The sequence below is a fragment of the Leeuwenhoekiella nanhaiensis genome, from assembly GCF_002744755.1.
GTDB classification, from domain to species: domain Bacteria; phylum Bacteroidota; class Bacteroidia; order Flavobacteriales; family Flavobacteriaceae; genus Leeuwenhoekiella; species Leeuwenhoekiella nanhaiensis.
The window spans coordinates 403701-461371 of record NZ_KZ319287.1; the positions used below are offsets into that span (position 1 = coordinate 403701).

Annotated in this window: 44 protein-coding genes (2 of these 44 cut by a window edge); 30 read left to right on the forward strand and 14 right to left on the reverse strand. The window is 39.7% G+C overall.

All coding sequences use genetic code 11. The features are described from left to right. From CJ305_RS01840 to CJ305_RS01875, 8 genes are all read left to right on the forward strand, one after another. On the forward strand, nt 1-1325 hold the end of the coding sequence (locus tag CJ305_RS01840; RefSeq protein WP_099644526.1) for a hybrid sensor histidine kinase/response regulator transcription factor. It extends 2752 nt beyond the left edge of the window; the window shows 1325 of its 4077 coding nt (coding positions 2753-4077); its start codon lies off the left edge, out of view; it ends in the stop codon at nt 1323-1325. A 324-nt stretch (nt 1326-1649) separates the two neighbouring features. Further along, on the forward strand, nt 1650-4550 hold the full coding sequence (locus CJ305_RS01845; RefSeq protein ID WP_317043980.1) for a SusC/RagA family TonB-linked outer membrane protein: 2901 nt from the start codon (nt 1650-1652) through the stop codon (nt 4548-4550). Between the two features lie 11 nt (nt 4551-4561). Further along, nucleotides 4562-6163: a RagB/SusD family nutrient uptake outer membrane protein gene (locus CJ305_RS01850; RefSeq protein ID WP_099644527.1), complete on the forward strand. Its 1602-nt coding sequence runs from the start codon at nt 4562-4564 to the stop codon at nt 6161-6163. 16 nt (nt 6164-6179) lie between these two features. After that, nucleotides 6180-7337, forward strand: coding sequence for a SusE domain-containing protein (locus CJ305_RS01855; protein WP_099644528.1), 1158 nt, complete (start codon nt 6180-6182; stop codon nt 7335-7337). Nucleotides 7338-7417: 80 nt separating this feature from the next. Further along, nucleotides 7418-8611 (forward strand): glycoside hydrolase family 53 protein, encoded by a 1194-nt coding sequence (locus CJ305_RS01860; protein ID WP_099644529.1) that lies wholly within the window; start codon nt 7418-7420, stop codon nt 8609-8611. Between the two features lie 84 nt (nt 8612-8695). Further along, nucleotides 8696-11077 carry a glycoside hydrolase family 2 TIM barrel-domain containing protein gene (locus CJ305_RS01865; protein ID WP_223248777.1) on the forward strand — a complete coding sequence of 794 codons (2382 nt, stop codon included), beginning with the start codon at nt 8696-8698 and terminating at the stop codon, nt 11075-11077. Nucleotides 11078-11256: 179 nt separating this feature from the next. Further along, nucleotides 11257-12327 carry an SGNH/GDSL hydrolase family protein gene (locus CJ305_RS01870; RefSeq protein ID WP_223248778.1) on the forward strand — a complete coding sequence of 357 codons (1071 nt, stop codon included), beginning with the start codon at nt 11257-11259 and terminating at the stop codon, nt 12325-12327. Between the two features lie 13 nt (nt 12328-12340). After that, the gene (locus tag CJ305_RS01875) at nt 12341-13720 is read left to right on the forward strand and encodes a sialate O-acetylesterase (RefSeq protein WP_099644531.1); all 1380 of its coding nucleotides are present in this window, start codon (nt 12341-12343) and stop codon (nt 13718-13720) included. Here CJ305_RS01875 and bglX read toward each other — a convergent pair whose 3' ends face one another. The 7 genes from bglX to CJ305_RS01910 are packed head-to-tail and all read right to left on the reverse strand — an operon-like array spanning nt 13721 to nt 23939. Next, nucleotides 13721-16054, reverse strand: a complete 2334-nt coding sequence (gene bglX, locus CJ305_RS01880; protein WP_099644532.1) for a beta-glucosidase BglX — start codon at nt 16052-16054, stop codon at nt 13721-13723. After that, nucleotides 16038-17291 carry a glycoside hydrolase 5 family protein gene (locus tag CJ305_RS01885; RefSeq protein ID WP_223248779.1) on the reverse strand — a complete coding sequence of 418 codons (1254 nt, stop codon included), beginning with the start codon at nt 17289-17291 and terminating at the stop codon, nt 16038-16040. Before CJ305_RS01885 ends, bglX begins: the two co-directional genes overlap by 17 nt. A 31-nt stretch (nt 17292-17322) precedes the next feature. Beyond that, nucleotides 17323-18564: a glycoside hydrolase family 26 protein gene (locus CJ305_RS01890; protein WP_099644534.1), complete on the reverse strand. Its 1242-nt coding sequence runs from the start codon at nt 18562-18564 to the stop codon at nt 17323-17325. 4 nt (nt 18565-18568) lie between these two features. Then, complete coding sequence (locus CJ305_RS01895) at nt 18569-19762, reverse strand: AGE family epimerase/isomerase (protein ID WP_099644535.1); 1194 nt, start codon at nt 19760-19762, stop codon at nt 18569-18571. Continuing rightward, the gene (locus tag CJ305_RS01900; protein WP_449543895.1) at nt 19752-20900 is read right to left on the reverse strand and encodes a glycoside hydrolase family 130 protein; all 1149 of its coding nucleotides are present in this window, start codon (nt 20898-20900) and stop codon (nt 19752-19754) included. Before CJ305_RS01900 ends, CJ305_RS01895 begins: the two co-directional genes overlap by 11 nt. Nucleotides 20901-20960: 60 nt before the next feature. Beyond that, a complete protein-coding gene (locus CJ305_RS01905) occupies nt 20961-22799 on the reverse strand; it encodes a sodium:solute symporter family protein (protein ID WP_099644537.1) in 1839 nt (612 codons plus the stop codon). After that, nucleotides 22800-23939 carry a glycoside hydrolase family 26 protein gene (locus CJ305_RS01910; RefSeq protein WP_099644538.1) on the reverse strand — a complete coding sequence of 380 codons (1140 nt, stop codon included), beginning with the start codon at nt 23937-23939 and terminating at the stop codon, nt 22800-22802. Nucleotides 23940-24144: 205 nt separating this feature from the next. Between CJ305_RS01910 and CJ305_RS01915 the strand changes: the two genes are divergently transcribed. From CJ305_RS01915 to CJ305_RS01940, 6 genes are all read left to right on the forward strand, one after another. Continuing rightward, nucleotides 24145-25017: a helix-turn-helix domain-containing protein gene (locus tag CJ305_RS01915; RefSeq protein WP_099644539.1), complete on the forward strand. Its 873-nt coding sequence runs from the start codon at nt 24145-24147 to the stop codon at nt 25015-25017. Continuing rightward, complete coding sequence (locus CJ305_RS01920; protein WP_099644540.1) at nt 25014-25997, forward strand: glycoside hydrolase family 5 protein; 984 nt, start codon at nt 25014-25016, stop codon at nt 25995-25997. Before CJ305_RS01915 ends, CJ305_RS01920 begins: the two co-directional genes overlap by 4 nt. Before the next feature lie 282 nt (nt 25998-26279). Further along, entirely contained in the window at nt 26280-29462 is a 3183-nt protein-coding gene (locus CJ305_RS01925; protein ID WP_099644541.1) for a SusC/RagA family TonB-linked outer membrane protein, read from the forward strand. A gap of 13 nt (nt 29463-29475) precedes the next feature. Then, nucleotides 29476-31026, forward strand: coding sequence for a RagB/SusD family nutrient uptake outer membrane protein (locus CJ305_RS01930; RefSeq protein ID WP_099644542.1), 1551 nt, complete (start codon nt 29476-29478; stop codon nt 31024-31026). A 156-nt stretch (nt 31027-31182) separates the two neighbouring features. After that, the gene (locus CJ305_RS01935) at nt 31183-32094 is read left to right on the forward strand and encodes an IPT/TIG domain-containing protein (protein ID WP_189319360.1); all 912 of its coding nucleotides are present in this window, start codon (nt 31183-31185) and stop codon (nt 32092-32094) included. Between the two features lie 79 nt (nt 32095-32173). Then, the gene (locus tag CJ305_RS01940) at nt 32174-33379 is read left to right on the forward strand and encodes a glycoside hydrolase family 27 protein (protein WP_099644544.1); all 1206 of its coding nucleotides are present in this window, start codon (nt 32174-32176) and stop codon (nt 33377-33379) included. Nucleotides 33380-33489: 110 nt separating this feature from the next. Here CJ305_RS01940 and CJ305_RS01945 read toward each other — a convergent pair whose 3' ends face one another. After that, nucleotides 33490-34827 (reverse strand): AGE family epimerase/isomerase, encoded by a 1338-nt coding sequence (locus CJ305_RS01945; protein WP_099644545.1) that lies wholly within the window; start codon nt 34825-34827, stop codon nt 33490-33492. A gap of 128 nt (nt 34828-34955) precedes the next feature. Here CJ305_RS01945 and CJ305_RS01950 point away from each other — a divergent pair, with 128 nt between their 5' ends. From CJ305_RS01950 to CJ305_RS01960, 3 genes are read left to right on the forward strand one after another with little or no spacing between them, the layout of a single operon-like run. After that, nucleotides 34956-37454 (forward strand): glycoside hydrolase family 9 protein, encoded by a 2499-nt coding sequence (locus CJ305_RS01950; RefSeq protein WP_099644546.1) that lies wholly within the window; start codon nt 34956-34958, stop codon nt 37452-37454. Beyond that, nucleotides 37451-38428 carry a glycosyl hydrolase gene (locus tag CJ305_RS01955; protein ID WP_099644547.1) on the forward strand — a complete coding sequence of 326 codons (978 nt, stop codon included), beginning with the start codon at nt 37451-37453 and terminating at the stop codon, nt 38426-38428. The genes CJ305_RS01950 and CJ305_RS01955 overlap by 4 nt, the downstream gene beginning before the upstream one ends. Next, entirely contained in the window at nt 38412-40370 is a 1959-nt protein-coding gene (locus tag CJ305_RS01960) for a glycoside hydrolase family 30 protein (RefSeq protein ID WP_099644548.1), read from the forward strand. Before CJ305_RS01955 ends, CJ305_RS01960 begins: the two co-directional genes overlap by 17 nt. Before the next feature lie 5 nt (nt 40371-40375). Here the strand turns inward: CJ305_RS01960 and CJ305_RS01965 are convergent, their stop codons facing one another. Next, nucleotides 40376-41590 carry a site-specific integrase gene (locus CJ305_RS01965; RefSeq protein ID WP_099644549.1) on the reverse strand — a complete coding sequence of 405 codons (1215 nt, stop codon included), beginning with the start codon at nt 41588-41590 and terminating at the stop codon, nt 40376-40378. Nucleotides 41591-41913: 323 nt separating this feature from the next. Then, nucleotides 41914-43245 (reverse strand): hypothetical protein, encoded by a 1332-nt coding sequence (locus CJ305_RS01970; RefSeq protein WP_143469336.1) that lies wholly within the window; start codon nt 43243-43245, stop codon nt 41914-41916. 226 nt (nt 43246-43471) lie between these two features. Here CJ305_RS01970 and CJ305_RS01975 point away from each other — a divergent pair, with 226 nt between their 5' ends. The 3 genes from CJ305_RS01975 to CJ305_RS01985 all read left to right on the forward strand — a co-directional run bounded on the left by CJ305_RS01975 (nt 43472) and on the right by CJ305_RS01985 (nt 46326). Further along, on the forward strand, nt 43472-44032 hold the full coding sequence (locus CJ305_RS01975; protein WP_099644551.1) for a DUF427 domain-containing protein: 561 nt from the start codon (nt 43472-43474) through the stop codon (nt 44030-44032). A gap of 73 nt (nt 44033-44105) precedes the next feature. Beyond that, nucleotides 44106-44612, forward strand: coding sequence for a GreA/GreB family elongation factor (locus CJ305_RS01980; protein WP_099644552.1), 507 nt, complete (start codon nt 44106-44108; stop codon nt 44610-44612). 247 nt (nt 44613-44859) lie between these two features. Continuing rightward, nucleotides 44860-46326, forward strand: a complete 1467-nt coding sequence (locus CJ305_RS01985) for an MFS transporter (protein ID WP_099644553.1) — start codon at nt 44860-44862, stop codon at nt 46324-46326. 9 nt (nt 46327-46335) lie between these two features. Here CJ305_RS01985 and CJ305_RS01990 read toward each other — a convergent pair whose 3' ends face one another. From CJ305_RS01990 to brnQ, 3 genes are all read right to left on the reverse strand, one after another. After that, nucleotides 46336-46935, reverse strand: coding sequence for a DUF2652 domain-containing protein (locus CJ305_RS01990; RefSeq protein WP_099644554.1), 600 nt, complete (start codon nt 46933-46935; stop codon nt 46336-46338). A 64-nt stretch (nt 46936-46999) separates the two neighbouring features. Next, nucleotides 47000-47149, reverse strand: a complete 150-nt coding sequence (locus tag CJ305_RS19390; protein ID WP_189319361.1) for a hypothetical protein — start codon at nt 47147-47149, stop codon at nt 47000-47002. Further along, nucleotides 47149-48441 carry a branched-chain amino acid transport system II carrier protein gene (brnQ, locus tag CJ305_RS01995; protein ID WP_099644555.1) on the reverse strand — a complete coding sequence of 431 codons (1293 nt, stop codon included), beginning with the start codon at nt 48439-48441 and terminating at the stop codon, nt 47149-47151. The genes CJ305_RS19390 and brnQ overlap by 1 nt, the downstream gene beginning before the upstream one ends. A gap of 35 nt (nt 48442-48476) precedes the next feature. Here brnQ and CJ305_RS02000 point away from each other — a divergent pair, with 35 nt between their 5' ends. Together CJ305_RS02000 and CJ305_RS02005 are read left to right on the forward strand one after the other, a co-directional pair. Beyond that, the gene (locus CJ305_RS02000) at nt 48477-49244 is read left to right on the forward strand and encodes an alpha/beta fold hydrolase (protein ID WP_099644556.1); all 768 of its coding nucleotides are present in this window, start codon (nt 48477-48479) and stop codon (nt 49242-49244) included. A 201-nt stretch (nt 49245-49445) separates the two neighbouring features. Continuing rightward, nucleotides 49446-49688, forward strand: coding sequence for a DUF1660 family phage protein (locus CJ305_RS02005; protein ID WP_099644884.1), 243 nt, complete (start codon nt 49446-49448; stop codon nt 49686-49688). On the opposite strand, the gene thiL is transcribed toward CJ305_RS02005, so the two are convergent. Then, entirely contained in the window at nt 49689-50741 is a 1053-nt protein-coding gene (gene thiL / locus CJ305_RS02010; protein WP_099644557.1) for a thiamine-phosphate kinase, read from the reverse strand. Nucleotides 50742-50866: 125 nt separating this feature from the next. Here thiL and CJ305_RS02015 point away from each other — a divergent pair, with 125 nt between their 5' ends. The 8 genes from CJ305_RS02015 to sufD form a co-directional block, all read left to right on the forward strand. Further along, nucleotides 50867-52099, forward strand: a complete 1233-nt coding sequence (locus CJ305_RS02015; RefSeq protein ID WP_099644558.1) for a choice-of-anchor B family protein — start codon at nt 50867-50869, stop codon at nt 52097-52099. A gap of 3 nt (nt 52100-52102) precedes the next feature. After that, nucleotides 52103-53434, forward strand: coding sequence for a hypothetical protein (locus tag CJ305_RS02020; protein ID WP_099644559.1), 1332 nt, complete (start codon nt 52103-52105; stop codon nt 53432-53434). A gap of 145 nt (nt 53435-53579) precedes the next feature. Then, nucleotides 53580-53909 (forward strand): HesB/IscA family protein, encoded by a 330-nt coding sequence (locus CJ305_RS02025; RefSeq protein WP_099644560.1) that lies wholly within the window; start codon nt 53580-53582, stop codon nt 53907-53909. A gap of 40 nt (nt 53910-53949) precedes the next feature. Beyond that, nucleotides 53950-55395, forward strand: a complete 1446-nt coding sequence (gene sufB, locus CJ305_RS02030; protein ID WP_099644561.1) for a Fe-S cluster assembly protein SufB — start codon at nt 53950-53952, stop codon at nt 55393-55395. Nucleotides 55396-55423: 28 nt separating this feature from the next. Beyond that, nucleotides 55424-56308: an N-acyl homoserine lactonase family protein gene (locus CJ305_RS02035; protein WP_099644562.1), complete on the forward strand. Its 885-nt coding sequence runs from the start codon at nt 55424-55426 to the stop codon at nt 56306-56308. Between the two features lie 2 nt (nt 56309-56310). Then, entirely contained in the window at nt 56311-56661 is a 351-nt protein-coding gene (locus CJ305_RS02040; protein WP_099644563.1) for a hypothetical protein, read from the forward strand. Nucleotides 56662-56695: 34 nt separating this feature from the next. Further along, nucleotides 56696-57448: a Fe-S cluster assembly ATPase SufC gene (gene sufC, locus CJ305_RS02045; RefSeq protein ID WP_099644564.1), complete on the forward strand. Its 753-nt coding sequence runs from the start codon at nt 56696-56698 to the stop codon at nt 57446-57448. Between the two features lie 71 nt (nt 57449-57519). Continuing rightward, nucleotides 57520-57671 carry the beginning of a Fe-S cluster assembly protein SufD gene (gene sufD, locus CJ305_RS02050; protein WP_099644565.1) on the forward strand. It continues 1162 nt past the right edge of the window, so the window shows 152 of its 1314 coding nt (coding positions 1-152); its start codon is at nt 57520-57522; its stop codon lies beyond the right edge, outside the window.

The window sequence follows — 57671 nt, forward strand, 5'->3', positions numbered from 1 at the left end:
CCGATTTCATAGATTTTGGCAAAGAAATCTGTCTTTCCTTTACCGAAAGTGCCTTGAAAAATGATATAACATTTCATTTTGAAGCAAAACCCAGCCAGCTTATGCTCTGGTTTGACAAGAACCAGATGGAAAAGGTATTTTACAATCTCTTAAGTAATGCTTTTAAGTTCACACCCGGTGGTGGCCATATTAAGCTAAGTGTGGAAGACGCTCATAATGAGGTGTTTCTCAAGGTACAGGATAGCGGTATAGGTATTTCCAAAGGGCAAATAGGTAAAATATTCAACAGGTTTTACCAGTCGCCCAATTCTGCAGAAATACAAGAAAACGGTTTTGGTTTGGGACTTTCCATCACACAGGAAATCGTTGAGCTGCACGGAGGCAAGATCACCGTAGAAAGCATCAAGGGCGGTGGTACCACTTTTATCGTAAGCCTTCTTAAGGGTAGAGATCATTTTGACACAAATGCCATCGAAGACGATCTTGCTGACTCTGAAAATGTGGAACATTACCTATATGAAGGTATGCAACTTGAAGATACCGTTAGCGTACAGCCAGAGTGGGACGAGCTCAGGGACCTTACCCTCCTCGTGGTAGAAGATAACCTTGAGATACGCGCTTACCTTAAAGCTTTACTTAGCGCACAGTGCGACTTGCTTGAGGCAGAAAATGGGGAAGAGGCCTTTGAGTTAGCCATTAGCAAACAACCAGATCTCATCATCAGCGATATTATGATGCCGGTGATGGATGGGATTACGCTTACCCGGAAGCTAAAAGAAAATGTTGACACCAGCCACATCCCTGTTATCCTGCTCACTGCACGGGCCTCGTTCATTCATAAAATGCAAGGCTACGGCACGGGTGCCGATGATTATGTGACCAAGCCCTTTAACGAGGCATTATTGCGTGCCAGAATAAAAAGTCTTATTCTTAACCGTCAGCGGCTTCAGGAACACTTTGGCGGGGAAGCCCTGCTCACTCTTAATGAACTTCCCGTAAACACAGTGGACCAAAAATTTTTGGAAGAACTCATCAAGATAATTCAGGGAAATATTGACAGCGAAAACCTTAGTGCAGATTACCTTAGCCGGGAAATGGGAATGAGTCATAGCGTAATCTATAAAAAGGTAAAAGCACTCACGGGAATGACTCTGGTAGAATTTGTTAGGGATTATAAACTTAAAATAGCAAAAGTACTGATATTTGAACAAGGCTTTTCAGTAAGTGAAGCCTGCTACAAGGTGGGCTATTCTGATCGCAAATACTTTAGTAAGCTTTTCAAGAAAAAATTTGGGAAAAACCCTTCTGAATTTAGTAGAAAATAATAGTTTATAAACAACCTTTTTAAGGTTAATAACCGTTTACTTGACTCTTTCTCCCTTCAATTAATTACTCTTGATAAATTTTTCTTGAAAAAACGAAATCTTCACCCTATTAAAATCAATTTTCACCCCCTTTAGGTTTACGCAAACGTTTTAATTGCACTTAGTTTTGTGAATATAATAGATACAACGATATCGATTTAGCTATTTAATAATGTTCGCAGCAGATGATTGCCAATTTAATAATTAAAATAAATGTCAAAACCTATGCTAAATAAGTTTTTTAAACCCAATTTTTATTGGACACTCCTTTTATTTATATCACCTTTGGGAATATTTGGACAGAGCGTTACCGTCTCAGGTACAATTACTGATGCTGGTTCTGGAACATTGCTTCCGGGGGTTAATATAGTAGTGAAAAATACCTCAAATGGAGTTACTTCAGATTTTGATGGTAAGTATCAAATAGATGTAGAGCAGGGTGATATTTTAGTGTTTTCTTACGTAGGTTTTACTACTCAGGAAGTTCCGGTGACTGGAACAACTTTAGATGTCGCTCTTAAAACCGATGCTGCAGAGTTAGATCAGGTAGTGGTCATTGGCTATGGTACCACTACGATCAAAGATGCTACTGGTTCATTAACCTCAGTAACTTCTGAAGACTTTAACAAAGGAAACATCGTCACCCCAGAAAACCTCCTGAGCGGAAGGGTAGCCGGACTAACCATTAATACAGGTGGTGAACCAGGAGCTGGTTCTACCATAAGAATTAGGGGCGGTGCTTCATTGGGTGCATCAAATGACCCGCTTATTGTTATTAATGGTTTGCCCGTAGATGACAATGCAGTAGGTGGTTCACGTTCTGTATTGAGTACAATAAACCCAAACGATATTGAGTCGTTCACCGTATTGAAAGATGCATCGGCAACTGCCATCTATGGTTCAAGGGCATCAAACGGTGTAATTATCATAACAACAAAAAAAGGCTCGCGCAATCTTAGGGTGAACCTTGACACTCAAATGGGTACTAATACGCTACCCAATAAAATTAATGTTTTTTCTGGAAATGAACTTCGCGAAATCGTTGCTTCTGAAAGACCGGGACTCTTGAATAGATTGGGTAATGCAAATACAGATTGGCAGGACGAAATTTATAGAAATGGAATGACTTCCAGCCAAAACCTATCCGTTTCAGGAGCGATTGCAGATGTTCCCGTGCGGGTTAGTATAGGTCGTACCTACCAAGAAGGGCTTAGGTTGACGTCAAAATTTGAACGAAACAACTTTAGTGCAAACCTTAACCCTAGCTTTTTTGAAGATCACCTCAAAATCAATGTCAACGCAAATGCCTCTTTTGAAAAGAACAGGTTTGCCGGGGGAGAAGAGGGCAACGCGATTACATTTGATCCCACACAGCCGGTTTATGATCCTAATTCTCCGTTTGGTGGCTTTTTTCAATATACCAACATTGTGGATGATGGCGTGCTAAATGCTGATGATCTACTTTCAAATTCACCGTTCAACCCTGTTGCAAATTTGCTTCAAAATGAAAGCATTAGCAACGTACGGCGCATCTATGGAAATGCCAAATTTGATTACAAACTGCATTTTTTTCCAGACATCACGGCAACAGTTAATCTTGGTTTTGATGAGCAGACCGCAGACGGTTATGTTAAAGTCTCACCGTTCAATCCCTTAAGTCAGGCTGATGGTCGAATCATAGGGTCGTTTTCGCAATATGATAATTATCAAAAAAATACCCTTTTTGACGGTTATCTTGCCTACAACAAGGATTTAGGTGATTTTGGAATAGAAGCTACCGCGGGTTATTCTTACCAGAAATTTACCAGTGAGCAGTACAATACAGGTGAACTCCTGGATGATGGTCCCGATACCGAACCTACCCTAAATGTAGATACAGACCTTGTACTTATAGGATTTTTTGGCCGTTCAAATTTTAGCTTTAAAGATAGATACATACTCACACTTAGTTACCGTCGCGATGGTACTTCCCGTTTTAGCCCAGATAACCGCTGGGGGAATTTCCCTGCGGCTGCATTTGCATGGCAGATCAATGAAGATTTCTTTCCAGAATCCCAGGCATTTTCTACCCTTAAACTGCGTTTGGGTTATGGAATCACAGGACAGCAAAACATAGGTCGCGGCAACAGAGACCTGTTTTTAGCCCGTTACGTGCGTGGACTGCCTGCCTCACAATACGAATTTGGTGGTGAGGTACTTACCGTAGGTATCCCTCAATTTAGAAATGAAAACATAAAATGGGAAGAGACCACTACCTACAATGTGGGCTTTGATTATGGTTTTATGAATGATCGGTTTACAGGCTCAATAGAAGGGTTTTATAAAGAGTCAAGTGATCTGCTTGCCAATGCCGCCATTTCTGACGGCTCAAACTTTAGTAATGCCGGGTTTCAAAACGTAGGTAATTTTACTACACAAGGACTTGAGTTTGCTATAAATGCTGACATTATACAACCCCTAAACCCAAACGATTTTAGATGGAGTCTTAATTATAATGCCACCTATATCGAACGCGAAATTAAAGAACTTGCTCTTAACCAAGATCAAGAAGTAGGCGGTATCGCTGGTGGAACTGGGAATACAGCTCAAATCAATCGTGTGGGTTATGCACCATTTACCTATTATGTTTACAAACAGATATATAATGCTGATGGGTTACCCATAGAAGGGGGTTACGCTGATCTTAATGGTGATAACATTATAAATGGAAATGACCGGTACCTCTATAAAAATGGGAATGCAGATGTTACAATGGGCTTGCTTTCCAATATGAGTTATAAGAATTTCGACTTTTCATTCAATCTGAGGGCAAGCTTGGGCAATTATGTATATAACAACGTAAATTCTGCCAGAGCACAGTTTAACCTGCTCGAGAACAATGCCGTGGCTTCAAATCTTCCCAGAGCCGTACTGCAAACAGGTTTCAATGTGACTGAAGATGTTATTCTATCTGATTTTTACATCGAAAATGCTTCCTTCTTAAAGATGGATAATATCACCCTGGGCTACACCATAAATAGTTTGTTTGATGGAAGCGCTTCCCTTAGGTTGAGTGCCGGGGTGCAAAATGTCTTTATAATCACAGACTATTCTGGGTTGGATCCTGAAGTATTTAACAACGGAATAGATAACACGATATACCCCAGGCCAAGAACGTTCTTGGTTGGGGCTAATTTTAGCTTATAAAAATTATGAAAATGAACACGTTATTAATTAAAAGGATTTGGGTACTGGCCGGAGTATTATTGTTTCTCGTAGGCTGTACAAACGATCTTGATGTAGAACCGGGAGATCCAGAAGCATTTTTGGACACTGACTTTTATGCAGACCCTGCCTCTTACCGAAGCGGTCTCGCCGGTGTTTATGGAAACCTAAGTCTTACGGGTACCGATGGTGCCGGAAGCTCCAACATTCAGGGACTTGATGCCGGGACCAGTCAATATGGTCGCGGCTGGTGGAACCTTCAAGAGCTTACCAGTGATGAGGCCATCTGGTCTTGGGAAAATGACCCGGGCCTAAGGGAATTGAACCGTAATACCTGGAACGCCGATAATGTAGTCCTTCGGGGAATGTTTGGCAGGGTTATGACATCGGTCTCTTTTGCCAACGAGTACCTGAGACAAACTTCTGATGCTGCCCTTGATGGCAGGGGAGTAGATGCAAGCCTGCGTGCCGATATTGCAGAGTACAGAGCTGAGGCACGCTTTTTAAGGGCATTGGCCTATTATCATATGGTAGACCTCTTTGGCAAAGCACCTTTTGTAACCGAAAATGACCCTGTGGGAGCTTTTCAGGCTCCCGAGTATAACCGGGAGCGGTTGTTTGAATTTATTGAAAGCGAGCTTCTCGAGATCATTCCACAAATGGTTGATCCGCTTCAGAACGAATATGCCCGTGCAGATAAGGCCGCTGCTTGGATGCTTTTAGCAAAACTATACCTTAATGCTGAAGTATATGTGAATCAAGACCGCTATGCAGATTGTTTGCAATACTGTCAGCAAATTATTAATTCGGGTTATGAGCTTACGCCAAATTACCTAAACAACTTTAAAGCCGATAACAATGATCAACCTGCAAGAAACGAAATTATATTCCCAATCATTTCTGACGGGGTTACCACTCAAAATTTTGGTCCCACAACAGTGATGGTCAACGGTCAGGTAGGATCTCAAGAGGCCAATGGCGGTAATTTTGGGGTAAATGCCGGTGGCTGGAGCGGAGCACTGCGAGTGCCTGCAGAGTTTTCTGAGACCTTCCAGAATGGCAACTACAATATTGACGTGCGAAACACATTGATCACTGAGGATAGAATTATCAATATTCCTGATGTCTCTCAGAGGGATACAGGCTTTATCATCGCAAAATGGTCTAACCTTACTTCAGACGGGCAACCCGGTTCTGCCATTGAGATAGTAGATACTGATTTCCCTATGTTTCGCCTGGCAGATGCTTATCTTATGTACGCTGAAGCACATTTACGGGGTGGTGGTGGTGATCTTGGCACTGCGGTAGGCTATGTAAATGATCTAAGGGCACGTGCAGGCAACCCCAATGCAGTTGCAGCCAACAGGCTGACCTTAGATCTCATTCTCAATGAGCGGTTAGTAGAACTTTACTGGGAAGCCCACAGGAGACAGGATCTTATCCGTTTTGGCCGATACACCGGTGGTACCTATAATTGGTCTTGGAAGGGTGGATCGGCAAACGGCATCGCCATAGATGCCACCAGAGATGTTTTTCCAATTCCCGCTGCAAGCCTCGCGGCCAATCCAAATTTAACTCAGAATCCAGGTTACTAATTCAAAAAAAGTTAATATGAAAAAAACAATTTTAATTTACGGTGCTTTCCTAGCCTTATTTGGCTTGATCTCGTGTGACGAAGAAGATTACTTAGTATTCACAGCGCAGCCAGATCCAGAAGGGGTAAACTTTGAAAACTCCTTTTCTTCCCAGTACTTGCTCAGCGAGGATACCGGTACCAACATCGCCGAGCGCTTTTTTTGGAACCCGGTAGATTTTGATGCCCCTGTAAATATCACGTATGACCTAGAAGCTTCACTTGATTCTGAATTTACCACACCCGTAATCTTAGGTTCTACCTCAGCTACCAATCAAGCGGTTACAGTTGATCAAATGCTTGAATTTGCTGAAGACCTGGGCTTGGATGACGATCCTGCAACTACGGGAGAAGATGGTCTGCCCAATAATACAGGTCAGGTTTATTTCAGAATCCATGCTTATTCAGGTACTGGAGCTGCAAATTCCGTCGAGGTATATTCAGATGCTGCACCTTTGACCCTGCGCATAATCGAGCAGGCGCCTAGTACAGGGGGCGGTTGCGCCTCGATTTACGTGGTAGGTGCAGCAGCGGTAGATGCTGGCTGGGAGTGGAGTTCGCCCATAGAATTTTTCTGTGATGGGGATGTTTATACCGCCAGGATTGAGCTTACCAATGATACATTCCGGTTTTTTGAGATTGAAGGGGACTGGGCATCTGGCCTTAACTATACTTATTTTGAAGAGGAAGGCTTTACCATTGATGAAAACTTCGTAAATGCTGCCGATGGCGACAGTAATTTCAGTTTTGTGGGAACTCCAGGTATTTATGAGGTCGTGGTAGACAGCAATGAAAAAACGATAACCCTCACGCCTTCCACACCTTATTACCTTGTAGGAGACGGTGTGCCTACTGGCTGGAACTGGGATGAACCCGTGGTAAACGTTGTTGAGACCAGTGCCTACATCAGGACGGCAACCCTAGAGTTTAGCGGTACCGGAGCCTTTAGGGTATTTACTTCCTTCAACGACTGGAACAGCGGGATTAATTATCCCTCATTTGAAGAAATGGGTTATACCATAGATGGGAATTTTGAAAATGCCGGAGACGGTGATAGTAATTTTACGTTTGTGGGTACCCCTGGAACGTATACGATGACTATCAACACGCTTGAGAGAACCATCAGTGTAGAATAGTTATCCAGTTTAGAAAAGACAAGGAACGTACTGCTTCTTGGTTTAGCGTTCCTTGTTGCATTAACCAAAAATAAAATGATATGCTACGAATATTCTTAATCTTTTTTTCACTTTTTGTGGCGACTTCCTGTTCTCCCGGCGATGGGAATGAAAACCCACCGGAAGACCCCACTGCTGGTGAAAACCCCGATGAAGGCGAAGAGCCAGGAGTTGACAGCAATGACCCACCGGAGGAGCCTGATTTTTACTACGGCGCAGATCTATCTTATGTCAATGAGATGGAAGACTGTGGTGCTGTTTACAAAAATCTAGATGGAAATAATGCTGATCCTTATAAAATCTTCGCAGAAGCCGGTTCAAACCTGGTACGGGTAAGGCTCTGGCATGATGCCGCCTGGACCGATTATTCTGATCTGACAGACGTGAAAAAGACTATAAGCCGCGCAAAGGCCGAAGGTATGAGGGTAATGCTAGACTTTCATTATTCTGATGACTGGGCTGATCCTGCCAGGCAAGAAATACCTGCGGCCTGGGAAGCGCAGATTGATAATACCGAAGCCTTGGGGCAATTGTTATACGACTACACTTATGACACCCTTGAGGAGCTGGAAGCCGAAAACCTTACGCCAGACATTGTGCAGGTGGGGAATGAGATCAATCCCATGATCCTTCAAAAAGGGGAACTGCAATGGCCCATTAACTGGACCCGAAATTCCTCGTTGATCAATCAGGGTATTAAAGCTGTACGTGACCTTTCGGCAGAAAAAAATGCGGGAATCGAGGTCATGCTCCACATTGCACAGCCAGAAAACGGATTGTGGTGGTTTGAACAGGCCACAAACGCAGGGGTAACTGATTATGACTGGATAGGATTATCGTACTATCCCATCTGGTCTGATTACGATCTTGACGAGGTTTCCACTCCGCTTTCGACCTTGATAAACACGTATAACAAAAAACTCATGATCGTGGAAACCGCCTATCCGTTTACCATGCAAAATGCAGATAGTGCAAACAATATCTTGGGTAATGATGCTTTGGTTCCCGGTTTTGAGGCAAGTCCAGAAGGGCAGTTGGGCTATCTCAATGCCTTGAGGGACGTATTGGTAGAGGTAGGGGCCGGCGGCCTAATTTATTGGGAGCCCGCTTGGGTCTCCACCAGCTGTAGCACACAATGGGCGCAGGGATCCCATTGGGATAACGCAACCTTATTTGATCACGATTATAAAGCTACCTTGGGCCTTACCTTTTACAATGGGGCACTAAACGATTAGCTTTAAAAGATGAATGGAGATATGAAAACTTTATGCAGAAGAAAGTCGGCAGGGCTGGCTTTCTTTTTTTTTATGCTTGTCAGCATGACTACAATGGCCCAGAGGGAATACAAAGCCCTTCAACAGGGCTGGAAATTCACCAAGGGTAATCCAGAAAATGCAGAGCGCCCCAGTTTTGACGATGCCTCTTGGGAAAGCGTAAGCGTACCCCACGATTGGGCCATCAGCGGGCCCTTTGACCCCAAAGGCGATGGCAATACAGGTAAGTTACCCTGGAAAGGTGAGGGCTGGTACCGCACTGGAATGGATTTGGCGCAAGCCGATGCAAACAAAAGGATATACCTCATTTTTGATGGGGTCATGGCATTTCCCAAGGTTTATGTAAACGGTAAACGTGCAGGAAGCTGGGATTATGGCTACAACTCCTTCTATCTGGATGTGACCGATCATGTTATTTTTGGCCAAAAAAACACGTTGGCCGTTTATACAAATACCACGGAGCACGACAGCCGCTGGTATCCTGGCGCAGGCATCTATAGAAAGGTGCAACTGCTTAAGGTAGACCCGGTTCACTTGGGCATTTGGGGAAACCACATTACCACGCCTATAGTGAAGCCCCACTACGCAGACGTACGCATCAGCAGCACGGTGTTAAACATGAGTAGCCGGGCAGATTCGGTAAAGGTGTTGCAGACCATCTTGGATCCCAAGGGCAATGAATTGCAGAGCAAAGAAATAATCAAATACCTCAATCCAAAGGAGGAGAAAAACCTCGAAGTCACCCTTAAGGTACTCGATCCCCAGCGATGGGACGTAGAAAATCCCAACCTATACGCTACAAAAACACAGGTGTTTTTTGGGGATAAACTTGTTGACGAGACGGTTTCCACTTTTGGTATTCGTACCACCCGGTTTACGGCCAATGACGGATTTTATTTAAATGACAAAAGGGTACAGCTCAAAGGGGTAAACCTTCATCACGGGCACGGCCCGCTGGGTGCAGCTTTTCACCCTCGGGCGATGGAGCGCCAACTGGAAATTATGAAGTCTATGGGCGTTAACGCCATACGTAATAGCCATAATGTTGCCGCACCAGAACTTCTGGAACTCTGCGATCGTATGGGATTGCTGTTTTTCAATGAGATTTTTGATAAGTACGATGCAAAAGCTGATATAACAGATACGACCAATTTTGAAGAATTCGCCCATAGGAACATAAAGAATTTCGTGCTTAGGGATCGCAATCACCCGTCTGTGTTTCTGTGGAGTGTAGGGAACGAGATAGGCGATGTACAGTGGAATATTGATAATGGCTTTCAGAAACTGCACACTATGGTGAACTATGTGAAAAAGTATGACCACACCCGCCCGGTGACTCTGGTTAATGACAATATGCAGAGCGCATCGATGAGGCATTTTGATTATTATGACATCCATGCTTGGAATTATGGCCGAAGGTACCGCCTGGCCCGGCAAATGGAGCCTGACAAGGCCGTCGTGATCAGCGAGTCAGCCTCTACTTTAAGCACTCGTGGTTTCTATGAATTTCCTCTGCCGGAAGATAAGACTGAGGTCACGGGATCACTTCAGGTAAGCTCTTATGACTTTAACGCCCCTTCCTGGGCTGAGATCGCTGATGATGATTTTATGTGGCAGCAGGACGAACCCTATATCGCAGGTGAATTTGTCTGGACAGGTTTTGATTATCTAGGTGAACCCACACCTTACACAGGTATGACGGCTAAAGAGATGAATTTAGGTGAGGAAGCTGCAGCACGCAGCTCGTATTTTGGCATTGTTGATTTGGTAGGTATTCCCAAGGACCGATACTATCTGTACAAAAGTTACTGGAAACCCGAAGAAAAAACCATCCACATCCTCCCGCATTGGAATTGGGAAGGAAGGGAAGGCGAGGTCACCCCGGTATTTGTTTATACCAATGGCGACTGTGCAGAATTGTTTATTAACGGAAAATCCCAGGGAAAACAATGTAAAAATCCGGTCTCTATGAATTCGACCGAGCGTTTTAGGTTGATGTGGAAGGACGTCACCTACGAACCCGGTGAAGTAAAAGCTGTGGTCTATAAAGATGGTGCTGTAATTGGCGAAAAAACAATAAAAACGGCGGGGGAAGTAAGTATGATTAAACTAAGCCCTGACAGGACAACTATAATGGCTAACGGGATCGATCTAAGCTACATACTTGTAGAAGCCTTTGACAAAGATGGCAATCCTGCGCCACTTGCAGATAATGCCTTGCAAATTGAAGTAAATGGTACCGGTTATTTAGCTGGTGTAGGTAATGGTAACCCACAGAGTCTAACCCCTTTTAAAGGCAATATGGTCAATTTGTTTTATGGAAAGGCTATGATCATTATAGGTAGTGGGTTTAAAAAAGGACTTACTAATGTAAGCGTAAGGGGAGAGGGTTTAAACGAGGTAAGAACCCAGTTAGAAATTCAATAAAATTATCCTATTAAACACCGCCTTTCCTACTATGCATCATTAAAAGAAAATAACTAAAAATCAAGATTAACCTAAAGCACTTAAGTAAGTCGCTACTTAAAATATTCTATAAGTTTTTGAGAAAATAGTTTCGTTTTACTTTATGATAGATGATTAATTTTCAGCATAAAATTTTAATCATGGATTTGTGTAAACGTTTTGGTTTTTTATTCATTTTAATTTTAACAGTTGGTTGTAAACAAGTAGAGCGCAACTTTAGAGCATCAAGCCAATTAATTCAGTATGAAGGGCGCTACGAAAATCTCAATGACACATCGGTTGCCCTTATTGGTTCAGGTTCAGTTGTTGAAATGAACATTGTGGGAGATACCTGTACGCTATTTTTATCTAATGGTGTACAAGATCATTCCTACGTAGCTCTTGAGGTAAATCAAGAATATAAAGGCAGATTTCTTGTGGACGGAAGTCCCATTGGGATAAAATTACCCTCTTCAGACACCTCAAATGTAAAGATTTATAAAGCTACGGAAGCCAGTACAGGAGATGTTATTTTTAATAAAGTAAGTGCGAAGAAATTAATTGAAGTAACCCATGTATATAAGCCCATAATCGAATTTATTGGTAATAGTATCACTTGTGGAATGGGTGCACAAACGGAAGAAATACCCTGCGATACTGGTGAATGGTATGATCAGCACAATTCATATTTGGCTTATGGTCCAAGAACTGCCAGGGCTTTAAATTGTGATTATAGGTTGAGTTGTGTATCAGGGATGGGTATGTACCGCAATTGGAATGATGAAGAGCAGCCTGTAATGCCTGATGTGTATAAAAATTTAAGACTGAATAGCAATACATCTAAGAAAATCACGTTTGAAAGCAAACCCGATTTAGTCTCAATCGCTTTAGGTACTAATGACCTTTCTTTAGGCGATGGAAAAAAAGATAGAAGTGGATTTGACCAAAATAGATTTATAAGCAATTATACTGATTTTGTGAAAATGATATTTGATATGTATCCTGAGACTAAGGTCGTTATGCTGACCAGCCCAATGATAGGTGAACGGGAACAACGTATTTTACTGGAGTCTTTAAAAATAATTCAGCAAAATATGACAGGAAAACCTGTATATATTTTTGAGTTTGCTCAGATGGAACCAAATGGTTGTGGTGGCCACCCAAATCTTAGAGATCATCGCAAAATGGCAGAACAGTTAATTCCTTTTCTAGGAAAACTATTTGACAATTAGAAAAGTACGCCAAATGAAAATCAACTTAATAATTGTTGTTGCCACGGTAATGCAAATAAGCCAAATGTATTCTAATGTAGTATTGCCGGCAATTTTTGCCGATAATATGGTATTGCAACGAAATGCTGATGTCGCAATATGGGGTTGGGCTAAACCAGGAGAAACAGTCAAGATCTCATCAAGCTGGGATGTTGCGGAATACTCTGTAATCCCAAATAATAGGGGTTTTTGGAAGATTACAATTTCAACAAATGAAAAAAAAGGCAGCCAAGAATTAGTAATTGAGGGATATAATAAAATTACTCTTAAGAATATTTTGTTGGGTGAAGTTTGGTTGATTTCAGGGCAATCAAATATGGAATGGAGTGCAGCGGCAGGAATTGAAAATGGTGAGCAAGCTATCCAAAATTCAAAAAACGACTCGATAAGATTTTTTACGGTAAATCACAAAACTGCTCGATTTCCTCAAGATGATCTAAATGGGAGCTGGGTAGGGTGTAAGCCTGAAACCATGAAAAACTTTAGTGCAGTAGCCTATTTTTTTGCTCAAAAATTGAATAAGGAACTTCAAGTTCCCGTAGGTTTAATTGGATCAACCTGGGGTGGTACTCCAGCCGAAACATGGGCTCCTAAACAGGCTATTGAGCGTGACAGTATATTGGTTAAAGCGGCAGGATTACTGCCTGAAACAGAATGGGGACCAAAAGAACCTGGGTCTATTTACAACGCAATGATACATCCATTAATGAACTTCAAAATTGCCGGAGTACTGTGGTATCAAGGGGAGTCAAATACAGTAAACTCTCAATATTATGAAAAAATGTTCACTACCCTAATTGAAAGTTGGAGGGTTCAGTTTAACGAAATTATCCCTTTTTACTTTGCCCAAATAGCACCGTATAAGTACGAGACTGAATTTTCTGGTGTTCAAATTAGGGATGCTCAAAGACGTGCTTTGAGACTTGCAAAAACGGGAATGGTTGTAACAAGTGATATAGGAAACATCAATGACATTCACCCTAAAAATAAAAAGGAAGTAGGTATACGATTTGCAAATCTTGTGATGGCTGATAAATTCAAAAAAGAAATAAAGGCATACCCGCCGCTTATTCAAAAAGCTACAAGCGACAAAAATAAAATTATTCTAAACTTTAGTAATGCAGAACTTTTACACATTGACAAGAATAATAAAGCTAGTCAGTTTGAAATTGCAGGAGCAGATAAAAACTTTCAACCTGTAGATTTCAAAATAAAAGACAACCAGATTTTTCTTAAAAAAGGAAAACTGGAACATCCGCTTTTTGTCCGTTATTCTTGGGCAAATTCAAGTGTACCAAATATCTTTAACGCAAGAGGCTTACCTACTTCTAGTTTCACTATAAAAATAGAGTAGTTATTCTTTTAGTAAAAAATGGGTTTTAAGACTAGCGTTTGAATCAGTACCTACAAAGATTTCAAATTCTCCTGACTCTACTGTAAAGTTTCCGTCTTGATCATAAAAACCCAACTCTTCGCTGGTTAGACTAAACTTTATGATTTTAGATTCGCCTTTTTTCAGCTCTACTAATTGGAAACCTTTGAGTTCTCTTACCGGCCTTACTATTTTTGCAAAAAGATCACGAATGTATAATTGTACAACCTCTTTACCATCATAATCGCCGGTATTACTAAGTTCTACACTAATTTGCACTTCTTCATTTACAGCGTAGCTTTCTTTTTCTACGTTGAGATTGGAGTAGTTAAAAGAGGTGTAGCTTAACCCATAGCCAAAAGGGAATAGTGGAGCGTTTTCTATGTCGCTGTAGTGTGACCAGAAAACCATATTTGCACCCGGTTGAGGATCTACAGGTCTTCCTGTATTTTTATGGTTATAATAGATAGGAATTTGACCCACATTTCTGGGGAAGGTCATTGGCAATTTACCACTAGGGTTGTAGTCACCATAAAGAACCTGTGCTACTGCGTTTCCTGTTTCGGTACCTAAATGCCAGGCTTCTACAATTGAGGGGATGTGTTCAGCAGCCCATTCAATAGCCAGGGGTCTCCCGTTATTAAGCACTAGAACACAATTTTTATTAACCTTAAACACTTCTTCCATTAATTCTTGCTGAACTCCTGGAAGGTCTAATTGTGTTCTACTACGTCCCTCGCCACTCTGGAATCCGTGCTCTCCCAAAACCATTATAACAACGTCAGCAGCTTTTGCAGCTGAAAGGGCTTCTTCAAAACCTCTTTTATCTGTAGTGTTAAATTCAAGTTCGTTGATAAATGTAGGCTTATTTGTAATTAGATCGGCCCCTTTTTTAAAGATCAATTCATTTCCCGTATACTGCTTTAAACCTTCTACTATTGAAACACCGCTACTGTCTTCAGAAGCAATGCGCCAACTTCCCAAAACACTGTTGCTATCATCAGCAAGCGGACCTATTACTGCTATTTTTTGACCATTTTTTTTAAGGGGTAGTAAATTGTTTTCATTTTTTAAAAGCACTATAGATTTTTTGGCCATATCCAGAACGGCTTTGCGGTTTTCTTCACTACCAATAGTTTGTAATTCACGTTCTGCATCACAATATTTATAGGGATCATCAAAGAGGCCCAACAGAAACTTTACTTTTAAAATCCTGCGAACGGCATCGTCTATTAATTCTTCCCGTACTGCCCCAGTTTGAATCAGCCCAATCAATTCATCAACAAAGGAAGAGGACTCCATATCCATATCTACACCTGCTTTTACCGCCTTGTTTGCGGCATCAGCCTTATCCCTTGCATAGCCGTGAGTTACCATTTCTTCTATAGAAGCCCAATCTGAAATAACAAAGCCTTGAAAACCCCATTTATTTTTTAATAAGTCCCGTAAAAGGTACTCGCTTCCTGTAACAGGAATACCGTTGAGTTCATTAAAACCTGTCATAAAGGTACTTACACCGGCCTGGTTTGCAGCCTTAAACGGTGGGAGTACCATATTATGTAAAGTGACAGTGCCTATATCTACTTTATTGTATTCTTTACCTGCTTCAGCAAAACCATAAGCTGCAAAATGTTTTGCAGTAGCCGCAATTGTGTTAACGGCATCTAGATTTTTTCCTTGAAAACCTTCAACGCGTGCTCTTGCAATTTTGCTACCCAGATAAGGATCTTCACCGGCGCCCTCCATTACTCGTCCCCAACGCGGGTCCCTAGAAATGTCGACCATTGGAGCAAATGTCCAGTTGATACCCGATGCAGCAGCTTCTGAAGCAGCAACCGCAGCAGATTTTTTGATTGCCTCAATATCCCAGCTGGCTGCTTCTGCAAGTGGAATTGGACTTAAGGTTTTATAGCCGTGAATAACGTCAAAACCAATAAGTAAAGGGATGCCTAAACGACTTTCTTCTACAACTAGCTTCTGGACTTCCCTCACCTGATCTACCCCGCGAACGGTCAACATAGAGCCAACCCTACCGCTCTTGATATCCTCATATTTTTTTGCTGCATTTCCATCTTTGGGTGAGGGGCCTGTTACATCCCAGAAACCATTATATTGATTCATTTGACCCACTTTTTCTTCAAGGGTCATAATTTTTAAAATGGAATCTACTTTAACATCGATGGAGTCTGTTTGCGATCGTTGCATTTCTGATAAATTTGAAGTGTTTGCAAAACGAAAACTGTTCAAAAAAATAAAAGCACTTAGCCCTAAAGAAATTGATAAGCCCCATTTTATCCAATTAATCTTGTAGGCCATCGTTGTATTTTTTAATAAGGTTTAATGTAGAGGTGTCTGAAGCAAAAACAGAATTTAAGCCTTGCGGTTCCTGAGGGGGATCTGCACTAAAATCATCTCCTACTTCCCATTTTCCATTCTTTTCATTTGTTTTGGCGAAGCCCGCAAATCCCCAAAAATTTAGACCTGATAATACCGATTTTTCTTTAGAGCTTATTTCAATAAGTTGGAATAATTCTCTATAGAATGTATTTCTATTACCAATAGAGGCTTTCTTAGAAAGGCTTTCCTTCGCACGTGGAAAACCGAACTCTGATATAACTATTGGTTTATTCAGTTCCCGGGCAACCTGTAGATGTTCTTGTATGTAATCATTTGCTTTTACAATAGAAGATTTTAAGGACTCCTCTTCGTTATTCGGGTCGTACCACTGCCAGTTCTTTGGCCACATATGCATCGTGAGATAGTCAATATTGGGATTTTTATGAAGCATCTTATAGGTATCTATTTCCTGAAGATAACTGGCCTTACCTTCAGCTCCGGTAGATATTAGTGTGTCTGGATCTAAATTTTCTAAAAGGGTAACGACTTCATCTAGCCATTCTTTAAAAGGTGCTCGATCCTCTTCTGTAAAAATCCGGGGTTCATTGGCAACTTGCCAGGACATAATGGTATTGTCTTCGGTATATTTTTTTCCATTTATAGAATTGGTTCTCCCCAGAATGAATCGGATATGGTTTAAAAACGCTTGGCGACAGGGTGTACAGGTGTGAAATTGTTGCGTATACTTAAAATAATCGGGCCAGGTGTATTTTTCCAGAAAGGGATTTGCAACTTCCCCATATCCATTCCAATTTAGGTATGCAGACATTCCTCCAGACCAAATCCAATTATTATTTAAGTATAACACCGCATACATATTGCGTTTTCTCATCTCTGCCAGCAAAAAGTCCAGACCTTCAAGTAAGTCTTGATTATACTCGCCCTGCGTGGGTTGCAATGCGGGTTTAACCTGGAAGTCTTCGTTTCCGCCTTCAGCCCCTACCAATATTCGTAGATTATTAATTCCTAAACTATCCATTAAATCAAGTTCACGAACTAAACGTTTTCGATCACCTATATTTGGTGCAGCTATGAGAGGGCCATACCAATAGTTAGCACCTATAAAATAGTATGGCTGGTCACCCTTGTAAAAACGCCCGTCATCAACCCTTATTTTTTCAATACTTCCGCAGGAAGTGAACATAATAAGCAACAATGCCCAAGTATAGAACCTCCAACTTATATTTTTAAATGTCGTCTTCAGGTAAATCATAAATATCTGGCATATCTGTTAATAGCATAGTTTTTTCCTTTTCCCTAAACTTCAAAAAGTCATCTGCTCCCCGGGCTCCTGGTACAGGTACCGTATAAGAGTCTTGATAATTTTGCCAAAACATCATAAAACCTAAATTTATGTCCTGTTTGGTAAGTACTTCATAAACGTTTCTGGAGTAAAAATCTGAGGCTAATTGATCTGAAGGAGACACAAAATACCCGGTTTCTGTAAATGCAGCAATTTTGTTGCGTTTTTCTGCAAGGTCTGACACCACTTTTAATTTTTGATTGGCAAGACTTATCAATGACCCATTTTGTGCGGCTAAATCCCCATAATTATCCATCCCTACCACGTCTACGTATTCATCTCCAGGATAGCGCGTTAAATAGCTGTTTTCGGTAGTATAGCTGTTATCGGGTGAAAAGGCGTACAACATATTACTTACGTCTAAATCATCACGCAAATAAGAAACCGTAAACCGCCACAGATCAATGAATTCCTGAGGGGAACTATAAGCGGCGCCCCACCAGAAAAAGTCTTTGTCAAACTCGTGGAATGGTCTAAATATTATAGGAATGAGTGTGCCGTTTGTACTTTTAAGATTTTTTGTAAAAGTGGCTACCTTTTGTAATTTCTTCTTATAATACTCGTGATTCTCACCACCCGGCAGAATACTTTTGAAGGCATTTTGTTTCTGATCTGTTGTCATTTCAGAAGTATAGAAGTGGTCTCCTTCATAGGGTTCTCTAAGGTGCCAGCAAAAGATGTTTACCATTCCTTTATCAAAAGCTTCAATGGCTTTTGAACGGATGTGTTGCTCTTGTTGATAGAACCAGTTGTTGGGCTGCTCGTCATTTGCATCATCTGTGATAAACATAAAGTCTGATCCTAACATTCCAGGATCACTACCGGTTAGTTTTTTCATGTCAGACATTCCACCGTTATTCTGATAAAATGCACTGAAAGCGTCCTGCTGACCTACAATATAACTTGAGTATGACAAAGATTTAAGGTTATAAAACAAAGCAATAGTCTCTGGTGTGGCGCCAGCATCTACCATAAATGAATACGCAAGGGAAGGAGGGAAACCTATTTCTGGTTGTTCTTCAGAAACCGGAGGTGTAGCGTCTATTTCTTCCATAAACTCTTCGTCTTTTGAACAGCTTACCAAGAAAAAATTCACAATAAAAAGTGATGTTAATATTCTTTTCATAATTCTAAATTAATTTGATTAATACCATACAAGCCCTGGAGTTATGATAGGGAGCTTTCCACATACTTACTTTATCCTCAGTGGTATAGGGCTCTTGATTTTCATTTAGGCGAAAATGCCATTCGCCGTATTTACTATCTATAAAGTGTTTTTTTGTGTAATTCCAAATGTCAAGTTGCGCGTTTCTAAATTGAATATCTCCAGAAAATTCATAAGCATATTGCAGGCCTACCAAAGATTCCATTTGGGCCCACCAATGTCTATCAGTATCAACGTTACCTGTATCAAGATCAACTTCATTTATAATTCCTGATTTGGGTATATAGGCTTGTTTTAAAAAGGTTTTAGCAACCGCAACACTGATTGATTTGGTTTCTAGTAGTAATTTGGGGTTGGCAACTGCTTTACAAGCCTCTGTTAGAAGCCAGATTGCTTCGATATCATGTCCGTAAGAAACAATTGCTTTTGTACGATGCCAATTTTCATCAAAAAATAAGTGAAAATGTTGACTAGTTTCGTCATAAAACCGATTTAGAAAAAGCACTATTAAATTTTCCAAAGCTTCAAGTACTTTGGTGTTTTTAGATATTTGAGCAAGAGTGGTATATGCTTCCAGGATGTGTAAATGGGTATTCATGGTCTTAGCCGAGTTATCCTCTTTTTCGCTCAACCGCACATCAGTTATTGGGCTCCAATCATTTTGAAAGGCTTCCAGATATCCATTGTTTTTTTGATCTCTAGCCCGAGTTTCTACCAGGTCAAATAAGGATAGTGCCCAATCTTTAGCTTCTTCTGTACCGCTTAATCGGTAATATTCAGATAAAGCATATATTCCAAAGGCCTGAGCATAGATTTGTTTTCGGGTATTTTTAGGTTTGCCCGTGTAATCTAGTTCCCAATAGAGGCCATTATGGCTGGGATCCTGAAAATGATCTTTTAAATATTCATAAGCTCTGTCCGCATAAACTTTAAGGGATTCATCTTTATTAAATTTACCTGCTGCAGAAAATGCCCAAAGCAAACGCGTATTTAAAATAATGCCTTTATCAGCCTTTGGTATTAATTTGTTTTTAAAATCCCTTCTTCCGTAAAAACCGCCATTTGATTCATCTAAAGTATTAGATTTCCAATACCTTAGAATTTCCCTAAGCTCGTTTTCAAGCTCGCTTTTAAATTTTTGATTTGCATCATTCGGCATCCTTAAAGATTTTGTTGCGTTCAATTTGTGCCAGGATATTTTGAACTGAGCCTGAAGATGTAAAGGTGTCCTGAGGGGTGTTTTTTACATAGTCAATGAGTCTGTCTATAGAAGAAACAGCAACGTGAGAGCGTGTGTCTGATGAGGCATAATAGATGAGTATTCTACCATCATCATCAAGAATCCAACCATTACCGAACAATACATTTGGTACATCGCCCACGGTTTCTTTATAGTCAGGAGCCATAAAATATCCTGCTGGTTGATAGATAACTTGTTCAATACTATCTAATGCAGTCATAAATAAATAAAGTGTATAGCGTAGACCTCCTGCAGTATTTCTTACGCCATGAGCCAGGTGGAGCCAGCCTTCTTTTGTTTTTATTGGAGCGGGACCCAGACCATTTTTTAATTCATAAATTGTATGATAGGCTTTGCGATTGATTATTTTCTCACCCTCAAGTACTGGATTTTTCATGTCTTTTATGTACCCTAGACCAATACCACCACCTTTGCCGACTTCAATAAAACCGTCTTGTGGACGGGTGTATAGCGCATAGTTACCGTTTATGAATTCTGGATGCATGACTACATTGCGTTGTTGTCCGGAATTTGAGATTAGATCAGGTAAGCGTTCCCAATTTTTTAAATCCTTTGTGCGCACGATTCCTGCATTTGCAACAGCAGCAGTGGTGTCGAGAGGTTTTGACTTGTCTTTACGTTCGGTACAAAAAATACCATAGATCCAACCATCCTCGTGTTTGGTAAGACGCATATCATAGACATTGGTGTCAGGCTCATTGGTTTGCGGTAATGCAATGGGCTTGTCCCAAAATTTAAAGTTGTCAACTCCATTATTGCTTTCTGCTAACGCAAAAAAGGATTTTCTATCATTCCCTTCAACACGAACAGCTAAAATATACTGACCATTCCATTTAATCGCACCCGGATTAAATGTGGCGTTTATACCAATGCGCTCCATCCCAAATGGATTTGTCTCGGGGTTAAAATCGTAGCGCCATTCTAAAGGAGCGTGTTTATGGGTGAGAACCGGGTTTACGTACCTTTTGTAAATACCATTTGATTGGTCTTCCGGGTAATTTTTTTGTGCCAGGAAGGTTTGAAAGTCACTAACCAAATGATCATAATTTGGTATTTTTTTTGTTTTTGGTTTTTTATTTTCTGTAATGGACATAACTTATTTACTACTTATATTATTTTCAATTTTAATGGTGTCCCACCAGGTTCTTTTCAATACTATAATGCACACAACTAGTATTGCACAAGAAATGAGGAAATGCATATTTTCGTGAAGTATCAGGTAGATAGGGATAACAACTAGTAATGTTTGAGCTACCGTGCCCAGCACTACATTAAACATATCTCTTGTAAAACCTTTGTTTCTTGAAAACCCGGGATCTTCTTTTTTTAGTTGTTTGTACACAGGTTTCCAGTATCCCCAGGGTCTTGTTTTTTTATAAAAATCCATAAGTACCCTTTGATCGGTTGGAGGGGCAGAATAAGTTCCAAGAATACTACCAGCAATCGAAATAAGAAGGATTATTGGGAAGTAATAAAGATCTAAAGTATCTGTAAATAATGGAAAGATCATAGCAGGGATCATTCCTGATAGCATTCCCCAGAAGTAGCCTTCACCATTAAACCTCCACCAGTGCCACTTTAAGACATTAGACACCACGTAGCTGCCATAGAGTGCCGAAACTATCCATTGCAAAATAGAATTGACATCCTGTATAAAAAAGCCGAGAATAATACTTACAATTACAACAGCGAGGCCACTGCTATAGTTCATTTTCTTAATTTTCGAATGACTAGCTTGAGGATTGTAGTGCTTTAGATAAATGTCGTTAACAAGATATGCCTGAGCTGCATTTAAGGTTCCGGCAAAAGTTGACATGAATGCGGCAAGTAAGCCGGCAAGTAATAAACCTAATAAACCAACAGGTACAAATTGCTCTATTGCCGCAGGCAGTATTTTTTCAAAATCAAGTATACCGGCAGTATAAAGATCTAAATCATCATAAAATAAAATTGCCAGAACCGAGAAGCCACCTACCATTAGATATCGGGTAGGAATTAATGCAGCAAGTGAAAAAGCACTCATTTTTGCAGCCTCGAATGGCGATTTAGTAGATAAAATTTTCTGCATGTCGTAATTTGGAGCAGGCCCTGCGATGCTGGCGAGAATTCCTTTAAAAAGCATCAGCATGAAGAATATGGTGAAAAGGGAGTATCCGTCAGATTTTATTTTGGCATTAACCTCATCGATAATTCCTGTCCAATCCATATTTAATTTCCAGTCAAAAAATGGATTCATCCAGCCATTAGGCACATTAAGCTGATTGGAGCCCATAGCCTGCCAGGCAATAATTGCAATGGCTATTGATGACACCGTCATTATCGTGTATTGTAAAACGTCTGTCCAAACAATACCTGACATCCCTCCTAAAACAGAGTAGAATACTGCAAATAATGTAAAAATAATACCATAGAAATGAGGAATATAGTTAGGTGGGATATTGAAGGGTATGTATTGGGACACTATTTCCCAGGGAATAAATATTTCAACAAATTTACCCAGTCCTATAAAGCCATAAGCCAAAAAACCCAAACAACTGAGTATTGCAAAAATGACAATTATTGTATGAGATCTTTTACCTCCTTTACCATTGTCAAATCTAAATAAAATCCATTCTGCACCAGTAGTAACATTAGATCTTCTAAGCCAGACAGATAAGTAAACCATTAAAAATACTTGGTTAAAAACAGGCCATAACCAGGGTATCCAAATACTTTTGAGACCGTAAACGAAGGTTAAGGTCACGAGCCACATGGTTCCAGATATGTCAAACATGCCAGATGCGTTTGAAAGGCCTAACATATACCAGGGCAATGACTTGCCTCCCATTAAATAGTCATCTTTGCTTTTCTGAGCTTTTTTTCTTAAAGCCAGACCTATCAGAATGGTTCCGATCAGATAGAGTAATATGATAGCTATATCCCAACCTTGTAGCATTTAATATGTTTTTTTAGAATTAATATTCTTAACCTTATTTAGAAATAGCGTTTCTTTATAACCAGCAAACTCTTTAAAATCTTCCGCTGAAATATCATCTCGGTACACCGAAAAATAATGATCTAGTCGCGCATTTCTCCAAAGCAGGACCCAAGAAATTCCACTATTTTTTATACCTGGATACAAGGTTTTTGTCCACCAGTTTTTATCATTTCCAGGCCTCGTATTTCCTGTTTCAGTAAGTGCAAAGGGTTTATTTTGACGGGCGGCCTTTTCCTTAAGTATCAAAAGGTTATTTTGAATAGTCGCTATAAAGGTATCCTTATCACCATAATTATAAATATCAACCCCAAGGATATCTACATATTGATCGCCCGGATAATAGGTGTCAAATTCTTCTGGCGAACTCAATGTATTCGGGGCATAGGCAAAGAGCAAATTATTTACCTCGTTTTCTTGTAATAGTTGAAAGGTCTCTTGCCATAAGCTTTTGTAATCCTCAGGACTGCAATTTCCTTTGCCCCACCAAAACCAACTTCCATTCATTTCATGGAACGGTCTAAAAATTACAGGAATGAAATTGCCTTTTTTTGATTTTAAGGATTTAAAAAAGTTTGAGAGGTTAGTTACCCAGCCTTCGTAACGTTTTCTATATTCCCCACCTTTTAAAATTTCTTTTACAGTGGCCGTGGTATCCCAAGAGCTCCCTAATGATTTGGGATTGTCTAAATGCCAACTAAATGTAATTATCGCACCATCGTTGTGTAGTTTTTGTATATGCTTTCGCATTACATTAAATGCTACCGTGTCTAAATTGTACTCTAGACCAAGTTCAATGTGGCCTAAATCATAACCATGTACCGCTGGCATTTTACCGCTAACCATTGCGATGTCACTTTGTAAAGTATTAGGAGTGTCGCTCTGATCCCAGTTAATTCCGTACATAGTTGCATCTTGATGGCCGAAAGCGATGCCTTTGTATGGGATCTCTTTTAAGCGTTGCAGCAGAATTTTTGAAGTTAAATCAGCATTAGGATTTGCTGTTTTTATGGTATCAAAATTTGCATTTTTTAATCCTGAACACGACGTTAGTATTAAAAAGCTGCAAAATAATATTATAAATTTGAATAAAATATTCATTTATTTTTAATAAATTTTAATGTAAATGATAAAATAATATAGATTTTGTTTTGTCATCCATAAATTATCTTTAAAATTACCTAGATTGTATTATTGTTAATATTTCTTCAAAATGTTAATGATTTCCAAAATTACCGTCAATCTAATTATTGGATTAATAGAATTTTGTCATTTCATAATAAAATAATTTCTAAAAAGACTTTTAATGCAAAAAGACATACACAGGGAAATAACTCCACTAGCTCCTGAAGACAGTTTTTTAGTATTTGATAGAATAAAAGATGATTTTGATTTTCCAATTCATTTTCACCCAGAATTTGAGTTGAATTTTATCTTAAACGGCGAGGGCGTGCGGCGTATTATTGGCGATCATTTGAGTGAAATAGATACTATTGAGCTCGTTTTGGTGGGGCCTAATTTGCAACATGGTTGGGAAATATATAAATGTAAGAATCAAAATATTCACGAAATCACAATACAGTTTCACAATGATTTATTTGACGACCGACTTCTTAGTAGGAGAATCATGAAACCGATTAAAGATATGTTTGAGCGCTCAGCGCATGGTATCTTATTTTCAAAAAAAATAGCTGAAGAGATTAAACCAAAGATTTTAAAACTCTCAAAGATTGATAGTATTGATTATTTTCTAGAGCTTATATCCATCCTACACGATTTAGCAAATTCAAGAAACCAGCAACTATTATCAACGTATATATCAGAAAATAAGAATTTTGAGAATAGCGATAAAATCAAAAAAATTTACGAATACGTTCAAAACAATTATCAAAATAAAATGAGCCTCAATGAAATTTCGGATTTGGTAAATATGAGTCCGGTTTCGTTTAATCGATTTATAAAAAAGCGTACCGGTAAAACATTCATAGAATATGTTAATGACACACGTATAGGCTATGCTTCAAGATGGTTGATTGAAAAGGAGTTGAGTATAGCTGAGATTGCATTTAAATGTGGCTTTAATAATATAGCGAATTTTAATAGGGTTTTTAAAAAAACAAAAAACTGCACTCCCAGCCAGTTCAGACAAGAATTTAGTGGGATAAAAAGAGTTTTATGATTATTAAGATGCGTTTTGGATATTTCTTTATACCGGTTTTTTTAATCTTTTTTTTTAGTTGCCTTTGTAATTTATATGCTCAGCAGGAACTAAATCCTGTTGAAAAATACGGGAGATTAAGCTTTAAAGATGGACGTCTCAGGGATACGCGTGATAATATAATCGTGCTCAGGGGCATGTCGTTGTTTTGGAGTCAGTGGCAACCTCAATTTTATAATGAAGATACGGTAAAAAACTTAAGGGATTTTTGGAAAGTAAATGTCGTGCGTGTCGCTATGGGTATAGAACACGGTGGTTATCTGGAAAACCCTAGAGAAGAGAAAAAAAAAGTGTTTAGTGTAATTGAAGCAGCGATCAAATACGGTATCTACGTGATTGTAGACTGGCACGACCATCACGCTGAAGATCATCTTCAACAGTCAAAAGAATTCTTTAAGGAATTGAGCGCTAAATATGGTCAAGTACCTAATCTAATTTATGAAATTTATAATGAACCGCTTAATGTATCCTGGACAGAGGTACTCTTGCCTTATCATCAACAAATAATTACCACAATACGAAAAAATGATAGTGAAAATCTTATAATTTGTGGAACTCCTAATTGGTCTCAGGGTGTTTTAGAAGCTTCAAAAAATCCTTTAGAGGGTTTTAATTTGGCATACACTCTTCACTTTTATGCCGGTACTCATAGTGCAAAGCTTAGAAATCAAGTAAGTGAAGCTTTAAAAACTGGGATGTCCATATTTGTTACAGAATTTGGTACTACACTCGCTGATGGGGATGGACAGGTATTTTATAAAGAATCAAACATCTGGTTAGATTTTATGACCAATAATCAGATTTCCTGGTGTAATTGGTCAATATCTAATAAAGCCGAGGCATCTTCTGCCCTATTACCCCAATCTGCTAGTAGTGATTTAAATAACCCAAGGTATTTTAGCGAATCAGGTTATTTTATTTATAATAGACTTACTCATTAAGGTTTTAGAATTTATTTTATCAAATTTTTAAATACTGCTATTCTCAAAAAATGCAGTGATATCCTACCTTATCTTAATATTCTGGATTACTTATTCTTACGCCTTTTAGATATTCGAAAAAATATCATTATTAAATGATAAAATAATATTAACAAAAGCTTAACCATCCTCATAATTTTGATAATGAAATATTATGGGTAAATATTTGTCGAAGCCCTAATAAATAAACGGGTATTTTATCAAACTCATAATATTAGTATCAATTCAACAATTTTCTCAATAATGCAAAAAAAAATAATCAAACGTCAAGGCGGTATGAAACGTATAAGTAAGATGATCACTTTTGCGCTATTCTGTCTATTAACTCAGTTAAGCTTGGCTCAACAAAATGTAGTAGAAGGAACAGTAACAGATCAAAACGGAAATCCACTGCTGGGTGTAAATGTTATACAAAAAAATACTAGTAACGGTACGGCTACAGATTTTGACGGAAACTTTCAACTCAATGTACCTCAGGATGGCATTCTTGTATTTAGTTTCATTGGATTTGAAACTAAGGAAGTTGCTGTTGATCAGAGACAAAGAGTTGATGTTGCGCTGTCTGAAGATTCTGAAAGTTTGGATGAAGTTGTCCTAATTGGTTACGGAACGCAACAGCGACAAGATGTTAACGGATCAGTATCTAGTATTGAATCTGACGAAATCGAAAATATTCCGCAGGTAAGTATAGACCAATTGATGCAAGGCCGAGCCTCTGGGGTTACCATTAGTCAAAACTCAGGAAAGCCTGGAAGCGCGGTTTCGGTTAGGATAAGAGGTATAACTTCAATTACTGGGAATAACGAACCATTATATGTAATTGATGGTGTGCCTATATCTGGTGATTCACGTAATACCAGTACAAGTGGGCGGACAGCAGCAGCAGACTTTGGGGGGAACGGACAGACAGGTACAAGTCCATTGGCCGGATTAAACCCTAATGATATTGAGTCTGTTGATATACTTAAGGATGCTTCAGCTACTGCAATTTACGGTTCACGAGGTGCGAATGGTGTTGTAATTATAAAAACTAAGACAGGAAGTCGGAATAAAGCAGGTTCTTTGAAATACAATACCTATTATGCTCTTCAAGAACCCCAAAAATTGCTGGATGTAATGGATCTTCCTACTTACGCCCGACTACAAAATGCATTGGCTGTAGAGTATGGGACTGAACCACGAATTGAATTTACAACGATTGAGAATCTGGGAGATGGCACTGATTGGCAGGATGAGGTATTCCAACAAGCTATTTTAAAGAGTCATCAAATTTCTTATTCACAAGGATATGAGAAAGTAAACTACCTTATTTCTGGTAGTTACTTAGATCAGGAAGGAACCGTCTTGGGCTCTGGCTTTGATAGATTGACTGTACGGGCGAATATTGATGGCAATTTAAAAGATTGGCTGAAGGTAGGTGCTAACCTTACTGCAAGTAGAACAAGTGAAGATATCACATTAAATAGTAATCGTAATGGTATTGTCAGTTTGGGGTTACTTCAGGCTCCAGATGTGGCGGTGCGTAATCCAGACGGTTCTTTTGCTGGACCGCCAGATGAACCAGGGGCAATTGAAGGCAGTATCAATCCCGTAGCTTTAGCACTGGAAAGAAGTAATTTCTTACTCACCTATAATTTACTGGGTAATTTCTATTCTGAGTTTACCCTTATAGATGGTCTAACATTTAGGAATGAAATAGGAGGTAATTTAACATTTGGCACAAACACTCAATTCACTCCAACTTACGAATGGGGGAGATTTGTCAATGAAAATGCAACGTTATTTGAAAAAAGGGAGAAAAGTCATTTTTGGATTATTAAAAATTATTTTAATTATTCAAAAAACTTTGGAGATCATAACCTAAATGTTTTGTTAGGTCAAGAAGCACAGGAGTCCTTCTGGGAAGGTATTCAGGCTCAAGGTCAGGGCTTTGTCAATAATGACATTCAGACCCTTAATAATGCAAATTCAATAGTAAGCTACGATGCCTATCAAGGCAGCACTGCTTTAAATTCATACTTCGGAAGAGCAAACTATTCATTCAAGAATAAATACAGTTTAACAGCAACCTTGAGGGCAGATGGCTCCTCTAAATTTGATCCTCAAGGAGGTAAGCAATGGGGTTATTTTCCATCATTTGCGACATCTTGGAAATTGTCAAATGAACCATGGATGGAAAGCTTTAACGAGACGGTTGATAATATTAGATTGAAAGCAGGGTATGGTGTTGTAGGTAATCAGGGGATTGCAAACTATCTTTATGGCTCTAGCTTAAACAATACTCCTACGGGCATAGGACTTGGATATTTAGTTAATAATATTCCAAATCCCGATTTAAAATGGGAAGAAACCAGACAAACCAATTTAGGGATAGAGTTTACACTTTTGGATAACCGATTCAATGCTACAATCGAGGTGTATAATAAGGTTTCAAAAGACTTTTTATACCAGTTACCTCTGCCAGTCTTCCTAACTGGGCCTGATAATTATTTAGGAGGAATTTCTGCTCCTTTTGTCAATCTGGGTGAAATGAATAATAAGGGTATTGATGTTTCTATGGGTTATTCAACTTTACAGACTAAAGATTTCTCATGGTCAACCAATTTCAATATATCTCATTACAGAAATGAAGTAACGGAACTTTATAACGAAAGTCTGGAAGTTTTACGTTCTGTTACAACTGGGTTTTTATCATCTCCAATTACCAGAACAGTTGAAGGTGAGCCTTTAGGGAAATATTGGGGTTATAAAGTTGCCGGAATATTTAGAACCCAGGAAGATATTGATGGAGCGCCTGTTCAATTTGGGATCCCGTTTTCTGATGAACTAGGTGATAACAGCCTCGGTGATATTCAATATGTTGATGTAAATGAGGATGGTGTTATTGATGAAAAAGACAGAACCTATATTGGTAACCCTCACCCAGACTTCACATTTGGATTTACCAATAACTTTAAATACAAAAATTTTGATCTTAGTATATTCCTACAAGGATCTTATGGTAATGATCTATTGAATTTGACACGAAAGGAAACGGTTGGTCTCTCTAGATTATATACAAATCAACTAAATATAGCGCAGGATTACTATACCCCAGATAATATTGATGCTGCTTTTCCAAGACCAAGAAGGGGAGATGATAATCAAAATTTATTTATTTCAGATCGGTATGTTGAAGATGGGTCATACTTGAGAATACAAAATGTTAGTCTGGGCTATAATCTCCCTCAAACCTTTTGTCAAAAATTTTACCTATCAAATCTTAAGGTTTATGGTACTATACAAAACCTTTACACTTTTACAAATTATTCTGGATATGACCCGGAGATAGGATCATTTAATGGTGATGCACTGCAAATGGGGGTTGATCGAGGGAGATACCCAATACCCAGAACATTTACTCTAGGTTTAAATGTTGAATTTTAAAAAATAAATTACGATGAAATATATAAAGTATAACAAACTGTTTTTACTGTTTTTGGTGTTTTTTTCGCTGGTATCTTGTGACGATGAATTCTTAGAAAGACCACCAGAAGACGGTATTGCTTTAGACAATTTTTATTCAAGTGAAGAAGAACTAGTAGCTAATACAAATAGCCTTTATGGAGCAGTATGGTTTAATTTCAATACTAAGGCATTTTGGTCAATTACAGAGTTGAGCGGTGGTAACGCACGTACTTTCTCTGGGGACGTAGTAAACTTTTTCAACTTCTCAATAACAGGCGATAACACTGTTTTAGCCGATGGTTGGGGTTCTCTATGGGGTGTCATTGCTCAATCAAATGCAATAATAAATTTTACTGAAAGTAGAGTAAGTCCATCGGTTTCTCAGGAAGCAGTAAACAATACAATAGGTGAAGCACATTTTATGCGAGCGGTTGCTTATTTTTATTTGGTTAGGATTTGGGGATCAGTGCCCATAATTGAAAATAATCTAGATTATGTCTACGATCCTCAGATCCCTAAAAACCGAATAGAAGACATTTACGAGTTTATAGAGCGTGATCTTCAGTTTGCAATTGATAATTGCTATCCAAAGGTGCGCGGTGGTAATTATTTAGCAAATGCCCACGTCTCAAGCGGTTCTGCTAAAGCATTAAAGGCAAAAGTTCACCTCTATCAAGAGGAATACGATCTAGCACGACAACTAAGCCAAGAAGTAATTGCGAGCGAAGAATTTCAATTACTTGATGATTACAATAATCTATTTTTAACAGAGTTCAACAATAATGAAGAATCTATTGCAGCTATGCAGTGGACATCTCAGGGTTATGGTGTAGGTAATGCAATGCAGGCTTCTTTTGCTATAAGTAGCGCCATAACTGGTACCGGGGATGGTTATGGAGTGATAGGGCCAACAATTGATTTGCAGGAAGCTTATGAAGATGGTGATGAACGTAGAAAGGCAACTATAATGCTTGCCGGAGATTTTTATCCCAACATCAGGGCAGCTGATGGGGGCTACACAGTACCAGATGATATAAATGCTCAGAACACAAAAGCAGGTATTAAAAAATATGTGGTTGGTACACCAGCTGATAACAATGGTAATTCTGCAACGCAGGCTGCATCTAACAATACCTACATAATGAGGTATGCCGATGTATTATTAATTAATGCCGAAGCAATTTTGGCAGGTGCTGCTTCAACAAGTGATGTTCAGGCGCTTGAATCTTTTAATAGTGTACGTTTACGGGCAGGTCTGGGTAGTCTGCCTTCAATTACACTTGATGATATTTTACAAGAACGTAGAATTGAATTTGCTATAGAGGGGGATTATTGGTTTGATTTAGGACGAATCGACCGTCAAACAGCCATTAATATTATAAGCAACCAGGAAAGAGGAACTTATAGTAATGAAGAACCACCTGAAATATTTACAGAGATGTATACTCCGGAAGCAGACGATTTCCTGTTGCCCTATCCTGCAACAGACGTGGCTTTAAATCCAAGACTGCTTGAAGAACCAGTTCCTTATGAGTTTAATTAAAAAACAGTGATGATGAAGAAAATTAAATTTTTTAAACAGCAAATCAGTTGCGGCGGTATTCTAATACTAGCCCTAATGTTAAGCCTGGGGTTAACCTCTTGTCAGCCCGATGATACAGGTGGTCTAGAAGCAACCGGCCCACCTAGTATAACAAGTGTGGCCCTTACAGCAAGAGACTCTACCACTACAGTAGGACTTCGTCAAAATTCCTATACCATTTATGGAGAAAACTTAGCCACGACTCAAGAGGTTTATTTTAATGACACGGAAGCCTATTTTAACCCAACATTGGTTACAAATAATGTTATTATTACAAGTATCCCTGAAGATGCACCCTACTTTGACGCCAGCGATGAGTTGCGTGTAGTTACATCAGAAGGTGTTGCGACAACTTTCTTTATGATTGAGCAACCAGCTCCTAGAATTACTTCATTTGCGCCATTGGCAGCAAGTGCCGGGGATATTGTTACCATTCAAGGTGAGATTTTTGAAGGTCTTGAATCCGTGCGATTTGGAGATGTTGAGGCTGAAATAGTTTCATCTACCACTACGGAAATACAGGTTGCAGTACCTGAAGGAATCGTACAGGCCTTTTTGTTTGTAGAAACAGCAGGGGGCATATCCCAGAGTACGCAATCCTTCGGATTTAAATTTGTGGTTTATGACGATGCATTAGCTCAAAGCTGGTGGATTGGGGGTTGGTCTGGTTCAGAAGATTTTGAAAGTACTGAGCGTGTAAAACGAGGTGATTTCTCGATCAAGAGAACCTATGAGGGAGGTTACTCAGGTTTTCAAATTGGCAATGGTGGTGCCACCATTGATCTTGCTGATAAGCAAGCCGTTAAAGTATCTATATATGGAGGAGAAGGAATCAACGATGTAAAACTCGTATTAAACGGAAATTATGACGCAGGTGCAGTAATAACTATCAATCAGGGAGAATGGAACGATTTTACAATACCATTGTCACAATTGGGCTCTCCAGCTACACTTAACGAGATTGTCATTCAGGAATTTAGTGGTGCTGCCCCATCAGTAATTTATATAGATGACCTGGGATTGATTTAGACTTTTATCCACTAATTATATTCAAAGTATTCCCTGTTTAAGCAATTTAAGCAGGGAATATTATTTTAATTTTTATACTATGAAAAACCTTTTTTTTATTTTTTTTATCACAGTGTTGAATTTTGAAAGCTATGCTCAGAAGTTTGATAATATTGCCGAAACGCCACCTATGGGTTGGAATAGTTGGAATAAATTTGCTTGTAATATCAATGAACAAGTTATCAGAGCTGCTGCTGATGCAATGGTATCTAGCGGCATGAAAGATGCTGGTTATGAGTATATTGTAATAGATGACTGCTGGCACGGTGAGCGGGATGCTGATGGTTTTATTCATGCAGATAAGGAAAAATTTCCTTCCGGTATGAAAGCTTTAGCAGACTATATTCATAGCAAAGGCCTTAAGTTTGGGATATACTCAGACGCAGGGACTGAGACCTGTGGCGGTGAGCCTGGAAGCCGTGGTCACGAATATCAAGATGCCATTAAATATGCATCCTGGGGTGTCGATTATTTAAAGTACGATTGGTGTAATACAGGAAAGCAAAACGCCGAAGCTTCTTACACAACAATGAGAAATGCTCTTTATAGCGCTGGTCGCCCAATTTTGTTTGCAATTTGCGAATGGGGTGATAACAAGCCTTGGGAATGGGCCCAGGATATTGGCCATATGTGGAGAACAACTGGGGATATTTATGCTTGCTGGGATTGTGAAGAAGATCACGGAGACTGGTCATCTTGGGGCGTGCTTAAAATTTTAGATATGCAGGATGGCCTTAGAAAATATGCCGGTCCCGGGCACTGGAACGATCCTGATATGATGGAAGTGGGAAATGGGATGTCTGTTGCTGAAGATCGCGCTCATTTTGCTATGTGGTGTATGCTCTCGGCTCCTTTAATAGCAGGAAATGATTTAGCAGATATGAGCGCAGAAACAGTAGCTATCCTTACTAATAAAGATATGATCGCTATCAATCAGGATTCTCTAGGGATTCAAGGCTTCAAATACAGTAGTAAAGAAGGACTTGAAACGTGGTTCAAGCCTCTCAAAAATGGAGACTGGGCTGTAACGTTTTTAAACCGGGCAGATCAAGAACATCAGGTAAATTTTAATTGGGAAGATCATCAAATAGAGGACCCTGATTTTGAATATCGCGTTGATTTTAAAAATACGTTATTTTCTGTAAGGGATATTTGGGCACAGAAAGACTTAAAAACAACGAAACACGCTTTAAATGCACGAGTTGCACCACACGATGTGATTACGCTTCGCTTAGTTAAAAAATAAATATATCTCATTAAAAAAAAGCGGCTGTTTAAAAGCAAATTCTAGAGTCAATTCGATCTCAGTTTAAGATTTAAAAACTTTTAGACAGCCTTTTCTTATAAACTTTTATTCTACTCTTCTAAAAGTTTCAAGCAATTAATCAGCGCTCTAAAGTTGTGGTAATTAGCTTTCCAAACATGACCTTTAAGATTGTTTTTCGTTTCCGGTTTGCTGTCCTGGCCCCATTCATACCAGCCTCCATAGCGATCATCCATAAAAAAGGTGTTTACGTACTCCCATAAATGAATGAAGTAAACGCCGTAGTTATGGCTGTCATTTGGGAAATGGTGTTGCATGATCAGGAGAGTGTTTAAACCTTCAGCTTGTGACCACCAGTTTTTGTCTGAATTTACGATGGTGAGTGATTGATCTGCACCGAAATAATATCCGCCGTCATAGAAGCCCCCAAATGCTTTGTCCCAACCATTTTCAATAGCATGGTCTACCATCATTTTCCCTTTTAGTAACGTTTCTTCAGTATCCTTACGCTTCAGGATTTCAGAAGCTTCCAGCATTAAATATGCGATTTCTACATCGTGACCAAACGAAACATGATCCAGATAATAGTGTTTTTTTATGATATCTTTTGTCTCCTCATTAAAGGTTACTGGGGTCCAGTCTGGCTCAAAAAACAGATTCATATAATTTCTATCATTCACGATAGTATTTCTAATGAGTAACAGTAGTTCTTCAAGTCTCTCTGCTACAAGTTTTTCTGGCCACACTTTGTACAATTCGGTAAAAGCTTCCAGCAAATGTATAGAGCTGTTTTGATCTTTATAACCTATTTCTGACGTAGAATCAAATGTTGAATCTCTAAGAATGGGAGAGCCGTCCCTATTTAAAGATTGGTAATATCCTTTATTAATGGGATCGTGACTATGTTCTTCAAGCCACAAAAATGTTTTCTTTGCGAGTTCGAGGGCCTGCTCATCTTTAGAAACCCTATAATATGCCGCCAGCCCGTAAAGTGCAAAGGAGTTTCCATAGGCCGTTTTTTCTTCTCCTTTTTTGGCAATTGGTTTTCCCTCCTTAGACACAAGATTGTAAAAACCACCAAATTTTTGATCCCACATTACCTCTTTTAAAAATTTAAAGCCGTGTGCGGCATAGTTTAAATAGTCATCTCGATCTGAGAAAAACTCAGCAGTTAAAGAACACGTCCAAATGTGCCGCGCCTGAGTGACAATCATCTTATTATGCATTTCTCCTAATTTAAAGTCATAAGTGATTTCGCTAAAATAACCCCCATGTTCATAATCAAGAACTAAGGGGTACCACTTATCAATCATATTGTCTGTTACATCAATTCTCATTTGAGAACGTATAGCCTCGAGCGCATTGCTGTTTTGACAAAAACTGATTGAAACGGTAAAAAATACCAGGCAAAAAAGAGTTAGGGTTTTCATTGGAAAGAAATTTTATGGATAAATATACTGGAATGAAAGCATCATCCATTAACTGTGAAAATATCCTATGAGGAATAGACAAAAAAGTATTAAGCAAGCCAAGGGGGAGCAAACTAACTTTAGAATTTATGATTCGAATTAAATACTATCACATACTATTTTTCCTAACTACTATAAACTTAAATAGTCAAAAAATTGCTGATTCTTTAAAGGGTTTTAAAATCAATGACTTAGAATATTTAGAAATGCGTGGTGCCAATGTTATGCTTGCCCACGACTTTTATCCCGAAAGTCACCAAGGTGGCGTGGGCATTATTCAAAATGGCTTTCGGATAGCTACAAATGGAGACTTAAGACTTGAACCGGCACCAGGCCAATGGCAGCCGGTTCCAAAAGTTGGAGTGCGTCAGGTAGATCTAAAAAATCAAGTAATACAGGTGCGGATGAGTTATCCTGATCCTTCAAAAAATGGTAAAGGTTTTAACCCTATAGCGTATCCAGATCTTCAATTAGCATATGACCTTAAGGTTAAAGCAAACGGTAAATCTTTCATTTTAAGCATTGACCTTGAGGAACCGATACCGAAGGAATGGGAAGGGAAAATAGGGTTAAACCTAGAACTTTTCCCGGGTATTTTATTCGGAAAAACATATTATATGGATACAGATTTTGGCCTATTTAGCCGTCAGGCAAATGGACCGGGTTATTATACTAAAGATGGGGAATACAGGCTAGAACCTTTAGCAAAGGGTCAAAAGCTTGTAATTGCACCAGATTTTCCCGCACAAACCCTGGAAATCAACAATCGTGTACCTGAATCAAAATTAGAATTGTTGGACGGAAGGGCTATACACAGTAATGGCTGGTTTATAGTGAGATCTTTAGTACCATCTGGGAAAACTAAAAATGCCGTGGAGTGGGAAATTACTCCCAACGTACTCGATGGTTTTACTTATGATCCCATAATTCAACATTCTCAGGTAGGGTATCATCCCAATCAAGATAAAATTGCCATAATTGAAACTGACCCCAATGCTATTGAAGTGGCATTTGCCAAATTATATCGTATCAATCCCTTAGGGGAACATATAGAAGTTCTTACTAAAGAACCAAAAGTTTGGGGAAATTTTTTAAGATACAAGTATCTTCAATTTGATTTCAGTGAAATAAGAGATTCCGGTTTATATGTACTGAAATACGGTAAAAGCCTTTCGCAGCCTTTTCAAATACATAAAAATGTATATAAGAGAGGTGTATGGCAACCCACTCTAGAGTATTTTCTTCCGGTACAAATGTGTCATATGCGTGTAAATGACCGCTATAAGGTCTGGCATGGACTTTGTCATCTAGATGATGCACGCATGGCTCCCGTAGCTTTAAATCATTTTGATGGTTACTTACAAGGATCTTCAACCTTAACAGCATTCAAACCAGGAGAACACGTACCCCAATTAAATCAGGGCGGCTGGCATGATGCTGGGGATTTTGATCTGCGGGTTGAGTCACAGGCCTCTACAGTGCAGGGCTTGGCGCATATCTATGAAATTTTTGACTTAAACTATGACAATACAAGTGTTGATCAAAAATCGCGTATTGTTGAAATCCTGAAACCAGATGGTAAACCAGATGTATTACAGCAAGTAGAGCATGGAGTCCTTTCTATAATAGGTGGGTATAGTGCTCTGGGGCGTTTTTATCGGGGCATAATAGTACCTACCAAAAGACAGTATACCTTATTGGGGGACCCTGTAAATCATAGCGACAACACTATTTTTTCTAATTCCCTAGCAGATCAAAATATCCCGGTGGGATTAGCCGGTGCACCAGACGATCGCTGGGTTTTTACAGAAGAAAATCCCGCCCGGGAACTGTCTACTGCAGCTGCCTTAGCCGCGGCAGCACGGGTTTTAAAAAATTACAATCCAGATCTTGCTGCTAAGTGCCTGTCTATTGCAAAAGGTATTTGGACCTCAAATGATCAAGAAGCATTTATCCCTAAATTAGAATTGGCGGTAGAACTTTTAAGGACCACTCAGAACACAGAATACGCAAAATACCTTATTAAAAATACAGAAGGGATACTTGCAGATATAGAAAATACAGGCTGGATTGTAGGGCAGGCATTACCCTTAATTACCGAGCCTTTGTTTAAAAAACAATTGCATACCGCAGTAAGAGGGTATTTTCAGAAAGTAGTAGAATTAGGAAAAAAAACACCTTATGGTTTGCCCTACGAACCAAATATTTGGGGTGCTGGCTGGGGAATTCAAAACTTTGGAATGAAGCAATATTATTTTCACAGAAGCTATCCCAAAATTTTTCCTAAAGACTATTTGCTAAGTGCTCTCAACTTTATTTTAGGTGTACACCCGGGGGTAAATACTTCTTCTTTTGCTTCAGGGGTGGGTGTGCGATCTTTAACTCAAGCCTATGGTATGAATCGTGGAGAGTTTTCTTATATACCCGGAGGTGTTGGTTCTGGAACTGCTTTAATAAGACCGGATTTTCCCGAGTTATTGGAGTGGCCGTTCCTTTGGCAACAAACCGAATACGTATTAGGGGGTGGAACCACAGATTACATTTTTCTGGTGCTTGCTGCAGATCAAATTTTAAATGATTTACCATGAAAAAAATAGCCTTGGTGCTGGGTGTTATGCTCTCTAATTTAAATTATGCCCAAATACCGGTAAATGAGAATGCAACTCCCGAAGCGAAACAACTGTTGATTTATATAGCCTCTTTAGGAGATAGAATCTTATCTGGTCAGCACAGTTATAATGAAGATCCTGGTAAGTTTTATGAGTCGGTTTATAAAATTACCGGGGACTATCCTGCGGTTTGGGGAACAGATTTTTATTGGAACGGTCAAAACGATCCCGGAGAGCGCGTTGTCAAGAGTGCAATTGAAAAAGCTAAGGAAGGCGCATTGGTGACCTTAATGTGGCACGTAGGCAGGCCTACAGACAGCCCACCTTATGATTGGAGCGAAAGCGTACAAAACAAGCTGAGTGATGAAAACTGGAAACAATTGCTTTCTCCTGGTACTGATCTTCATTCCAGATGGCTAAAGCAAGTTGATCATATAGCCTCATACCTTAAAGACTTGGAAAAAGCGCGAATACCGGTCTTATGGAGGCCTTATCATGAGATGAATGGGGTTTGGTTTTGGTGGGGAAATAAACCGGCAGCCTATAAAAAACTTTGGAAAATGCTCTACAACCGCTTAACAGAGTATCATCAATTAAATAACTTGATTTGGGTATGGAATGCAAATGCACCGCGTGATATCCCCTTTGATGAGGCTTATGCTTATGAGGGCTTTTATCCGGGACCTGAATATGTAGATATACTTGCTACAGATGTTTATCACTATGATTATGAGCAGCACGATTATGAGGCACTTTTAAAGCTTGCTGCCGGTAAGCCTATAGCGCTTGGGGAAGTGGGAGAATTACCGAAACCTAATATTCTTCAAAAACAACCTCAATGGTCTTGGTTTATGGTGTGGTCTAATTGGCTTGAGACTGCAAATACGGTCAATCGTGTTCAAGAAATCTATAATTACTCAAAAACACTATCAAAAGATGAAATTAAAAAATAAGGTAATACTAACACTCTTAGTGGTTACAGGTTTTTTTCAAAAAATAACTGCCCAGACCGAATTTGAAACCTGGGGCAACCTTATCGGTATTCGTACAGATCAAGGTCTGCACGGTTTTAATACAAGCCTTCTGTTGGTCAATGAGCAAAAATACCAATGGCCCACACGAAAAGAAGGCCAGAAAACTGACTTTAAGAGAGACGATGAGACCAAAATTTTCAGTTATGAGATGAGGAATATCAGATGGACTCAAACTATTAAATCGTTAACTACGCATTCCGTAAGAGTTCAAATTGACTTTAGCTCTCCAAAGGATACGTTAATTCAAGGTGCCTATTTTAGAATTAATTTACCACAGGAATTTAATAATGAGACTCGTTTTGAAATTACCAATCCAGAATCTTTAAGCGCTCTTGACATAAGTTCAGATTTTGATAATACTTCTTATAAAGCGCCGGTTCAAGCCGTCAGTATGCTGACCAAAAAACGGGGAATCCATATTAAAGCCAAAGATCAAACCGAATTAATGATCACTATGGGAAAAGATTCTATAAACCCTGAATTTGGATTGAATTTCGCCATCGCTACGGGTAGTCTTGCAGCAGGAAAAACCTATTCAAATACCTTTGATATTGAAGTTAGCGGCGAACCAGAAAATGCACCGGTAGCCCTAAAGCTGTTTCCAGAACAGGAAGGAAATCTTTTTGAAGGTATAGGAGGAAATTTTCGTTTACAAAACCCAAAAAACGATCCGCAGGTAATAGACTATAGTTTAGATAATCTTAATGTCACCTGGGGCAGAGTTGAGTTGCCTTGGAAATTATGGCATCCAGATCTTGATAAAAATCCAAAGCTTGAAGCTAAAAATGGAAATTTACATCCCAAGGTTGAGGCCTCATTAGAAATGGCGAGACGCTTGGACAAAAGAGGTATTCCGGTAATCTTAGCAGCATGGTTTGCTCCTAACTGGGCCATTATCGGAGAAAGAGCGGAAGGCGTAAACCTTGACGGTAGCCGCGGCAATCAATTAGATCAATCTAAAAAAGAAGAAATTTATAGATCAATAACATCCTACGTTGAATTTTTAAAAGAAGAGTATGGCGTAGAAGCCTTTTTGTTTTCATTTAATGAATCTGACTTGGGAATCGATGTAAGGCAAACCCCAGAAGAACATGATCAATTGATACGCGAACTTGGTAGTCTCTTTAAAAACGCCGGGTTAAATACTAAACTATTACTTGGTGATACAGCCGATGCAAATGGCTGGGATTTCACAACAACAGCATCTTTAAACCCAGAATCAGTACCGTACATTGGCGGAGTATCATTTCATTCATGGCGAGGTTGGTCTCAAAAAAACCTTTTAGAATGGTATGATATTGCAAATCGTGTTGGCCAACCTCTATTTGTTGGTGAAGGCAGCATCGATGCCGGTGCATGGAGATATCCCCAAATCTTCGAAGAGCCCTCCTATGCACTTGAAGAAATACGGATTTATCTTAAGATTTTGAAGTTTGCCCAGCCTTTAAGTATTCTTCAATGGCAATTAACTTCAGACTATTCCGTGCTTTCCGGAGGAGGTATTTACGGAAACGACGATAAACTTAAGCCAACCCAACGTTTTTTTAATCTCAAACAATTAGGCAAAACACCGTCTGGCTTGAGAAATATACCAGTCACGTCAAATCAAGAAAGTGTGACGGCTGCGGCATTGGGAAGTAAAGAACGAGGACAATATGCCTTACATCTGGTTAATAAAGGTGGTAAGAGATCAATTGAAGTTACTGGGATTCCTTCAAGCATATCAGCTTTTAATGTGTATGTAACAGATCAAAATAATTCTTTTAAAAGAATTAAAAAGGTTCAAGTAAGTAACGGTAAAATAAATCTATTCGCCGAGGGAGGATCTTTCATTTCACTATTCTCTGTTGACTTGAAGTAAATTATTTAAAAGTCAACAACACTTTCAAGAGCCTCATCTGCATCCTTGTGAATAAAATTAGATTGATAATTTATGGTAGTTGTTAAAGAAGAATGACGATATAACTTTTGTAACATTTGAATAGGAATTTTGTCTTCAGATATGTGTCCAAAGCTGTGACGTGCAATATGCATAGTCACTTTCTTTTTAATCTTAGATTTTTCAGCAACTTGTTTTAAATGAAAATTAATATTCTTTGTTGCGGTTTTGGTCTTGGCATATACATCTTCTGGACTACTGTAATCAGCCAGTTTCAACTCTGGGAATATAAAATCATCCATCTGCTTCTGAAATGGTTTGTAGTATTTAAGTATTGTACCTGCTTTTTTTGGCAATTTTAAAGATAAAACTTTAGAGTTTTTATTCATTGTATAGTGAAGCCTATCATCAAAAATGTCACTCCATCTAATCTTCAGTAAATCGGCAATTCTAATACCCGCAAAGTAGAAGCTAAAAAGCCAAACATTTTGAGCATGTTTTTCCTCTTTTGTTAGATTTTTTGCAGACTCAAAGGCCTTAATTTCATTAATTGTTAAGCCGATTTTTTGAGCTTCGGGAATTTTTATTCTGATTTTATCGGCTCCAAAAGGGTAAAGTTTACGGTCTACAATACCTATTTTTATTGCTCTGTTATAGATTGTTCTAATGACAATTAGATTATTAACTATAGACCTTTGAGATAGACTCAATTTATTTTTGAGGTAGACTTTAAAACCTCTTAAAAATAGCTCATCTATTTCCTCAAAGCTTAGCTGTTTAGATCTATGGAAGTTTATAACATGATTAACCCGAACTCTATCTGCTGATAGCTGAGCCATTTTTTTATTGAGCTCTAATTCCTTTAAATACTTTTGAGCAACTTCATAAAATGTTCTTGACTTTATATTAGAGTAAATTTCTTTTTTTATTTGATTTACAGATAAATCTAAATTATTAGACTGAAGCTGAAGCAAGTTTTTATTAGCTTCCTGTAATCGTGTATAAATAAGATTGTTTAATTGTAAAAAATTAGGATTTGACTTCTTGACTCTGAGGTTCTTCTCATCCCAATCTTTCAGGGGTATATAGTGCCCAATATAATGATAGGTTGATTTTCTATTTTTAGTGATCCTAATTGCTATGGGGTATAGACCATTCTTATTGGCCTTCTTTCGAAGTACTATTTTGGTATTTGAGGTCATATTCTTGTATAATTTTCCATAAAGTTAAAACAAATAGGTACAACATAGGTACAACAAATCTTGCTTTTTAATAATGTTTAATAAAATTAAATTTTATTAAACAACTACAAATCAATATTATATAACGTAGATTGATGTACGATGAACATAAATAGCTTGGATTCAAAACCCAGTTCTTACGAGTGTGGGTTCGATTCCCACCCGGGGTACAAAAGCTCAACAGTGATGTTGGGCTTTTTTGTTTAGCTACTTTTTTAGAAACGTATTTTATCAACTATTCAAGAAATGGATTTATTAGTATATGATTCTTACTCTAAATTATTCTACTGATACGTTTCAACCCAGGGAACACTTTTGGTTCGATCAGTAAGATAATCGTTTCCTGAGCATCTGTCTTCGTATTCTCCGTTATACCCTAGAATATAAAGTATTGATAATTCGATATATAATATGCTTAGTTGTAAAGCTTGATGTATTGTGTTAGAATTCAATTTTGACAGCTTTTTTCTTTTCTCAAATTGAGAATGAATTATTGAATTTCTTATCTGAACAATTGCTTCAGGGGCATCGTGTATTTCAGGATTTTCTGTTATGTAACTTTGAAGTTCACGAAAGTTTAAAGGAGCTGCTTTGCTCATCTTTATTTGCGATAGTAGAAGGCGTATTTTATTTGAAGCGCTAATATTTTCACTGTCTCTTCCCAATAAAAGATTTCCTTTTTCAATTATCAGCCAATTATAAAGAAGTTCTAGAGCGGTTTGAGCCATAACTATTGAGCCTTCAGCATAGCCACTATTGCTGTTTGATTCATTATACCAATGAATTGCAGAAACTAAAAAATTCTGATCGTCATCATTTTTCCAGATTTCTAAAAATTTATTGAACAATTCTTTAAAACCGTCAATTGAAAACATTGAAGACCAACCTGAATTATATTTGTATAGAGAGATATCATAATTGCTAAAATCTGACCATATTTTTTCGCCTTGATAAATACCTGAATAAAAAATCGGAGCAATCTTTCTACCATTTAAAAAACTCAAAAATGTACCAAATGATCTAAGGATATTTTTAGTCGTTTCGTAATTTAAACTACCCTTTTTAAGTTTTAATTCCCCTGTGTACAGGCTTAAATATCCTCCTTTATTTTTTAGTTTTTTTAATCTATCCTTATAATCAATAGCTTTATCTATCACGATTGAAAAATCATCATTCTCGAAATGAATTCTATTGCGAAAGGTTCCTCCATCTTTACTTACAATTGAACCAATATAATCCTTGAGATTTGGGATGTCAAATTTTACTAATTCGACAGTAATGGATTTATCTCCATAAATACATTCATGATTAAAAACGCCTTGAATTTCTATAAAACTTGACTCACTGCTATCAGTTAAATTCGTTAAAAAGACTTTGCCTATTATGTTGTCTTCAACAATTATTGTGTAATAGCCAGCAAATTTTGGATGTTTTCCACGAGTTAATCTCCCTGTAAATCGAGAGCCAAGATTTGGTAACCATTCAAAGAATATATTACCGTTACATTTGAAAGTTTGGCTTTCATTTTTCAGATAAAAGTCGCCTTCGTAGATGTCAATTCTTTGATTAGGATGATCGGTTTCGAAGTTTAAATTTAAGATAGTAGGAAATTCCATCATTTTATTGTTTATATCTTGTGGATGGTTCGTGTTTTTAAAATTTACAGACGCTAAACTTATAAACTAAACTTCTATTTAATTCATTATGTGAAATCTAAAGTAACTTTATCTGTTTCTAAGTAATATCAAAGATTATTATGAAAGCTCCTGCGTTATTACGGGAACAGTTGTAGCGGCTTTTTTGTTTAGATCTCATACCTTTCAGAAAAAACAGTTTGTAGCTATGTCAAAAGAAAGAAAGGTGCCGGAATGGTTAAAAAAGTCACGAGAAAGCTGGAGCAATACCGGGTCTAAACGACCGCCATTTGCCGAAATTCCCAAAGCCGGGCAGCGTTCAGTCTGGGATTTTCCACGCACTCCGGTTATTGAAAAGGTAACTAAACCCGTTCTGGTCAAGCATCAGGATCACATTTTAGCCGAGTCTCAAAACGCTCTGGCAGTTCTGGAAACTGCAAGTCCACCTACTTATTACATTCCAAACTCTGATATCGACACCAGTTTATTAATAAAGATGGAAGGGAAGACTTCGATGTGCGAATGGAAAGGCAGCGCCACCTATTGGGCTTTGAAAGATAACCCCGGTAAACCGGTCGCCTGGTCATACCCGAGTCCTTTCCCGGTATTTGAAGCTTTAAAAGAGCATCTGGCTTTCTATCCGCAAAATTTGGAATGCTTTGTAGATGGGGAACAGGTAAAAGCACAGGACAGTGCATTCTATGCGGGTTGGATCACGCCAGATTTAACCGGTCCGTTTAAAGGGGAAAAGGGAACGGAGCATTGGTGAACCCCAACATTATGCTTTATTTAATACCCGTTACCTTTTAAAATACCTAGCTTTTAAACTTAGAACTTGAACTATGAGCAGAGGATTTGTAAAAGAAGACGATCAGGAAGAAACGCCTATAATTCCGCCAAGGGCGGCTTTACCTGCGGGTGTCACCAATTATGTGACTCCGGCCGGATTGCAGGCTTTAGAAGAAGAGCAGGAGGATTTACTTCGCGAAATATCAGAACTCGACGAATCCGATGAGCGGGAGCGCCGCAGATCTCTGGCCGTACTCAACGGAAAACTCAATTTACTTAAGGAGCGACTTACAAGTGCCCGATTGCTTGATAAAGTAGATACTGATGAGGTGCGTTTTGGTGCTCGGGTTACCTATACCATTTCGGGAAGTCCCAAGCCCATAACGCTACAAATCGTGGGTGTTGATGAGGCTGATGTTAAACAACAGAAAATTGCGTTCACAGCTCCCGTAGCCAAAGCATTGATGGGCAAAAAAGCCGGCGAGGAAACTATGCTTGAGCTGGGTGATAACAGGAGAAGCATTCAGATTCAGAACATTGAATATCCTGATAACAATTGATTACAAATCGCTAAGCAGAAAACTTATTTTCATATAAAACGCAATAAAGCCTCATTTATGGGGCTTTTAATTTTTTTATTGTCGTTCAAAGGTAGTATCTTGGGTCGCTGTTAGCTTATAGTCCAAAAGAATATATGCTATCGTTCAGATTATTTTTTTGAAGAATAAATTAGATTTTACGCAATCGATTTCCTTAAACGAGAGGTGATCGGTGATATCATTATAGAATTCATTTAGCCCGTTATCTATGAGTACGCAATCCCAAAAATTATCCATAAAAGAAAAAATTGGTTACAGTCTGGGCGATTTGTCTGCAAACCTGGTGTTTCAGACCCTGATGACTTACCTGGCCTATTTCTACACCGATATCTACGGTCTTAAGGCCAATGATGCTTCGGTGATCATTTTTATAGTGGGTATGGTTGCGGCTTTTGGTTTCAATCCGGTCATCGGTGCGCTTGCAGATCGTACGCGTTCACGATACGGTAAATTCAGACCCTGGATTCTCTACACCGCTATTCCTCTGGGAGTAGTGGCCTTACTGGCTTTTACCACGCCTGATTTTGATTACAAAGGTAAAGTAATTTATGCGGTCGTCACCTATACGCTGTTGCTGTTGCTTTATGCTGCAAACAACCTGCCCTATTCGGCATTAAGCGGTGTAATTACCGGTGATATGGGCGAGCGTAACAGCTTATCGTCGTATCGTTTTGTGGCGGTTATGTTCGCACAGTTTTTTGTTCAGGTTTTTATGCTGCCCATTATTGAGTCGGCAGGTGGCGGAGATCAGGCAGTAGGTATTGAGATTGTGATGACCTGGCTGGCGATAATAGGTACGGTAATGTTGATCATTACCTTTTTGACCACACGGGAGCGCATCGTACCTACAATAGATCAGGAATCCAGCCTTAAAGAAGATCTGGGTGATCTCGTTAAAAATAAGCCCTGGGTGATTATGCTGGTTCTTACCACTTTAGTTTTTATCACGCTTGCTATGAAAGGTGGTTCGTATGTGTATTACTTCAAAAACTACGTAGACCCTGCCTCTCTTACGGCTTTTATAGAGCCAATTCTTAATGGTTTGGGGGCTATTGGGGTGAATTTCTTTGGTGAAAACCCGGTATCTGCTGGCTTCGGTTTGTTTAACGCCGGTGGAATCATTTTTATGATCGTAGGGATTACCTTTTCAAAAGGTTTTGCAGACAAATATGGAAAACGGGATGTTTTCGGCGTAGCCTTATTTATTTCAACGCTATTTATTCTGGCTTTTTACTTTTTCCCAAAAGATGCTGTGATCCTGATGTTTGTATCTCAAATTTTACACGGGTTTTTCTACGGAATTACGATTCCACTGCTTTGGGCGATGATCGCAGATGTAGCTGATTATTCCGAATGGAAGAATAACCGAAGAGCTACTGCAATCATATTTTCGGCAATGATGGTGGGGCTTAAAGGAGGTCTGAGTATAGGTGGTGCGCTAGTCGCCTGGATTTTGGGTCTATACAATTACATCACCAAAGAGGCAGCTACAGTACCGGTTGAAGATATCATTCAGCCCGAAACAGCAATTGAAGGAACCAAACTTTTGGTGAGTATATACCCTGCAATTCCGTTTTTAATTGGGGCAGGCTTGCTTTTCTTTTATGAGATCAATAAGGCAAAAGAGAACCAGATCGAGAAAGACCTCAAAGAACGCAGATTAAGTAAGCAATAGTCTCCCGGTTTAATTCAAAGGTTCAAGGTCAATATACCGGTAGTTTAAAACACCCAGATGTTCAATATCTAAACAGCCTTTTTGAATCTCAGACCAGTTACAAATCTGAGCAAATGCATCTTCATCAAACTTGTTATAGACCTGTTCTGAAAATAGAATGTATTCATCAGTTGGGATATCATTCTTAAGCATACGATGCGCGGTGATCACATCTTCGCCCATTAATTTGATGCGATTTCCTATAGGCACCATTGCGATTTCCTCGCCATAATGCAAGATTATTTTCAGGCCAAGAATCTCAGAGATGCTGCGGGCGTCGTCTTCTTTCTTATGTTCCCGGTAAAGCTTATCCATACGTTTGTAGAAGTCTGTATAAAAGGTTTTACACTGATCAATCAGTTCTTCAAGGCTTGGCAATTCGCCACTTCTAAAGAATAATACCGCATCACCTTCTATTTCAGAAACCTGAAGATTAATGGTGTTTGCATAGATGATCTCGTTGAGCAGGGCGGGGATGACCTGTGCGGTGAGATCGAAGTTGGCCTCCCGCATAAACTGGGTAAAACCGCTGATGTCCGGGATGCAAATTAAAGTGGGTTCTGCTTTCATAGCTGCAAATATCTATCATTCAGGATTATGCAAGATGATTTTTAATAAATATTTGGCTGAAATATTAGTCTTTAGACTGCGCAGCCTTGATGATTTCTTTCAGCTTAAGAGCTCGGGCTTCCTTTTCCGCGCGCAGTTTGTCTTTTTTACGCTTGAGCAACTTGTTGTGTTTGTCTTTGTTTTTACCGTTTTTAGGAGTTCCTTTTTTAGCCATTAGTTTTCGGGTTTAGAAGTTTTTGACTCATCAATAAAATGTTCTATAATTTTTCCGATGATAAACGTGATTACAACCGGTAAAATCCAACCCACTCCGTAATCTGAAAAAGGAATCCAGCTAAAGCGACCCTGATAATTTTCAGCATTAAAGGACACTAAAAAGTCAGGAATACTAAATACGATAGTTACCAGCGCAACAAGCCTGAAAATAAGACTGGAAACAAAGCGATCTGAAAATAAATTCAAAAGGATCAGAACAATGACTAAAGGATAGATAAAACTCAATGCCGGTACGGCCACAGCAATGATATAGGCAACGCCGGTCTGACCAATGAGTACACCGAGAGCGCTGGCTAAAATGGCTGTTATAATGTATGCGCGTTGTGAATTTTTAAAAAGCCCCTTGATAAAGTCTGAAGTTCCGGTTACGATTCCCACTGCGGTGGTAAAACAGGCCAGACTTACCAATATGGACAAGAGAATACGTCCGCCCGAACCCAGGGTATCGTAACTTAAAAACGAAAGCAAATCCGTTCGGGAGTCGGTCACCGTTTGGTTTACATACAGCGATCCCACATAGATCAGACCCAGGTATATGGTGAGCAGGCCAAGGCCCGCAAGGCTTCCGGCTTTGATCATGAGGTTTCTTTTAATCTGGTGACTTTCGGTGTTTACCAGATTTAAGGAGATAATCACCACGGCACCAATAACAATCGCGCCAATCGCATCAAAAGTCTGATAGCCTTCTAAAAGGCCGCTAGTCAACGGACTTTCTAACTGCGATGCTGTCGCGGGCGGGAGTTCGGCAAAAATGGCGATGCAAATAATTGTTGTTAATATTAAAAGCAGGAGCGGCGTAAGGTATTTCCCCAATGCATTGAGCAGTCTCGAGCGGTTAAGTGCAAACAAAAGCACCAGCCCAAAATATACCGCGCTTGAGGTAAGCGAGCTCACTTCAAAATAAGGTTGGATGGCCATCTCGTAGGTTACTGAAGCAGTGCGCGGTGCAGGCAGAGTAATGGCTACAAGATAAACGAGCACGCAAAAGATAATACTGAAAACGGGGTGTATTTTGTTTCCAAAATCGAGCATACTGCCCTGCAAGCGGGCGTGGGCAAAAATTCCCAGTAACGGAATCAGAACCGCCGAAAGACAAAATCCCAAACTAACCCAAAGCCAGTTAGTGCCGGCCAGATAGCCCAGGTAAGGTGGCAAAATCAGATTTCCGGCTCCAAAAAAAAGTGAAAATATGGCGAAACCTGTAATCAGTGTTTCTTTAGAAAATCGCATAGCGTCGTATCTTTCGGGCCGAAAGTTAAACTAAAATGGGCGTACAGAAAGACGACAAACAATTATTTTATAAAGAGTACGGCAGCGGAGAAACGCTGTGCCTGCTTCACGGATTTTTAGAAAATCTGGAGATGTGGAACGGGATGCTGGAAAGCCTGTCTCAAAAATACCGGGTGATCCTGATTGATCTTCCCGGTCACGGCAAATCACCCTTATTGGCGCAGGATAACGGTATGAAAGCTATGGCGCACGCGGTTAATGATATTTTTGAAACGCTGAATGTGGAAACGGTAAAACTTGTGGGGCATTCTATGGGTGGCTATGTGGCGCTTGCCTTTGCAGAAGCCTTTCCACAGAAAACAAAAGGGTTGCTTTTGCTGAATTCTACCCCCGAAGCCGATACCGCAGAGCGGAAGAAGATGCGAAATCATGCAATAGACATGGCCGGACGTAATTACGAAGCCTTGGTATCAATGTCTGTAGCCAATTTGTTTTCGGCTAAAAGGAGTTCCGAGTTTGAACAGGAAATCCGGCAGACAAAAACAGAAGCTTTACAGGTAACGCCTGAAGCATACATTACCTGCCAGAGAGCGATGCGAGAACGCCCTGACTATTCAAACCTTTGGAAGACTGCAGATTTTAAAAAACAAATGATTTTGGGAAGTGACGACGGCTTAATCGACGCAGAAAAAATGAAACATAAGTTTAGCGAAGCCGAAGTCAAAATTGACGTTTTAACGGGTGGTCATATGCTTCATATTGAGAATTTTAGAGAGGTAGCAGGCCTAATCGCAAATTTTTAACCGTTTTTCCGAGAAAAAAGTTTTCAACATTTGTTGATAACCTGGCTTTTTGATGTGATTCTTTCAGGAAAAGGTTCGAAATACTACAATATCTTCAAAAATGTGCGTTAGTCTGAAAAAATGCGCATTTTAGCGGTTTTATTTTTCCTTTTAACGAATAATTCTGTTAATTTTAACTACCTAATTTCAAAAACCCCTAAAATGAACTATTCATTCTTCTCCAAAAATCCCTATCACATGATTCTATGTAAGCTCTTTGGTCACAAGTATCAGGTTCTTCGTTCGTATCAAACTAACAAAAAGGAATACGAGTGCTGCAAATGCCGTCAGCAATTTACTGAAAACGATTACGGTGAGTTACAGCCCTTAACCCCAAAACTGCGTCGCATAAACGAAGTGATGGAGAAATTCTACATTTTCAGGCACGCCCGCCAGTCGGCATAATTAATCTTCGTTTTGAAGTGCATTCCACCCACGGGCAACTATGGGTATTGATGTATTTGCGCGGGTGATTAAATTCATTCCGTCTTGTGAAGCCGTCATATGGCCAATAACGGTAAGATTAGGATTGCCTTTAATTTTCTCATAGTCATCCTGCTTAACGGTAAACAGCAACTCATAATCTTCTCCGCCGCTTAAGGCAACCGTCGTGCTGTCCAGTTCAAACTCCTCACATACATTGATCAGCTGAGGATCTAACGGAATTTTTTCTTCATAAAGCCGGCAACCCACATCAGATTTTTTACACAAATGAATGATCTCGGAAGACAGGCCGTCGCTAATGTCAATCATAGCCGTAGGTTTTACTTCCAGAGATTTTAATAACTCAACGATATCTTTTCGTGCTTCCGGCTTTAGTTGACGCTCTATGAGGTAGGAGTAGGGCTCAAGGTCTGGCTGCGCATGAGGATTTACCTGGTGCACTTGTTTTTCGCGTTCCAACACCTGAAGGCCCATATACGAAGCGCCCAAATCACCGGAAACAACCAGCAAATCTCCTTCCTGAGCGGTATCACGGGTCACGATTTCATCAGCTTCGGCAACACCTAAAGCCGTTATGCTTATCAGTAAACCTTTGGTACTTGAAGTGGTGTCACCTCCTACAAGGTCCACTTTATAGAGCTCGCAGGCCAGTTCAATTCCGGCATACAATTCTTCAAGTGCTTCAAGCGGAAAACGGTTTGATACCGCCAGTGAAACGGTTATTTGAGTTGCACGGGCATTCATCGCGTAGATGTCTGAAAGGTTGACCATCACTGCTTTGTAACCCAAATGTTTCAGCGGCATGAATGCCAAATCAAAGTGTACACCTTCAATTAACAAATCTGTCGAAACCAAAAGTTGCTTACCTTTCGTATCTATAACAGCGGCATCATCTCCTATTCCTTTAACGGTTTCAGCATGCTGAATGGCAAAATTGTTGGTAAGGTGATCTATGAGTCCAAACTCTCCTAATGCACTTAATGAGGTGCGGCTTTGGTCTTTGTTTTCAAACATAACGCGCGTATTTTGCCGCAAAGTTAACGGGAATAACTTGAAATACTTACCGGTTTTTGACGTTTAACCTATTTTGCGTCCCCTGAATTAAAAATTGAAGCGCAATGCTTTTTAAATAATTAGTTATGAAATACAGTAATCTGTTCCTCGCCTCCCTATCTGTCGTATTGCTTACGGCCTGTTCGCGTACTGATGATAATGATCTGCCTCCGGCACTAGACGATACAGATGAAGTGGTCGCCGATGGAGAAGTGGTCCCCTGCGAAAATGGTTTTGCAGGAATATACCCCTGTTCGGGATATGATCTGGTAGGTCAGGTTACGCTACGCGAAATGCAGGCCGGCAGTGGTAATGATTGCTGGGGCTGGACAGACCCTGCCACAGGAAACGAATATGCCCTGATGGGCCTTGACAACGGGGTGGCTTTTATAGAGATTTCCGATGCTTTAAATCCGCTTTATTTAGGGAAATTATCCAGCCGTACTGCGTCTTCGCCATGGCGTGACGTTAAGGTTTTTGGTAATCACGCGTTTGTGGTGAGTGAGGCAGACAATCACGGCTTGCAGGTTTTTGACCTTACGCGATTGCGGGGTTTGGAAGAGGCTCAAAATTTTACGGCAGATGCGGTTAATTTAGAATTTGGCAGTGCTCACAACATTGTTATCAATGAGGAAGAATCCCGTGTATATGTGGTGGGAGCAGCAACCTTTGATGGGGGACTTCACATATTTGATGTTTCAAATCCGGAAGCTCCGGTTTCTATTGGGGGTTTTGATGGCGACGGTTATACACATGATGCTCAGGTGGTGACCTATTCGGGGCCTGATACGGATTATACCGGCAGGCAGATTTGTGTAGCCAGCAATGAAGACAGTATCACGCTGGTAGATGTTACCGATGCCGCAAACCCGGTTTTCATTTCAAAAATCACCTATTCCAATCCATTTTACACGCATCAGGGTTGGTTTACAGAAGATCAGCGCTATTTTATAGGAAATGACGAACTCGATGAATTGCAAGTGGGCTTTAATACCCGCAGTCTGATATTTGATTTTTCAGATTTGGACAATCCCGTTGAGGTGGGCACCTACTCGGGACCTACCCGTGCCATTGATCACAACTACTACGTCAAGGCTAACACACTTTTTCTTACCAATTATACTGCCGGGTTACGCGTGTTGGATATCACTGATGTTGCCAATGCAAACTTTACCGAAACCGGTTTCTTTGATACCTACCCGGCTTCAAATGTGACTGATTTTGAAGGGGCTTGGAGTAACTATCCGTATTTCGCAAGCGGAAAAATCATCATAAGCGACATTGAGCGCGGTTTGTTTATCATTAAAAAATCTCAATAACATATGCGATCGGGTTATTTGTTTATTGTTGGTTTGACCTTTCTCTTTTCGGCCTGTTCTGGAGAGACTGAAGAGTCTGCGGTATTGGAGACCAAAACATTCCGGGGAGACCTGGTGATGGCAACTCGTTTGGGTGGAAGTCTTCATGACAAAGCTGCAGCCATCATTGAATTTAATGGAGGAGAGCTGGGCGTATTGGCAACTTCAGAAAGTACAGACGGAATGCTTTCAGGAAAAACCCGTGATGGCGAAGACTATTGGTTTTTGCATCTGGATCAGGAGACCAATTTCATCGCTTCTAAAACCTACGGCGGCAGTGGGGGTGACGTGGCAACAGATCTTATTGCGACCCGTGATGGCGGCTTCCTGTTTAGCGGCTACAGTATGAGCAAAGACGGTGACGCGAGTAAAAACGAAGGCTATCACGATACCTGGTTTGTAAAAACCAATGCTTCAGGTGGGATTGAATGGGAAAAGAGCTACGGTTTTGCCGGTCACGATCACTCGTATTCTATTCTGGAAACAGCAGACGGCGGCTACTTTAGTGCCGGTTTTCTGGATGTGACCGCTTCCGGCGGCGCCGGAAACGAAAATGCAAAGCACGGTGTGGGTGAATTTTGGGGGCAAAAACTGGACGCTTCCGGAAACCTGCAATGGCGTAATTATTTCGGTGGAAGTAATAATGACCGTTCGTATAAGGCACTTCAAACTCCTGATGGTGGCTTTGTGCTCGTAGGCTTTACCGAAAGTGATGACTTTGATGTGTCAACACCCAGAGGCAGTTACGATATTTGGCTGGTAAAACTCAACAGCACCGGAAGCCTGATTTGGGAACGCTCTTTCGGTGGTTCGGGTATTGATATTGCTCACGATGCGTTGATGTTACCTAATGGCGATTTTATTATCGTGGGACAGACTAACAGTTTAGATGGGGATATATCAGATCCCAACGGAGATTTTGATGCCTTTGCAATGCGTATTAGTCCACAGGGTGCGCTGATCTGGCAGCAGAATTACGGCAGCAGTGATTTTGAGTTCGTGCAAAGCATAATTCCTGGGCCCGAAAACACCTTCTTTTTGACTGGAAACACGCGCAGTGCAGATTTGACGGCTTCGGGCAACGCGGGTGATAATGATATCTGGGCTTTTCAAATTACAGAGAGCGGATCGCTTATCTGGCAAGAAACCTGGGGCGGAACCGGAATTGATCTGGGTATTGATGCCGTTTTTTCTTCAACCCATTCGCTGTATATTTTAGGTTCTACAGATAGTCCTTCGCTGGAAACTACAACTGCTCTGGGTAAAGATGATCTCATCATCCTGCAGGTAAACTAAATTTCATCTGCATTCGGCTATTTCCCTTTCTTATTATTACTGCTATTCATATTGGCTAAGCCTATTAGTTGATAAGATAGTTTAATGTAAGGAAGTATGGTAAAACCCTACTTAAATGGTATATTTGCACCAATTTAGAATTAGTATGATTAAAGTAAGTGAAGACGCGAAAAAGAAGATAACTGTCCTTATGACTGAGGAGGGTTACGACGCCGTGGCTGACTACGTGAGAGTAGGGGTCAAGAGTGGTGGTTGCAGTGGGTTGTCTTATGAACTTAAGTTTGATAAAAACAAAGAAGAAGAAGACAAACTCTTTGAAGACAATGGGGTGAAACTTATTGTTGATAAACGCAGTTTCCTTTATTTGATAGGCACCACACTTGAATATAGTGGTGGTCTTAACGGGAAAGGTTTTGTTTTCAACAATCCCAATGCACAGCGTACCTGCGGCTGTGGTGAAAGTTTTTCACTTTAATACAGATTTTAAACTGTTTCCAACAGATTAGAAAGAATATATGGCGTATACAGAAGACGATTTAGAAAAAGAATTAGCGACCAAAGAATACAAGTACGGTTTTTACACAGATATTGAGTCAGATACCTTTCCGGTAGGACTTAATGAAGATATTGTGCGCGCTATTTCTATGAAAAAGGAAGAGCCAGAGTGGATGACGGAGTGGCGTCTTGAGGCTTTTAGACACTGGCAGACGATGGAAGAACCGGAGTGGGCCAATGTGCATTATGCAAAGCCTAATTTTCAGGATATTTCCTACTATTCCGCACCTTCAAAAAAACCAAAGTACGACAGTCTTGATGAGGTAGATCCAGAATTGCTGGATACCTTCAAACGATTGGGTATTTCACTCGACGAGCAAAAAAAGCTTGCCGGTGTGGCGGTTGATGTGGTGATGGACTCGGTTTCGGTAACAACAACATTTAAGAAAACTCTGGCTGAAAAAGGAATTATATTCTGCTCCATTTCTGAGGCGATTAAGGAACACCCGGAGTTGGTGAAAAAATACATCGGCTCAGTAGTTCCGAAGAAAGACAATTTCTATGCAGCTTTAAACAGTGCTGTATTCAGTGATGGTTCGTTCTGCTACATCCCAAAAGGAGTGCGTTGCCCAATGGAACTTTCGACCTACTTCCGAATCAATCAGGCCGGTACTGGTCAGTTTGAGCGTACGCTTGTTGTAGCTGATGAAGGAAGTTACGTGAGCTATCTGGAAGGGTGCACAGCACCATCTCGTGATGAGAATCAGTTGCACGCTGCAGTAGTTGAGCTTATCGCACTTGATGATGCCGAAATCAAATATTCTACCGTTCAAAACTGGTATCCCGGTAATGATGAAGGTAAAGGAGGGGTTTACAACTTTGTAACCAAACGCGGACTTTGTGAAAAGAACGCTAAGATTTCGTGGACTCAGGTAGAGACCGGTAGTGCCGTAACCTGGAAATACCCCAGCTGTATTCTGAAAGGGGATAATTCAATTGGTGAATTTTATTCCATTGCGGTTACTAACAACTTTCAGCAAGCCGATACCGGAACAAAAATGGTGCATTTAGGTAAAAACACCAGAAGTACCATCATTTCTAAAGGTATTTCAGCAGGACAAAGCCAAAACAGTTACCGTGGTTTGGTTCAGATCAACAGCCGTGCGCAGAATGCCCGTAACTTTTCGCAGTGTGACTCGTTACTGATGGGTAATAAATGTGGGGCGCATACCTTCCCCTACATCGAAGCCAATAATAAAACAGCACGCGTAGAGCACGAGGCAACTACCAGTAAGATAGGTGAAGACCAGATCTTTTACTGCAACCAGCGGGGTATTGATACCGAAAAAGCAATTGCCCTGATTGTAAATGGTTTCAGTAAAGAAGTGCTTAATAAATTACCGATGGAATTTGCGGTGGAAGCCCAGAAGTTACTGGAGATTTCACTGGAAGGCTCTGTAGGATAAAGACTAATTAACCCTAAACAAAAAAGATATGCTTATCAAGAAAATTACATTTTTTGCGCTGGCAGCCTTGTTATTTGCCGGCTGTAAAGAAACCAAGAAAGAAGAAAATACGGAAGAAGTAGTGGTTGAAGAACCCGCTAAACCTGCTGTTGAGCTTTATGCTTTTGACGGTGGAAGCATTATGGCAAACAACCTGAATCTTTTTGCTCAGGGAGATACTTATAAAGGTGAAAGCAAGCAGCTTGCAGATGCCTTTTACGTGATCAAACACCCTAACGGAATCCTGTTATGGGATACCGGTCTTCCGGAAATGTTAGTCGGTCAGGGAGATTATACTCCTGAAGGAGGTGCTTTTACCATTTCGCGTAAAGACAGTATCACTACTCAGCTTAAGAGTATTGGTTTGACTCCCGCAGATGTAGATATGATTGCGTTTTCTCATATTCATTTTGATCATACCGGTGCCGCTAATCATTTCGCAGATGCGAAATGGCTTATTCAGCAAAGTGAAGATGATTTCCTGAATAGCGAAGAAATCAAAGGAAACACGTTTTACAATCCCGATACATTTTCGGCTTTAAACAATAAAGAGATCATTGCCAATAAAGACTATGATGTTTTTGGAGACGGAAGTGTAGTAATCAAATATATGCCGGGTCACACTGCGGGTCACAACGCTTTGTTTGTTGACTTGCCTGAAGCAGGACCTTTGGTTTTAACAGGGGATACTTATCATTTTGAGCAGAATCGTGAAGATGCTATCGTGCCTCAGTTTAACTACGATATCCCACAGTCTGAAGAGACGATTAAGGCTTTTGAAGCTTTTGTTAGCGAGAAAAATGCTAAGGTGTGGATTCAGCATGATCTGGATGATTTTAACGCAATGACCACAGCTCCAACGGCGCTTAAATAGTGATGAAATCGATACTGGTAACGCTGCTGACCATTCTGTTTTTGAGTTGCGACTCAGAAACACAGTCAGTACAGGTTTCCGGTGAATTTATTTATTACGCAGATGCAGCGGTCTTACAAGTCGACGAATCCGTTTATGGGGTTGTGTTAGATGAAAAGGCAAACGAACTGATCAGACAGGCATCTGGCTATAAAACAAATCCTGAAGATTTTGTTCAGGTAATTTTAGAAGTGGTAAAAAGGCCAAAGCCTCCTAAAGAAGAAGGTTGGGACACACTTGTAAGAATAAAGAATATACTGGCAGTAAGCTATCCCAAAGAAAACGATAGGTTACGGCTACAACTAACGAAGTAAATAATGTGGGTTTAAAACCCGAAGAATCGAGAATATGTTAGAGATAAACAATCTAAACGCAGGTATAGAAGATAAAGAAATCCTTAGAGGAATTGACCTTAAAGTCAATGCCGGTGAGGTTCACGCTATTATGGGACCTAACGGGTCTGGTAAGAGTACTCTGTCATCGGTTATTGCCGGTAAGGAAGAGTATGAAGTTTCGGGAGGAGACATTCTTTTTGAAGGGGAGTCTATTCTTGAAATGGATGCAGACGAGCGCGCGCATAAAGGTGTATTTCTTTCCTTTCAATATCCGGTAGAGATTCCCGGGGTGTCGGTGACTAATTTCATCAAGACCGCGATTAATCAAACCCGCAAGGCTAAAGGTCTTGAAGATATGCCCGCAAGCGAAATGCTGAAGAAAATCAGAGAGAAATCTGAGCTTTTAGAGATTGATCGCAAATTTTTATCACGTTCCTTAAACGAAGGTTTTTCCGGAGGTGAGAAAAAGCGTAACGAGATTTTTCAAATGGCGATGCTTGAGCCTAAACTGGCAATTCTTGATGAGACCGATTCCGGTTTGGATATCGATGCTCTGCGTATCGTTTCTAACGGAGTGAATAAGTTACGCAGTAGCGATAATGCAGTAATCGTGATCACCCACTACCAGCGTTTACTGGAGTATATCGTACCTGATTTTGTACACGTTTTGGTTAACGGAAAAATCGTTAAATCTGGCGGTAAAGAACTAGCCCTTGAACTTGAAGAAAAAGGTTACGACTGGGTAAAAGCGGAAACCGCTGTCTAACGAGTTAGTAGTTATAAGTTATGAGTTAAAAGTGTTTTCCACTTAACCATTAACCGAGAACATAAAAAAACATGAGTTTAAAAGATAAATTACTTTCATCCTACCTGACTTTTCAGGAAAATCAGGATTTTGATAACAGCATTCACGATATAAAAGATGCTGCGATCAAGATTTTTGAAGAAAAGGGTTTTCCTACCAAAAAGGATGAAAACTGGAAATATAC

Excerpts from the sequence above, each read along its gene's own strand:
- CJ305_RS02015 (WP_099644558.1), top strand. The coding sequence starts at position 50,867 with ATGAAATACAGTAATCTGTTCCTCGCCTCCCTATCTGTCGTATTGCTT.
- CJ305_RS01950 (WP_099644546.1), top strand. The coding sequence starts at position 34,956 with ATGATTCGAATTAAATACTATCACATACTATTTTTCCTAACTACTATA.
- CJ305_RS01860 (WP_099644529.1), top strand. The coding sequence starts at position 7,418 with ATGCTACGAATATTCTTAATCTTTTTTTCACTTTTTGTGGCGACTTCC.
- CJ305_RS01890 (WP_099644534.1), bottom strand. The coding sequence starts at position 18,564 with ATGAAAAGAATATTAACATCACTTTTTATTGTGAATTTTTTCTTGGTA.
- CJ305_RS01895 (WP_099644535.1), bottom strand. The coding sequence starts at position 19,762 with ATGCCGAATGATGCAAATCAAAAATTTAAAAGCGAGCTTGAAAACGAG.
- CJ305_RS01945 (WP_099644545.1), bottom strand. The coding sequence starts at position 34,827 with ATGAAAACCCTAACTCTTTTTTGCCTGGTATTTTTTACCGTTTCAATC.
- brnQ (WP_099644555.1), bottom strand. The coding sequence starts at position 48,441 with ATGCGATTTTCTAAAGAAACACTGATTACAGGTTTCGCCATATTTTCA.
- CJ305_RS01925 (WP_099644541.1), top strand. The coding sequence starts at position 26,280 with ATGCAAAAAAAAATAATCAAACGTCAAGGCGGTATGAAACGTATAAGT.
- sufC (WP_099644564.1), top strand. The coding sequence starts at position 56,696 with ATGTTAGAGATAAACAATCTAAACGCAGGTATAGAAGATAAAGAAATC.
- CJ305_RS01870 (WP_223248778.1), top strand. The coding sequence starts at position 11,257 with ATGGATTTGTGTAAACGTTTTGGTTTTTTATTCATTTTAATTTTAACA.
- bglX (WP_099644532.1), bottom strand. The coding sequence starts at position 16,054 with ATGGCCTACAAGATTAATTGGATAAAATGGGGCTTATCAATTTCTTTA.
- CJ305_RS01975 (WP_099644551.1), top strand. The coding sequence starts at position 43,472 with ATGTCAAAAGAAAGAAAGGTGCCGGAATGGTTAAAAAAGTCACGAGAA.
- CJ305_RS01850 (WP_099644527.1), top strand. The coding sequence starts at position 4,562 with ATGAACACGTTATTAATTAAAAGGATTTGGGTACTGGCCGGAGTATTA.
- CJ305_RS01905 (WP_099644537.1), bottom strand. The coding sequence starts at position 22,799 with ATGCTACAAGGTTGGGATATAGCTATCATATTACTCTATCTGATCGGA.
- CJ305_RS02040 (WP_099644563.1), top strand. The coding sequence starts at position 56,311 with ATGAAATCGATACTGGTAACGCTGCTGACCATTCTGTTTTTGAGTTGC.
- CJ305_RS19390 (WP_189319361.1), bottom strand. The coding sequence starts at position 47,149 with ATGGCTAAAAAAGGAACTCCTAAAAACGGTAAAAACAAAGACAAACAC.
- CJ305_RS01960 (WP_099644548.1), top strand. The coding sequence starts at position 38,412 with ATGAAATTAAAAAATAAGGTAATACTAACACTCTTAGTGGTTACAGGT.
- CJ305_RS01930 (WP_099644542.1), top strand. The coding sequence starts at position 29,476 with ATGAAATATATAAAGTATAACAAACTGTTTTTACTGTTTTTGGTGTTT.
- CJ305_RS01915 (WP_099644539.1), top strand. The coding sequence starts at position 24,145 with ATGCAAAAAGACATACACAGGGAAATAACTCCACTAGCTCCTGAAGAC.
- CJ305_RS01940 (WP_099644544.1), top strand. The coding sequence starts at position 32,174 with ATGAAAAACCTTTTTTTTATTTTTTTTATCACAGTGTTGAATTTTGAA.
- CJ305_RS01920 (WP_099644540.1), top strand. The coding sequence starts at position 25,014 with ATGATTATTAAGATGCGTTTTGGATATTTCTTTATACCGGTTTTTTTA.
- CJ305_RS01875 (WP_099644531.1), top strand. The coding sequence starts at position 12,341 with ATGAAAATCAACTTAATAATTGTTGTTGCCACGGTAATGCAAATAAGC.
- thiL (WP_099644557.1), bottom strand. The coding sequence starts at position 50,741 with ATGTTTGAAAACAAAGACCAAAGCCGCACCTCATTAAGTGCATTAGGA.
- CJ305_RS01855 (WP_099644528.1), top strand. The coding sequence starts at position 6,180 with ATGAAAAAAACAATTTTAATTTACGGTGCTTTCCTAGCCTTATTTGGC.
- CJ305_RS01965 (WP_099644549.1), bottom strand. The coding sequence starts at position 41,590 with ATGACCTCAAATACCAAAATAGTACTTCGAAAGAAGGCCAATAAGAAT.
- CJ305_RS02035 (WP_099644562.1), top strand. The coding sequence starts at position 55,424 with ATGCTTATCAAGAAAATTACATTTTTTGCGCTGGCAGCCTTGTTATTT.
- CJ305_RS02025 (WP_099644560.1), top strand. The coding sequence starts at position 53,580 with ATGATTAAAGTAAGTGAAGACGCGAAAAAGAAGATAACTGTCCTTATG.
- CJ305_RS02005 (WP_099644884.1), top strand. The coding sequence starts at position 49,446 with ATGAACTATTCATTCTTCTCCAAAAATCCCTATCACATGATTCTATGT.
- CJ305_RS01970 (WP_143469336.1), bottom strand. The coding sequence starts at position 43,245 with ATGGAATTTCCTACTATCTTAAATTTAAACTTCGAAACCGATCATCCT.
- CJ305_RS01910 (WP_099644538.1), bottom strand. The coding sequence starts at position 23,939 with ATGAATATTTTATTCAAATTTATAATATTATTTTGCAGCTTTTTAATA.
- sufB (WP_099644561.1), top strand. The coding sequence starts at position 53,950 with ATGGCGTATACAGAAGACGATTTAGAAAAAGAATTAGCGACCAAAGAA.
- CJ305_RS01985 (WP_099644553.1), top strand. The coding sequence starts at position 44,860 with ATGAGTACGCAATCCCAAAAATTATCCATAAAAGAAAAAATTGGTTAC.
- CJ305_RS01980 (WP_099644552.1), top strand. The coding sequence starts at position 44,106 with ATGAGCAGAGGATTTGTAAAAGAAGACGATCAGGAAGAAACGCCTATA.
- CJ305_RS02020 (WP_099644559.1), top strand. The coding sequence starts at position 52,103 with ATGCGATCGGGTTATTTGTTTATTGTTGGTTTGACCTTTCTCTTTTCG.
- CJ305_RS02000 (WP_099644556.1), top strand. The coding sequence starts at position 48,477 with ATGGGCGTACAGAAAGACGACAAACAATTATTTTATAAAGAGTACGGC.
- CJ305_RS01955 (WP_099644547.1), top strand. The coding sequence starts at position 37,451 with ATGAAAAAAATAGCCTTGGTGCTGGGTGTTATGCTCTCTAATTTAAAT.
- CJ305_RS01990 (WP_099644554.1), bottom strand. The coding sequence starts at position 46,935 with ATGAAAGCAGAACCCACTTTAATTTGCATCCCGGACATCAGCGGTTTT.
- CJ305_RS01865 (WP_223248777.1), top strand. The coding sequence starts at position 8,696 with ATGACTACAATGGCCCAGAGGGAATACAAAGCCCTTCAACAGGGCTGG.